The sequence below is a fragment of the Paenibacillus sp. MER 99-2 genome, assembly GCF_023714095.1.
GTDB lineage: Bacteria > Bacillota > Bacilli > Paenibacillales > Paenibacillaceae > Paenibacillus.
On sequence record NZ_JAMAUZ010000016.1, the window covers coordinates 1 to 51,870 of the forward strand.

At 45.5% G+C, this 51,870-nt stretch carries 49 protein-coding genes, 1 tRNA gene, 1 rRNA gene, 1 other RNA gene and 1 riboswitch; of the genes, 13 read left to right on the forward strand and 39 right to left on the reverse strand.

Annotation, left to right across the window (positions count from 1 at the left end; all coding sequences use genetic code 11):
* Positions 1-327 precede the first annotated feature (327 nt).
* The 14 genes from M3636_RS28410 to rpoE all read right to left on the reverse strand — a co-directional run bounded on the left by M3636_RS28410 (position 328) and on the right by rpoE (position 13,871).
* A complete protein-coding gene (locus M3636_RS28410) occupies positions 328-597 on the reverse strand; it encodes a pro-sigmaK processing inhibitor BofA family protein (protein WP_128099824.1) in 270 nt (89 codons plus the stop codon).
* 32 nt (positions 598-629) lie between these two features.
* Positions 630-908, reverse strand: a complete 279-nt coding sequence (locus M3636_RS28415; protein WP_251384691.1) for a DUF2508 family protein — start codon at positions 906-908, stop codon at positions 630-632.
* Between the two features lie 270 nt (positions 909-1,178).
* On the reverse strand, positions 1,179-1,778 hold the full coding sequence (gene recR / locus M3636_RS28420) for a recombination mediator RecR (protein WP_128099822.1): 600 nt from the start codon (positions 1,776-1,778) through the stop codon (positions 1,179-1,181).
* 34 nt (positions 1,779-1,812) lie between these two features.
* A complete protein-coding gene (locus M3636_RS28425; RefSeq protein WP_024628773.1) occupies positions 1,813-2,124 on the reverse strand; it encodes a YbaB/EbfC family nucleoid-associated protein in 312 nt (103 codons plus the stop codon).
* A 49-nt stretch (positions 2,125-2,173) separates the two neighbouring features.
* Entirely contained in the window at positions 2,174-3,934 is a 1,761-nt protein-coding gene (gene dnaX / locus M3636_RS28430; protein WP_251384692.1) for a DNA polymerase III subunit gamma/tau, read from the reverse strand.
* 175 nt (positions 3,935-4,109) lie between these two features.
* Positions 4,110-4,377: signal recognition particle sRNA large type (ffs, locus tag M3636_RS28435), an RNA gene on the reverse strand.
* A gap of 264 nt (positions 4,378-4,641) precedes the next feature.
* Positions 4,642-4,839, reverse strand: a complete 198-nt coding sequence (gene rpmE / locus M3636_RS28440; protein WP_056698168.1) for a 50S ribosomal protein L31 — start codon at positions 4,837-4,839, stop codon at positions 4,642-4,644.
* Positions 4,840-4,942: 103 nt separating this feature from the next.
* Positions 4,943-6,217, reverse strand: a complete 1,275-nt coding sequence (locus M3636_RS28445) for a radical SAM family protein (RefSeq protein WP_251384693.1) — start codon at positions 6,215-6,217, stop codon at positions 4,943-4,945.
* A 65-nt stretch (positions 6,218-6,282) separates the two neighbouring features.
* The gene (gene rho, locus M3636_RS28450; RefSeq protein WP_056698164.1) at positions 6,283-7,608 is read right to left on the reverse strand and encodes a transcription termination factor Rho; all 1,326 of its coding nucleotides are present in this window, start codon (positions 7,606-7,608) and stop codon (positions 6,283-6,285) included.
* A gap of 468 nt (positions 7,609-8,076) precedes the next feature.
* Positions 8,077-9,330: a UDP-N-acetylglucosamine 1-carboxyvinyltransferase gene (locus M3636_RS28455; protein ID WP_251384694.1), complete on the reverse strand. Its 1,254-nt coding sequence runs from the start codon at positions 9,328-9,330 to the stop codon at positions 8,077-8,079.
* A gap of 147 nt (positions 9,331-9,477) precedes the next feature.
* A complete protein-coding gene (gene fba, locus M3636_RS28460) occupies positions 9,478-10,332 on the reverse strand; it encodes a class II fructose-1,6-bisphosphate aldolase (protein ID WP_056698160.1) in 855 nt (284 codons plus the stop codon).
* A 260-nt stretch (positions 10,333-10,592) separates the two neighbouring features.
* Positions 10,593-10,979 carry a response regulator gene (locus M3636_RS28465; protein ID WP_056698157.1) on the reverse strand — a complete coding sequence of 129 codons (387 nt, stop codon included), beginning with the start codon at positions 10,977-10,979 and terminating at the stop codon, positions 10,593-10,595.
* 224 nt (positions 10,980-11,203) lie between these two features.
* On the reverse strand, positions 11,204-12,808 hold the full coding sequence (locus tag M3636_RS28470; RefSeq protein WP_128099818.1) for a CTP synthase: 1,605 nt from the start codon (positions 12,806-12,808) through the stop codon (positions 11,204-11,206).
* A gap of 490 nt (positions 12,809-13,298) precedes the next feature.
* Positions 13,299-13,871, reverse strand: a complete 573-nt coding sequence (rpoE, locus tag M3636_RS28475) for a DNA-directed RNA polymerase subunit delta (protein WP_128099817.1) — start codon at positions 13,869-13,871, stop codon at positions 13,299-13,301.
* A gap of 422 nt (positions 13,872-14,293) precedes the next feature.
* Between rpoE and M3636_RS28480 the strand changes: the two genes are divergently transcribed.
* Positions 14,294-15,448, forward strand: coding sequence for a S8 family peptidase (locus M3636_RS28480; RefSeq protein ID WP_128099816.1), 1,155 nt, complete (start codon positions 14,294-14,296; stop codon positions 15,446-15,448).
* Positions 15,448-15,675 (forward strand): hypothetical protein, encoded by a 228-nt coding sequence (locus M3636_RS28485; protein ID WP_251384695.1) that lies wholly within the window; start codon positions 15,448-15,450, stop codon positions 15,673-15,675. The genes M3636_RS28480 and M3636_RS28485 overlap by 1 nt, the downstream gene beginning before the upstream one ends.
* A 26-nt stretch (positions 15,676-15,701) precedes the next feature.
* Here the strand turns inward: M3636_RS28485 and argS are convergent, their stop codons facing one another.
* From argS to M3636_RS28505, 4 genes are all read right to left on the reverse strand, one after another.
* Positions 15,702-17,381, reverse strand: a complete 1,680-nt coding sequence (gene argS, locus M3636_RS28490; RefSeq protein WP_128099814.1) for an arginine--tRNA ligase — start codon at positions 17,379-17,381, stop codon at positions 15,702-15,704.
* The gene (locus tag M3636_RS28495) at positions 17,378-17,803 is read right to left on the reverse strand and encodes a YwiB family protein (RefSeq protein WP_128099813.1); all 426 of its coding nucleotides are present in this window, start codon (positions 17,801-17,803) and stop codon (positions 17,378-17,380) included. The genes argS and M3636_RS28495 overlap by 4 nt, the downstream gene beginning before the upstream one ends.
* 334 nt (positions 17,804-18,137) lie before the next feature.
* The gene (locus tag M3636_RS28500) at positions 18,138-18,437 is read right to left on the reverse strand and encodes a DUF6171 family protein (protein WP_251384696.1); all 300 of its coding nucleotides are present in this window, start codon (positions 18,435-18,437) and stop codon (positions 18,138-18,140) included.
* 4 nt (positions 18,438-18,441) lie between these two features.
* Positions 18,442-19,923, reverse strand: a complete 1,482-nt coding sequence (locus tag M3636_RS28505; RefSeq protein ID WP_251384697.1) for an alpha-N-arabinofuranosidase — start codon at positions 19,921-19,923, stop codon at positions 18,442-18,444.
* A gap of 539 nt (positions 19,924-20,462) precedes the next feature.
* On the opposite strand from M3636_RS28505, the gene M3636_RS29645 reads away from it, so the two are divergent.
* Entirely contained in the window at positions 20,463-20,594 is a 132-nt protein-coding gene (locus M3636_RS29645; RefSeq protein WP_260866136.1) for a hypothetical protein, read from the forward strand.
* A 398-nt stretch (positions 20,595-20,992) separates the two neighbouring features.
* Here M3636_RS29645 and speB read toward each other — a convergent pair whose 3' ends face one another.
* Positions 20,993-21,862 carry an agmatinase gene (speB, locus tag M3636_RS28510; protein WP_145326605.1) on the reverse strand — a complete coding sequence of 290 codons (870 nt, stop codon included), beginning with the start codon at positions 21,860-21,862 and terminating at the stop codon, positions 20,993-20,995.
* A 15-nt stretch (positions 21,863-21,877) separates the two neighbouring features.
* Positions 21,878-22,705, reverse strand: a complete 828-nt coding sequence (gene speE / locus M3636_RS28515; protein ID WP_128099810.1) for a polyamine aminopropyltransferase — start codon at positions 22,703-22,705, stop codon at positions 21,878-21,880.
* Between the two features lie 408 nt (positions 22,706-23,113).
* Here speE and M3636_RS28520 point away from each other — a divergent pair, with 408 nt between their 5' ends.
* A complete protein-coding gene (locus M3636_RS28520) occupies positions 23,114-25,192 on the forward strand; it encodes a transglycosylase domain-containing protein (RefSeq protein ID WP_251384698.1) in 2,079 nt (692 codons plus the stop codon).
* A gap of 516 nt (positions 25,193-25,708) precedes the next feature.
* Here the strand turns inward: M3636_RS28520 and M3636_RS28525 are convergent.
* Entirely contained in the window at positions 25,709-26,212 is a 504-nt protein-coding gene (locus M3636_RS28525) for a YwhD family protein (protein WP_128099808.1), read from the reverse strand.
* A 101-nt stretch (positions 26,213-26,313) separates the two neighbouring features.
* Between M3636_RS28525 and M3636_RS28530 the strand changes: the two genes are divergently transcribed.
* The 5 genes from M3636_RS28530 to M3636_RS28550 all read left to right on the forward strand — a co-directional run bounded on the left by M3636_RS28530 (position 26,314) and on the right by M3636_RS28550 (position 31,371).
* Complete coding sequence (locus M3636_RS28530) at positions 26,314-28,305, forward strand: M1 family metallopeptidase (protein WP_251384699.1); 1,992 nt, start codon at positions 26,314-26,316, stop codon at positions 28,303-28,305.
* Between the two features lie 10 nt (positions 28,306-28,315).
* Positions 28,316-29,158: a carbamoyl transferase gene (locus tag M3636_RS28535; protein ID WP_251384700.1), complete on the forward strand. Its 843-nt coding sequence runs from the start codon at positions 28,316-28,318 to the stop codon at positions 29,156-29,158.
* A gap of 253 nt (positions 29,159-29,411) precedes the next feature.
* Positions 29,412-29,549, forward strand: a riboswitch (cyclic di-AMP (ydaO/yuaA leader).
* Between the two features lie 3 nt (positions 29,550-29,552).
* Positions 29,553-30,023, forward strand: a complete 471-nt coding sequence (locus tag M3636_RS28540; protein WP_145410960.1) for a C40 family peptidase — start codon at positions 29,553-29,555, stop codon at positions 30,021-30,023.
* A 345-nt stretch (positions 30,024-30,368) separates the two neighbouring features.
* Positions 30,369-30,860, forward strand: coding sequence for a GNAT family N-acetyltransferase (locus tag M3636_RS28545; RefSeq protein ID WP_145410961.1), 492 nt, complete (start codon positions 30,369-30,371; stop codon positions 30,858-30,860).
* A 154-nt stretch (positions 30,861-31,014) separates the two neighbouring features.
* Positions 31,015-31,371 (forward strand): c-type cytochrome, encoded by a 357-nt coding sequence (locus M3636_RS28550; protein ID WP_128099803.1) that lies wholly within the window; start codon positions 31,015-31,017, stop codon positions 31,369-31,371.
* Between the two features lie 78 nt (positions 31,372-31,449).
* Here the strand turns inward: M3636_RS28550 and rbsK are convergent, their stop codons facing one another.
* The 3 genes from rbsK to M3636_RS28565 all read right to left on the reverse strand — a co-directional run bounded on the left by rbsK (position 31,450) and on the right by M3636_RS28565 (position 33,324).
* Positions 31,450-32,433 carry a ribokinase gene (rbsK, locus tag M3636_RS28555; protein WP_251384701.1) on the reverse strand — a complete coding sequence of 328 codons (984 nt, stop codon included), beginning with the start codon at positions 32,431-32,433 and terminating at the stop codon, positions 31,450-31,452.
* Positions 32,434-32,474: 41 nt separating this feature from the next.
* On the reverse strand, positions 32,475-32,771 hold the full coding sequence (locus M3636_RS28560) for a 4a-hydroxytetrahydrobiopterin dehydratase (protein WP_128099801.1): 297 nt from the start codon (positions 32,769-32,771) through the stop codon (positions 32,475-32,477).
* Between the two features lie 259 nt (positions 32,772-33,030).
* Positions 33,031-33,324: a hypothetical protein gene (locus tag M3636_RS28565; protein ID WP_128099800.1), complete on the reverse strand. Its 294-nt coding sequence runs from the start codon at positions 33,322-33,324 to the stop codon at positions 33,031-33,033.
* Between the two features lie 234 nt (positions 33,325-33,558).
* Between M3636_RS28565 and motA the strand changes: the two genes are divergently transcribed.
* Both motA and motB read left to right on the forward strand, forming a co-directional pair.
* A complete protein-coding gene (gene motA / locus M3636_RS28570; protein WP_128104247.1) occupies positions 33,559-34,359 on the forward strand; it encodes a flagellar motor stator protein MotA in 801 nt (266 codons plus the stop codon).
* The gene (gene motB, locus M3636_RS28575; RefSeq protein ID WP_128099799.1) at positions 34,346-35,164 is read left to right on the forward strand and encodes a flagellar motor protein MotB; all 819 of its coding nucleotides are present in this window, start codon (positions 34,346-34,348) and stop codon (positions 35,162-35,164) included. The genes motA and motB overlap by 14 nt, the downstream gene beginning before the upstream one ends.
* 245 nt (positions 35,165-35,409) lie before the next feature.
* On the opposite strand, the gene rluF is transcribed toward motB, so the two are convergent.
* Both rluF and M3636_RS28585 read right to left on the reverse strand, forming a co-directional pair.
* The gene (gene rluF / locus M3636_RS28580) at positions 35,410-36,111 is read right to left on the reverse strand and encodes a 23S rRNA pseudouridine(2604) synthase RluF (protein ID WP_128099798.1); all 702 of its coding nucleotides are present in this window, start codon (positions 36,109-36,111) and stop codon (positions 35,410-35,412) included.
* Positions 36,112-36,129: 18 nt separating this feature from the next.
* On the reverse strand, positions 36,130-38,469 hold the full coding sequence (locus tag M3636_RS28585; RefSeq protein WP_128099797.1) for an ATP-binding protein: 2,340 nt from the start codon (positions 38,467-38,469) through the stop codon (positions 36,130-36,132).
* Positions 38,470-38,802: 333 nt separating this feature from the next.
* Here M3636_RS28585 and tadA point away from each other — a divergent pair, with 333 nt between their 5' ends.
* Both tadA and M3636_RS28595 read left to right on the forward strand, forming a co-directional pair.
* Entirely contained in the window at positions 38,803-39,303 is a 501-nt protein-coding gene (gene tadA / locus M3636_RS28590) for a tRNA adenosine(34) deaminase TadA (RefSeq protein WP_128099796.1), read from the forward strand.
* Between the two features lie 35 nt (positions 39,304-39,338).
* Positions 39,339-39,911 carry a GNAT family N-acetyltransferase gene (locus M3636_RS28595; protein ID WP_128099795.1) on the forward strand — a complete coding sequence of 191 codons (573 nt, stop codon included), beginning with the start codon at positions 39,339-39,341 and terminating at the stop codon, positions 39,909-39,911.
* A gap of 144 nt (positions 39,912-40,055) precedes the next feature.
* Here M3636_RS28595 and M3636_RS28600 read toward each other — a convergent pair whose 3' ends face one another.
* The 13 genes from M3636_RS28600 to rrf all read right to left on the reverse strand — a co-directional run.
* Positions 40,056-41,093 carry an ABC transporter substrate-binding protein gene (locus tag M3636_RS28600; RefSeq protein WP_251384702.1) on the reverse strand — a complete coding sequence of 346 codons (1,038 nt, stop codon included), beginning with the start codon at positions 41,091-41,093 and terminating at the stop codon, positions 40,056-40,058.
* 102 nt (positions 41,094-41,195) lie between these two features.
* Positions 41,196-42,068, reverse strand: a complete 873-nt coding sequence (locus tag M3636_RS28605) for an AraC family transcriptional regulator (protein WP_251384703.1) — start codon at positions 42,066-42,068, stop codon at positions 41,196-41,198.
* Between the two features lie 173 nt (positions 42,069-42,241).
* Entirely contained in the window at positions 42,242-43,336 is a 1,095-nt protein-coding gene (locus tag M3636_RS28610; protein WP_128099793.1) for a hypothetical protein, read from the reverse strand.
* A gap of 272 nt (positions 43,337-43,608) precedes the next feature.
* Positions 43,609-43,758, reverse strand: coding sequence for a small acid-soluble spore protein P (locus M3636_RS28615; RefSeq protein ID WP_128099792.1), 150 nt, complete (start codon positions 43,756-43,758; stop codon positions 43,609-43,611).
* A 24-nt stretch (positions 43,759-43,782) separates the two neighbouring features.
* Positions 43,783-43,959 (reverse strand): hypothetical protein, encoded by a 177-nt coding sequence (locus tag M3636_RS28620; protein WP_164848572.1) that lies wholly within the window; start codon positions 43,957-43,959, stop codon positions 43,783-43,785.
* A gap of 26 nt (positions 43,960-43,985) precedes the next feature.
* Positions 43,986-44,327: a hypothetical protein gene (locus M3636_RS28625; protein WP_128099791.1), complete on the reverse strand. Its 342-nt coding sequence runs from the start codon at positions 44,325-44,327 to the stop codon at positions 43,986-43,988.
* Between the two features lie 178 nt (positions 44,328-44,505).
* Positions 44,506-44,594, reverse strand: a tRNA-Ser gene (locus M3636_RS28630).
* 325 nt (positions 44,595-44,919) lie between these two features.
* Positions 44,920-46,203 (reverse strand): serine--tRNA ligase, encoded by a 1,284-nt coding sequence (serS, locus tag M3636_RS28635; protein ID WP_145410966.1) that lies wholly within the window; start codon positions 46,201-46,203, stop codon positions 44,920-44,922.
* A gap of 259 nt (positions 46,204-46,462) precedes the next feature.
* Positions 46,463-47,053, reverse strand: coding sequence for a pyridoxal 5'-phosphate synthase glutaminase subunit PdxT (pdxT, locus tag M3636_RS28640; protein WP_128099789.1), 591 nt, complete (start codon positions 47,051-47,053; stop codon positions 46,463-46,465).
* A gap of 17 nt (positions 47,054-47,070) precedes the next feature.
* Entirely contained in the window at positions 47,071-47,952 is an 882-nt protein-coding gene (pdxS, locus tag M3636_RS28645; RefSeq protein WP_056698065.1) for a pyridoxal 5'-phosphate synthase lyase subunit PdxS, read from the reverse strand.
* A gap of 219 nt (positions 47,953-48,171) precedes the next feature.
* A complete protein-coding gene (locus M3636_RS28650; protein WP_174715322.1) occupies positions 48,172-49,524 on the reverse strand; it encodes a D-alanyl-D-alanine carboxypeptidase family protein in 1,353 nt (450 codons plus the stop codon).
* A gap of 455 nt (positions 49,525-49,979) precedes the next feature.
* Positions 49,980-51,437 carry an IMP dehydrogenase gene (guaB, locus tag M3636_RS28655; protein WP_128099787.1) on the reverse strand — a complete coding sequence of 486 codons (1,458 nt, stop codon included), beginning with the start codon at positions 51,435-51,437 and terminating at the stop codon, positions 49,980-49,982.
* A gap of 347 nt (positions 51,438-51,784) precedes the next feature.
* Positions 51,785-51,870: ribosomal RNA gene (rrf, locus tag M3636_RS28660) — 5S ribosomal RNA — on the reverse strand; the annotation flags it as partial.

The following is a 51,870-nucleotide window of genomic DNA, read 5'->3' on the forward strand; positions in this document are numbered from 1 at the left end:
TCTCCAATAAAGTATTGAAAAGAGCGATTAGCTCATTTTGAATCTGACGAGATTAAAAATCTCATTTTGTTCATCCTGCAAGCAGGATGATTACTCACTCGTTGTTCAGTTTTCAAAGATCAAACTTGATAATTTTCTTCATTTACCGTCACCATTTTGTCTCAGCGGCGACTTTTATAATATACCATGCTTCGTATGTTTCAGTCAAGCATTTTTTTGAAATTCTTTTTTCGAGCTCTTTCGAACTCATTAATCTCTACAAAATGTCTCAACCAAGCAAGCAAAGCAACGAGATATAATGTATCACAGAAACACATGAAGAGTCAACTACCCAAACAAAGAAATTTTCAAGCCCAATAATAATCCTACTCCAGGCAGCCCGAGAATACTCACTGTACCTATTGTGGCAGGATTCAGAGGGATGTATGACCCTGTAATCCATCCAGAGTAATTAACGATATAGATCCCCACAGCAGCTAGCACAAGATGAATTCCGAAAGATGTAAGCCAAGCGAGTCCGATTCGTTTCTTAAACAGGATGATCAACAGCGCTAGTAACGATACAATAAGCACACTTCCTAGTATTACACTTTTCATGATATCCCCTCCATCTCATTCAGTTAACTCATTTACCCACTGAGGCCTCGATCCATCATCACTGCCCCATCCATTTCAACCCGCTTAGCTCGCTTCAAATGAATCTGGTACTTTCGCTCAGCCGCTTCTAACACATAGATCGCATAATCAATCTCATCCTCCCCTTGCGCCTCTTCGAACTGCCTCACTGCTCTCTCCCATTCCAGCTTAGCCTTTTGAATATCAGTGTAAATCTGTTCTGCTTCTCGTTCCTTCAACACTTGCGTATGTCTATCATTAGATGAGCGCCTGCCACTTTTCCAAAACAACATAAGCTCTCCCCCTCCAGATCTGAAACAGCATATCTCATACATATCAAGGAGAGGACAAACTTAGAACTTAATCCACGAATATTCCTGCACACAGGCTTCCAAGTCTCAATATCACCACATTCGCTCCTTAAGGCCACCTACCTACATATCCAGTAAAAACAAAAAAAGAGAACCCCGGAGGGTTCTCTGATTAAACCGGTTTACGTTGCTATACTCATCAGTTATTAAAATAACACATCGAATACCATCCTTCAGATCATAACTAGGCGTTCAACGCACCTCTCTACGACCCTCCAGCGCTTTGGATAATGTTACTTCATCTGCATACTCCAAGTCTCCACCAACAGGCAACCCATGAGCAATACGAGTTACCTTAATTTCGAAAGGACGAACCAACCGGGAAATATACATCGCTGTAGCCTCTCCCTCAATGTTCGGGTTCGTTGCCAGGATTAACTCCTGTACTCGTTCATCACTCAACCGAGTCAGCAATTCCTTCAAACGAATGTCATCCGGCCCAATACCCTCCATAGGAGAGATCGCACCTTGCAAGACATGATAATATCCATCAAATTCTTTCGTACGTTCCATAGCCACCAGATCTTTAGAATCCTGAACAACACAGATGACCGAATTGTCCCTCGATTTATCCTGACAGATCCGGCATGGATCTGTATCTGTGATATTACAGCACACAGAACAGTAATGAAGGTTACGCTTCACACTGACAAGTGCTTTGGCAAAGTCAATAACATCGTCTTCCTTCATGTTAAGCACATGAAAAGCTAATCGCGCCGCTGTCTTAGGTCCAATACCCGGCAAACGAGTAAAGGCATCAATTAGCTTGGCTATCGGTTCGGGATAATACAATCGATTGCGTCTCCTTTTACAGGATCAATTTAAATTAAAATAATCCCGGAATTTTCATACCGCCTGTGAATTTACCCATATCTTGATTGGCAATCTCATCAGCTTTGGTCATAGCATCATTTACAGCAGTCATTACAAGATCCTGCAGCATTTCTACATCTTCTGGATCTACTGCTTCAGGTTTGATTGTAATAGCAAGCAATTTCTTATGTCCGTTAACCTCTGCTGTCACAACGCCACCACCAGAAGTACCTTGAACCGTTTTGTCCGCAAGTTCCTCTTGTGCTTTCAACATTTGCTCCTGCATTTTCTTCACTTGTTTCATCATTTGGTTCATGTTATTCATATCTTTTCATCTCCTTAGGTATAGTTATCGCACCAGGCGTATAGTAAATCTATTCCTTAATCACAACAAGATCCTCACCAAATAGCTGAATGGCTTCATCTATCCAAGGCTGCTTGCTGCCTGAACCTCCATCTTCATGCTCAGGTTCAAGCTTAAAGTCCTCCTTTGGCGCTTCAGAAGCTCCTTCCATTGCACCAGTCCAATCCTTGAGCATCATCGTCACCAGACGTGCTGAACGTCCAAGCTGTTCAGACAGCACACGTTCAATCACTTCACGGTTAGCCTGCTTCTCGGTCGTTTCGCGATGGATGTTATTTTTGAAAGCCACTAATACGTTGTCTTCCAACAAAGATACCGGTTCACCGTCCATAAACCAAGCATGAACTGTGACTTTCTCCTCTTTTACGCGTTGCAAAATCTGACTCCACTTCTTGCTGATCTCCATAAACTCAGGCGATCCTTTACGCGTAACGTACTGATCCAACTGCGCGGGCAACTTCGCCGGCGAGTTTCCTCTAGACACAGGAGCACGTGTCGCCGGACGAGAAGGGCTGCTTGAGGCAGATTCCCCACCAGATAACCCACTCTTAAGTGCGCGATCTAGTTTCTTCTCAAGCTCAGCAAGCTGTTGCTTCAACCTGCCGATCTCTCCACTATCGGCCGATGGCGCGGTAGATCCAGAACTCGACGAAGCTACCACCACCTGATCAGCCACTGCACCTTGCGCTGGAATACTGCATAGCTTGAGCAACGCAACTTCAAATAGCGTCTGTGGTTGGACTGCATATTTCATCTCACTCTGGTACCGATTAAGTGTATCAATCATTTGGAACAACTGTTCCTTAGTGAATGATTCAGCCATATCTCGGAATGACTCCGGATTGAGTACACGATCCGTTAGCTTATCTGCATCTGGTACCATCTTAATCATAAGCAAATCACGGAAATAATAAAGCAAATTCTCCATGCATTTGTCCGCACTTTTGCCTTCATGCATAAATCCTTCAATCATCTGCAGAATATGACCGACATCACCCTTCAACAGAGAGGCAGCCAGCTTCGCAAATTGTTCAGATGGAATCCCACCCGTCATATCCATGACCTGCTGATAGGTTACCTTCCCATCCGTAAATGAAGAGATCTGATCCAGTACGCTAAGCGCATCCCGCATACCCCCATCAGACAGACGGGCAATATATTGAAGCGCGTCATGGTCAGCTTCCATACCTTCTTGCTCACAAATTAGAGCCAGGCGTGCTGTCTGTTCCTCCAACGACACTCGGCGAAAATCAAATCGCTGACAGCGAGATATAATTGTAGCCGGTAGACGATGGGGTTCTGTTGTTGCCAAAATAAACATAACATGCGGAGGAGGTTCTTCCAACGTTTTAAGTAGCGCATTGAATGCCTCTGTCGTCAGCATGTGTACTTCATCGATAATATAAACTTTCTGCCGAACCTCGGTTGGCGCATATTTAACCTTTTCCCGAAGATCACGGATCTCTTCAACACCACGGTTGGATGCCGCATCAATCTCTTGTACATCCATGACCGAACCGGTTGTAATCCTCCGGCATGCTTCGCACTCGTTACAAGGCTCAGGCGCAGGTCCGCGTTCGCAGTTCACAGCTTTGGCCAAAATCTTGGCAGCACTTGTCTTTCCCGTTCCTCTAGGGCCACTAAACAAATAGGCATGGGAAGTCCGCTGTTCACGAATCGCGTTCTGCAAGGTCTGAATAATATGCTGTTGCCCCACCATATCTTGGAACGACTGGGGACGCCAAGCCCGGTATAACGCGATATGCTCCATGATGCGTTACCTTCCTTCCACTTCGCATTCGAGTCCTTTGTCGTTCCCCCATTATACTATATTCCGGGGTGAATCCAAACTTTATCTGACCCATTTCTGCGTGGTTTTTTTGTAGACATATCAAAAAGACCTCTGCATACATACAACTGCAAAGGTCTCTAATTCTAATCGTAAGCCGTGCACCTGCTATCGATAATTGCGATCCAAGTGGCACCCCTGAACAATAGCTCAGGCTAGGCAACCCTCCGGCACAAGAGTGATCTCACTTATGGCTGCTTCCTTCCGGACCTGACCAGGTTCATGAGTACTCATTGCGGAGGACCCAACCGTCAACACCACGTTCAGGGACCAAACCTCACATCGACAAAACCTCTAGCAGGAATTCAACCTCGCTGTAGCGGATTGCGAGTTACAGGGCACCGCTACCTCCCCATCTAGCACGGTAAGAAATAGTATAACGTAAGGGAATATAAAATGCAACCAGAGGGAAATTGGGAAAGCTGAATCATTGTTACCAATCGCTCTAGAATGCGGCTCGGCCTACATCAGGATGTTGAAGACTAGGCTTTAAAAAATCTAGAAACTAGTTTCCTTATCGTTAATCCTTCTCCACTGTCCCTACGCAAAAAAACATATAAAAACCCCTACCGAGTTGGCAGGGGTGGTTTTGGATGCAATTAGCAGACAATTCCCTAAGAATTGCTGAATTAGATACCGTATTTTTTCTTGAAACGATCCACACGACCGCCAGCATCGATAAACTTCTGTTTACCAGTGAAGAACGGGTGGCACGCGGAGCAAATCTCTACACGAAGTCCGTCTTTAACCGAACCAGTCTCAAAAGTATTACCGCATGCGCAGGATACTTGACCAATCGTGTATTTAGGATGAATTGCTTCTTTCATTACCTTTCACCTCTTTCCGCCCTGAGCCTCAAGCGGACCCAGAGTAAATGGCACAACTCCGAAGATTATAACATGGCATAATGCCAGTTGCAATCCATTATTATCAAGAGGTGATTAGACGCTTAGGACGTGCCATTCCAGCTGGTGGAACATGTGTAAACGAGCCAATCACAACATCAGGCAACTCTTCTTGGAAGATCTCGATCATCTGCTTCATTCCCAGTATGTCACCTTGAGCCGGAGGAATCAGCTCCAAATAACTCTCAGGGTCAATATTGAGGTTACGCATCTGAATGAGACGTAGTTTAGTTCTGCGTGCAAACTCAACCATCGCTTCAATCTCTTCCTCACGATCCGTTACACCAGGGAAGATCAAATAGTTAATGGAGGTGTATACACCTTGTTCAGCGGCATACTTCATGGATTTCTCGACATTTGCCAATGTATACCCACGAGGTTTGTAGTAGGCATTATAGTGATGATCCAAAGCGCTAATTGTACTTACGCGCATGAGATCCAACCCCGCATCTACAATACCTCTAATATGATCATTCAATCCAGCATTCGTATTAATGTTGATGTATCCCATATCCGTGATGGAACGCACTTCACGAATAGCTTCAATAATCAATTTCGCCTGTGTAGAAGGTTCACCCTCACAGCCTTGTCCAAAACTGATAATGGATTCCGGTGTTTTCAAATGCTCCAGCATGACTTCAACAATTTCATCTACACGTGGACGGAAATTCATACGTGTCTGCGGAGATACAAAACCACTGTCATCAGGTTGTTCTGAAATACATCCGAAGCAGCCGGCATTACAGGAGTATGATACAGGCACGCCGCCTTCCCAACGATTCAGGAACGTGTTGGATGATGTTAAGCATTCATATCCAAGGGCACAATTCGACAAATGAGTATACAGGCGATTTTCCGGATATTTTTTCGTCAAATGATTCACACCTGACTTCACATCATCCCGGTCGCAGTTAAGCGGATTCCACTTATCTGGACTATCCGACTTCGCAGCCGTGACATAGAAACCGCCATCTTTCCAGACAACTGCGGAATAACCGAACAAAGGCAACTTATACTCTTTGTCTGTCTTCACATAACCTGGCAGGCACAACCGGGTGAAGCCTTGTGGCAACAACGCACCTACAGCTTGTGTATCACTAGGCATTGGCAACATCTCGCCCGTATCGGGATCCATACCAATTGGACGAGTACTCGGCAATCCCACCAATGTCGCACCATCCGGCAGAGGAATAAGCTCATCCTCCATAATTTCAACAATCATATCACCACTTCGTGCAAGTCCATACAAGGACGGGTGATCAAATACATTACCTTTTTCATCTGCGTATACTAAATACATGATGTTCTCCTCACATCTATATGGGTTAAGCCTAAACGACGAGTGTCCAATCAGCCCATAATCAACTAGGTTGTTGTTGCTGATGTGGCTGTTTGTCTTGGTGAACGACGGGTAGTTGTTGTGCCTGAATTACTCGTTGGATTATTGGCTGCTGCATCAAATGCGGCAAGGAACTCTGCATTGGTTTTGCTGTTACGCAGCTTTTTCAAGAAGCTCTCAACAAAATCATGTGAGTCATTCATATTTTTCCGAATAGTCCAAATTGTATCCAGCTCTTCTTTGCTAAGAAGCACTTCTTCACGACGAGTACCCGAACGACGAATATCAATCGCAGGGAATATACGGCGCTCTGCCAAACGACGATCCAAATGAAGCTCCATGTTGCCCGTCCCTTTGAACTCTTCATAGATAATATCATCCATACGAGAACCGGTATCAATCAGAGCCGTCGCCAGAATAGTCAGGCTTCCTCCCTCTTCCACGTTCCGCGCAGATCCAAAGAAACGTTTAGGACGATGGAATGCCGCAGGATCAATACCTCCACTAAGCGTTCGACCAGATGGCGGAATAACCAAGTTGTATGCACGAGCAAGACGTGTGATGCTATCCAGCAAGATAACGACATCTTTTTTGGCTTCTACAAGACGAAGCGCACGCTCCAGCACCAATTCAGCAACTTTAATGTGGTTTTCAGGCAGCTCATCAAACGTAGAAGCCACAACTTCACCTTTAACCGAACGAGACATATCCGTTACTTCCTCCGGACGCTCATCAATCAACAGGACAAATAGTTCAATTTCAGGATTGTTCGTTGAGATGCTGTTGGCGATTTCTTTAAGGAGAAGTGTTTTACCTGCTTTGGGAGGTGCTACGATCAATCCGCGCTGACCCAGACCTACTGGAGCAAGCACATCCATAATGCGAGTGGACAAATGGTTGGGGGATGTTTCGAGAACCAGTTTTTTCTGCGGATATAATGGAGTTAGTGCAGGGAAATGAAGTCTTTCCGCAGCGGCCGAAGGATTCTCTCCGTTTACAGCATTGACTTGCAGCAAGCCGAAGTACCGTTCATTTTCTTTTGGCGTCCTACATTTACCCGATACGAGGTCACCCGTTCTTAGGTCAAATTTACGAATTTGCGAAGCCGAGATGTAAATATCCTCTGTACTTGGCAGGTAGTTAATCGGTCGTAGGAATCCGTACCCCTCTGGGAGAATTTCAAGTACACCTTGCATAAACATCAAACCACTTTGTTCAGCTTGTGCACGTAATATAGCAAAGATTAATTCTTTCTTTTTCAATTGACCGTAATATGGAATTTGATATTTTTTGGCCAGTTTGTAAAGGTCCGTTAATTTCATTTCTTCCAAATCGGAAATTTGTAGATCCATATAATAACCACCTATTCAATTAATAAGTCCGTGAAATGGATAGTTTCGCTAGATGCTCCGGCTATGGAGAGCAGTATAACACCGCGTTCTCTTCTGTCCATTGTACGGAATGTAACCGCTATAATGCAAATACTTGTCTTTGGATGTAAGTTCCGGGCGGGATGGCTATATACACAGCACTGTCCGCTAGTGAGTGAACACAAAAGTCATGAGGCGTTCGATCCGGGTAACCGGCCAAGAAGCGCAGTTCAAACAAACCGGGGGCTTGAGGAAAGGGAATGATCTCAGTTCTTACAGCCATATGATGTCTAATCCAAAAAAAGACCCTCCGGCCAAGGGGATTTTTCATTTCACCTGGTTCCGGAGAGGCTGAGAACTATTAGTATAGGTTTACCCATTTGTTGAAAGGTTATGCAGTTCTGTAAAAATAATAACTGTATTGCTGTAAACTTGCAATATGTCGTTCGTTTACTCCGTCTCACGCCACACATCTGCACCTAACAAGCGCAGATTAGTAACGAGATGATCGTAACCACGATCGATAAATTCAACTCCTGTTACTTCAGTCACACCTTCACTAACGGTGAGACCTGCGATCACCAGCGCTGCTCCAGCGCGCAGATCGGATGCTTTTACCTTAGCCGCATTCAAAGGACTACCTTCGATAATCGCAGAACGTCCTTCTACACGGATTTTGGCACCCATACGCACGAGCTCCGGAACATGCTTGAATCGATTGCTGTATACAAAATCACTAAGGACACTAACGCCCGTCGCTTGTGTTAACACACTCGTCATCGGGGATTGTAAATCTGTAGGGAAGCCAGGATACACCAGGGCCTTCACATCAACATGGTTATACGATGCTTGTCCAATAACTCGGATGCTCTCGTCCAGTTCCTCGATGCCAACGCCCATCTCAATCAGCTTTGCTGTCAAAGCTTCAAGATGTTTGGGAATGACATTATCAATCAGAACGTCTCCACGTGTTGCTGCCGCAGCAATCATGTACGTACCCGCCTGTATACGATCCGGGATGATCGAATGGCGACAGCCTTTCAGTTCAGATACCCCTTCAATACGAATGGTTTCTGTTCCTGCACCCTTAATGCTTGCACCCATAGAGTTCAAAAGTGTTGCTACATCTATAATCTCAGGCTCTTTAGCCGCGTTTTCGATAATTGTAGAGCCTTTGGCACGAGTTGCCGCCAGCATAATATTAATGGTTGCACCTACGCTACTTACATCAAGATAAATCTTAGCTCCGCGAAGCTCTTTGGCATGCAGATGAATGGAACCATGTTCGTTTGTAACCGTTGCGCCAAGCGCTTCAAATCCTTTGATATGTTGATCAATCGGACGAGGTTCAAAGTTACAACCTCCAGGTAAACCGATGGTCGCTTCTTTGAAACGCCCAAGCAGCGCACCCATCATATAGTATGAAGCACGAAGTTTCTTCACAGGCCCATTCGGCATAGGAATGGATTTAATATCGGAAGGATCGATTCTCATCTGACTGCCTTCCCAAGTTACACGAGCCCCGAGTTCCTCCAAAATTTCCGCATATACGGCCACATCACTCAAAAGTGGCAGGTTGTCAAGCACGACCTCTGACTCGGCAAGCAATGCTGCAGGAATAAGCGCAATGGCGCTGTTCTTGGCGCCGCTTATAGTTACAGTTCCCTGTAACGGACGTCCGCCACTAATCATCAATTTTTCCATAAAGCTTAATGTCCCCCTACGTGTTTTGCAGCCGATGAACGGCAATACGTGCTGATGGCTAACGATGTAGAAATAAGGTGTGAAAATGGAAAGACACCGGCTAGGCGGTGTTCTTCCATTTCACAGTATGGAACTGTTTGAGATAAATTACGCTTTGTTGTTAGAACCAAACTCGCGGATTTTACCTTTAACTGTTTCTTTGATTGCGTCACGGCCTGGTACGATGAACGTACGTGGATCGTAAGCATTTGGTTTAGCTGCAAGCACTTCACGAACTGCTTTAGTGAAAGAGATTTGGTTCTCTGTGTTCACGTTGATTTTGGAAGTACCCAAGGAAATTGCTTTATCGATATCGTGTTTAGGAATACCTGTACCACCGTGCAATACGAGTGGAACTTGTACCGCGTCACGAACTTCTTCCATTTCTTTGAAGCCGAGGTTTGGCTCGCCTTGGTAAGGACCGTGTACGGAACCCAGAGCTGGTGCCAAAGTGTCGATACCTGTTTCTTTAACGATACGGATACACTCGTTCAGGTCAGCGTATTGAATACCACCGATAACGTCGTCTTCTTGTCCGCCTACAGTACCTACTTCAGCTTCTACAGAAACGCCTTTAGCGTGTGCATATTCAACTACTTTTTTAGTCATTTCGATGTTCTCATCGATAGAGTGGTGAGAACCGTCGATCATAACGGATGTAAATCCAGCGTCGATCGCTTCTTTACATTTGTCGAAGCTTGAACCGTGATCCAGGTGAATAGCAACTGGTACGGAAATTTTCATGTCGATCAAGAGTCCTTCTACCATTTTAACTACAGTAGTAAAGCCACCCATGTGACGTGCTGCACCTTCGGAAACACCCAGAATTACTGGGGACTTTTCTTCTTCAGCAGCAGTAAGAATTGCTTGAGTCCACTCAAGGTTATTGATGTTGTATTGACCAACTGCATATTTTCCTTCGAGTGCTTTGTTCAACATGTCTGTCATAGATACTAATGGCATGGTTTCAATCCTCCTAGGGGTTTGGGTTATGTCTATGGTTTTTAGCCGAAATCACATACGGGCTTATTATACCACATCCCATGTCAAATACTAAACATGCATTTGCAAAAATGCTGTGCTTTGCAGCACAGTTTTCATAGATATCACATGACGGCATCATCAATTTCAATATTCCCTGAAAATTTCACTGGAATACCTTGGATTATTGCAATCGTTATATTGGGTTATTTATAGACAAAAAAATCCTGTTTCCACAGGATTCAGCTGCATTTATTGGCGGTATCATTTCGCAATTGCATATTGACGGCAACACGCATCTCATCGATATCAAACGGTTTCGTAAAATGCATGAGTGCTCCAAGATCGGTGGCTTCCTTAATCATATCTAGCTCCCCATAAGCCGTCATCATGATGACTTTGATGTTGGGATCTATCTCTTTAATATGCTTTAAAATTTCCAGACCATCCATGCCAGGAATTTTCATATCGAGCAACACGAGATCAGGTTTGTCGTTATTTACAATTTCAAGTGCAACCTTACCATTAGGCGCTTGAAATGTATTATATCCCTCACTGCTGAACACTTCCATTAAGAGGATACGAATCCCGTTTTGGTCATCAACAATCAACAATTTTTTATTTTCCACTGTGTAACCTCCTGGATTTAGGAAAGCATAAACGTCCGAATCTGGATAACTATCCCATAGTCGTCATGATAAGTATTCTACCTCTTCCAGTAAAATCCTTCTCCAGGTTCAAATTGTCGAAAACATTTTATGCCATTCGTGACTTCTCAGAGCATAACGAAAGGGGATGTCCCATCCTCCCGTAAATTACGAGCGGATGGAGACATCCCCTTATCATAAACAACTTACTTCTCAGCGTTCTCCAACGAAGCTTTCACAAACTCACGGAACAACGGTTGTGGACGATTCGGACGGGAAGTGAATTCCGGATGGAATTGTACTGCCAGGAACCACGGATGTCCCGGAAGTTCAACGATCTCTACCAAACGGCCATCTGGAGATGTACCGGAGATAACCAATCCTGCTTTCTCGATAGCTTCACGGTATTCATTGTTGAACTCATACCGGTGGCGATGTCTCTCATACACGAGCTCGTCATCATAACAAGCCATTGCCAAAGATCCTTCTTGAAGCTTACAAGGGTACAGACCAAGACGCATCGTACCACCCAGATTTTCAATATCTTTTTGCTCTGGCAACAGATCGATTACTGGGAATTCAGTAGCTGGATTGATCTCCGAGCTGTTAGCACCGTTCAAACCAACGATGGAACGTGCATATTCAATAACGGAAACCTGCATACCGAGGCAAATACCGAAGAACGGAATATTTTTCTCACGGGCATAACGGATTGCCGATACTTTACCTTCAATTCCACGATCTCCGAATCCACCAGGAACAAGAATACCACCCACGCCATGCAACAGGTCGCCTACGTTCTCATCTGTAATATCTTCGGAATGAACCCAGCGAATCTTCACCTCTGCGTTGGATGCAAATCCAGCATGAGACAATGATTCAACAACGCTCAGATATGCATCGTGAAGCGCTACATATTTACCAACAATTGCAATCTCAACCGTGCGTTGCAATTTGCTGATCCGGTCAACCAACCCTTCCCACTCGCTCATATCCGGTGCAGGAGTAGTCAGCTTCAGGTGGTTTACCACGATCTCATCCAAGCCTTCTTCACGCAGGTTAAGTGGCACTTCATACAATGTGCTCGCATCGCGGCATTCTACCACGGCGTTCTCATCAATGTCACAGAAGAGCGCGATTTTGGCTTTCATGTCTTTGGACAGCTCGTACTCAGTACGGCAAACGATAACGTTTGGCTGAATACCGATGCTGCGCAATTCCTTCACACTGTGCTGTGTAGGTTTTGTTTTCACTTCACCCGCAGCCTTGATGTATGGGATCAGCGTTACATGGATGTACATTACATTGTCACGACCTACATCGCTCTTGATCTGACGAATAGCTTCCAGGAAAGGCAAGCTCTCGATGTCGCCCACTGTTCCGCCGATTTCCGTAATTACAACATCCGAACCAGCTTCACGGCCAGCGCGGAATACACGCTCTTTGATCTCGTTCGTAATGTGTGGGATAACTTGTACTGTACCGCCCAGATATTCACCGCGACGCTCTTTGCTGATTACGGAAGAGTACACTTTACCCGTTGTAACGTTGCTGTTTTTGGAAAGATTGATATCAATAAACCGTTCATAGTGACCCAGATCCAAATCCGTTTCCGCGCCATCGTCTGTTACGAATACTTCACCGTGCTGATACGGGCTCATTGTTCCCGGGTCAATGTTAATATATGGGTCAAATTTCTGGATTGTTACCTTGAGTCCTCTGTTTTTCAGCAATCTGCCCAGCGAGGCAGCCGTGATTCCTTTGCCCAGGGAGGACACAACTCCGCCCGTCACGAAAATATACTTTGTCACTGTTATTACCCTCCTAATATAAGTACAGAAATTCAGGCGATATATGGTGTTATCGTAACCCGTTTCCCAGGTAATCATCGTTAAAAAGAGCAATGGTAGAAATTCCCTACATCTACGAACTGCTCTTTTTCACGAAGACCGTTTAAACAACGCTGCTTTACAACAAAATGGTGCAAATTTTCCGAGAGCCTTAATCCGGGTTCGTCCCCTACAGGACATCAATCAAAAAAAATCGATTGGCGTTTTTTTATATACAAAAACGAACCCCGGACGTTAACCGGGAGCATGCGGAAATCAATTCTTTTTGCAAAATTCTGCCTCTAAAAATACAAAAAAAAGTACTCCCGCAGGACGGGGCACTTTTATAAAAAACATAAATATATTGTCGCTCATTCATAAGCCCATGCAATAGTTTACCCGCTACCCCATCTGCTTGTCAAGGATGTCTGTCGGGGTAAAACGGGTAAATTATTGACATTAAAAATGACGTTTACTTATTGGAATCGTCGTCAAAATCATCCTCGTTTTCGGACTCTTCTTCATCGTCTTCGTCGAGGTCTTCATCTTCCAAATCATCATCTTCAACTAGAACTTCTTCATCGCTATCATCTTCATCGAAGATGTCATCTTCGTCATCATCATCGTCGTCATCTTCGTCCTGATCATCATCAGTATTGTCGAAGTCTTCGTCGCTGTTGTAGCTATCTTCCTCTTCACCGAAGTCCTCATCTTCCAGATCATCATCTTCATCGTTGATGATACGTGGACGTTTCGCACCCGTCATGGAATCTTCCGTTCCAGCAACCGGATACCAGCGTTTCAATCCCCACAGACTCGTACCGACACAAGCAAAGCGTCCATCGATATTAATCTCGGTATATAGCTGGGCGATAAACTCGTTGATTTCTTCGTCAGTCATTCCGCGCTGCTTCGCTACCTCATTCATCAAATCCCGGTAGTAATACGGCGTATTTGCCGCTTTCAGCACCATAAAGGCGAGGTCAACCAAAGGAATCTCTCTTACCTTTTCCTTATCAATTTTTAAGTTGAGTGAGGTACTCACTGACAGACACTTCCTCTCACACATTAATTCACTTTATATCCCTACGAACTGGATCGTTACGTATAACATATCCATTAACAAAACTAAGTAAAACCTATTTAGCGTTAAAAAGCAAGTTTTTATGTACGTAGATTAGATAAATAATATGGAAAGCAACTTCAACGACGCCATTCTACAGAAGGTGAGCAAAAATGGAAAAAGACGGAGTCCCCTCCGTCTTCTGACTGTATACCCTCGTAGGATCGCTCCTTACCAAGGTTCCCCGCAAGAGCCCTCTAGCCCTCCATCCATCATATGTCCCTGCGCCCTTTTTGACACGAAGTGAGGGACTTTTTATAAAAAAAGGGCAAGTTCCCCATGCGGCAGGCTGAGCGCATTCATAGAATACCTCAGCATGTTCATCCCGAAGGGGGCTGCCCATAATGGACTATACCGGCTTATTGCATCATTTAGTTGAAGGAATGAAAAGCCCTGAACCGGAACAGGCGGGGCGGTACCTTATCCGGTTCAACCAACCAAGACACTATGAAGCCTGTCTCATGGAACTTTCGAGAATGCGGAGCGAGTTCTCCGATCTCAAGGCAGTGCGTTCATCCCGTCTTGCACGCTCCATTATCGCGAATGTAGGCTGCCCAGAGGAATTGAGTCGTTATGGCGCTGACATCACATTGGAAGAGGATCATTCCATCTCGCTTCATGCCACTGCGCTCCATAATAAACCAACCAGCGTTCAAGGCGTGCCCTGGGGAGTGAAGCAGATTCGTGCACCTAAAGTATGGTCTGTCTCCACAGGACATCGCATCAAAATCGGTGTAATTGATACTGGTGCTGATTATCAGCACCCCGATCTGCGTTATTCACTGGCACGTGGGATTAATCTGTTGAATCGCAGTTTACTGCCACATGATGATAACGGTCACGGAACTCATATTGCAGGAACGATTGCAGCAGCCAACAGCACGGCTGGCATGATCGGAGTAGCCCCTCGGTCTTTGATATATCCAGTAAAGGCATTTGATCATAACGGATCAGCTTATGTATCCGATATCGTACTCGGCATTGACTGGTGTGTGCGTAACCGGGTAAACATCATCAATATGAGCTTTGGCATGAAGACTCGCAGCAAGGCTCTCCTTGATGTGGTTAATCGGGCATACCATGCCGGCATTGTTATCGTGGCCTCGTCAGGGAACGACGGCAAACGCCGTAGCATTGATTATCCAGCAAGGTATCCGCAGACGATATCTGTGGGTGCAACGGACAAAAACCGGCGTATTGCGTCCTTCAGCAACCGTGGTGCATATGTAGATGTCTACGCACCTGGCGACAAGATTGTATCTTCATGGGTGCAAGGCAAGCATCACGAGATGAGCGGCACTTCCATGGCTACTTCTCACGTAAGTGGCGCGATCGCACTATTACTTGCCAAGCATCCGGGTCTTTCGCCCAGCGAAATTAAAACGCTGGTCAAGCGCGCCACCGTGCCACTGCGCGCGCGTAAAACAAGCGCCGCGAAGACGAAGGTACGCGGCGGCGAGATCGACGCCCTCCGGCTTATGCAGGAGGGCGAGGCATAATGCACCGACCGCCACCGCCATCGGCTGATCAAGCCTTGAAGCTTCTGTATACCGCGAGCATGCGGTATACAGAAGCTTCAAGGCTTGTACACGCGGCGGTGGCGGTCGGTGCAGCCCCGGGGTGCAAGCACGGCACGCTTATGCGTCCATCTGCTTGCACTGCAAAAAGTCCCCATGCTCACGCTGCATTGCAAGCGTGGTGCATGGGGACTTTTTGCCAAGCCTAGGCGGCAATGCGCCGCCGCGGCATGGGTTACATTTTGTCTGGTGCGGATACGCCAACCAGACGAAGCGCTGTTGCGATAACGGTGCGCACAGCACCGATCAACGCCAGACGCGCTTGCGTTTGTTCCGCGTCTTCCGTAATGACGCGCTCTGCACGGTAGTAGCTGTGGAACAGGGATGCCAGCTCATATACGTAACGGATCAAGCGATGTGGCGCATATCCCGTAGCTGCAGTGGCAATCTCTTCTGGCAGCTCGCCCATTTTGCGGAGAAGATCAAATTCATGTTCTGTTGTCAGCTTAGATAGATTAATCTGAGAAATTGGCAACAGCTCGATACCTTGTTCTTCTGCTTGACGGTATACACTGCATACCCGAGCATGTGCGTATTGCACATAGAATACCGGGTTTTCATTAGACGTCGAAATAGCAAGGTCCATGTCAAAGTCCAGATGGGAATCCATGCTGCGCATTGTGAAGAAGTATCGAATGGCGTCAATGCCTACTTCATCCATCAGATCTTCCATCGTTACGGCTTTACCCGTACGCTTGGACATTTTCACTTTCTCACCGTTCTGGAATAAGCTAACCATCTGTGCAATCAGCACGACCAGTTTATCCGGATCGTTACCCAGTGCTTGCATAGCAGCTTTCATCCGTGGAATATATCCGTGGTGATCGGCTCCCCAGATGTTAATCATTGTGTCGTAGCCACGAGCATATTTATCACGGTGGTAAGCGATGTCTGGTGTCAGGTAAGTGTACGTACCATCATTCTTGATCAATACACGTTCCTTGTCGTCACCATATTGCATCGTTTTCAGCCAAGTTGCGCCATCCTTCTCATAGATCTCGTCGCGGTCACGTAATTCATCCAGCACGCGAAGCACTTCGCCATTATCGTACAGGGAAGTCTCACTGAACCAGATATCAAAGTTAACGCGGAAGCGATTCAAGTCGCGTTTGATCTTATCCAGTTCCTTCTCCAGACCATAGTCACGGAAGTAAGCGGCACGATCTCCTGGATGCATGGACAGCAAGCTGTCTCCCTTCTCGGCAACCAATTCCTTCGCAAACCCTTTAATATCTTCACCATGGTAGCCGTCTTCTGGCATCTCAGCATCTTGGCCTAGCTCTTGCAAATAACGTGCTTCAATGGAGCGAGCCAAATTAAACACTTGGTTACCCGCATCATTAATGTAATATTCACGCGTTACATTGTAACCCGCATAATCAAGAATATTGCACAGCGCATCACCTACAGCTGCTCCACGGGCATGTCCCAGATGCAGGCTGCCTGTTGGGTTGGCACTGACAAACTCCATTTCGACTTTGCGTCCTTCACCAACATTAATTCTTCCGTAATTCTCACCCTGCTCTTGTACAAGCTCCAGCACAGGATAGAGGTAGCTCTTGTCCAACTTGAAGTTGATGAAGCCTGGCCCAGCAATCTCAGCCGTCTCAATGCCAGCATCCGCCAGATCCAGATTGGCGATAATCTCTTCCGCAATCTGACGAGGATTGCGCTTAGCAATCTTGGTGAGCTGCATCGCAGCATTGGTTGCTAGATCACCGTGGGATTTGTCCCGAGGTACTTCAAGCGTGATGGCAGGTAACTCATCCTGCGTAACGATTCCAGCAGTAACGATGGCATTGCCGATCGCCGTGCTTACCCGTTCATTAATTGTATCTAGTGGATTACGTGTCATGAAATTGGTTCCTCCTGTATATGCAAACTAATCGCGAAATGTCCGGATTCTTCGTCAAAGCGGTAAAAGTCGTAGCTCCACGCTGCGCGTGCGTTCAATCCCTGAATGGAAAGTTCCAGCTCCTGTGTATGCGTGGACAAGGCAAACGCCATGTAAGGGGAACGATAAAAGCCCGGAAGCTTCCGGTTTAATTCAAACGTCTGCTCCGATTCCACCTCGCCGTGACGTATAATCTTGATGGATTGTCCGCCCATTTTCAATGTTGTTCGGGTAATACCACCTTCTGGGCCAGTCTGTGGTTCCTGGTAACGAACATAGAGAACAGACCCTTTCAGCACAGCTTCACCCTGCATTTCCTGCAGCACATCTTCACCTTCATAGCGGCTGTGCAGCCGGATCTGAACCGGTCGCATGTTCGACATGAATGTTAACCTCCATTATATTCGAGGCGGCGCCAAAAACGAGAGGCTGATCTAACCAAGCCCTTCCCGTATCGTTGTACCGCTATACGCACTTATATTACCGGATAGCCTTCTATCCTACACTCTACTGTATAACTATATCCAGTTCACCCGCTCAATTCAAATCCAAATTCAGAGTTTTTGTTCTCAAGCAGCAAAAAAGAAGAGCAGCACCCTATGATATGCCCCCTTACAGTATCAGGTTTTATTTTTCACCTGCCTGCTTAGCGAGGACAATTCATTCAGCGCAGCTCTCATTCTCTCATTAATATAGTAATTAAGATTAGGGCTTCAATCAGATCCATCGTGAATTATACGGGAATGGACAGGTCGAATCTAGCAATTTGGCACGTACCTGTACCAAACAACCACAATACCGACAAGTGCTACCGTACTGTAATGCCGGACAGCTGTAACAGGAGGATAATCTCCGCTCATATTCGGCATCTGCAACAACAGGACGTGAACGTGAGGCCAGCTCCACAAGACGCGCTAGCTTGGCTTCACTAATCTGTATATCATATTGATCATCGCAACCTTTGCAAAGCGAACGTTCAGATTTCTGACCTGTTTCCATAGATAAACGGCTGTTCATAGCATTATGCCTTGATTGCGATGACTCCAACAGATGCCGGCGGCAATACGAAACGCAATTGACCATTTCCGAGCGTAATACCCTTCCATTCTGATGGAGTAACGTTCTCTGGCTGCTCAAACGTATTAAATGCACCAATCTCCCCGTGGTGCAGAATGCGTCCTGAGGCAACGGAAGAATCGGTAGCTTGCAATTGACACACCACTTCCAGCTCATCCGTATGACTGAGATTACATGCGGTCACATGAATTACACCTTCCTGATCACGTGATGCAGACAAGCTAAGCTGTGGGATTGTATCTTCACCAAAAGTATATCCAGGGCTCTCATAATTCAGCTCCAGTCGCTCCGCGTCCATATGAACCTGGTACATATCAAAGACATGATATGTTGGCGTAAGGATCATCTTCTCGCCTTCAGTAAGCACAAGTGCTTGCAGCACATTCACGATCTGTGCAAGGTTTGCCATTTGCACCCGCTTGTTATACTTATTGAATAAATTCAGATTGATACCTGCTACCAGGGCATCTCTCATTGTATTTTGCTGATAGAGGAATCCTGGATTGGTTCCTGGCTCCACGTTGTACCATGTGCCCCACTCGTCGATAATCAGACCGACTTTACATTCAGGGTCGTACTTATCCATAATCTCAGAATGTTTCACAATTAATTCTTCCATATGAAGTGTGCGCTTCAACGTCTGGAACCAATCACTTTCATTAAAACCAGTCGCTTCACCTTTATCCTGCCATACGCCCGTTGGGAGAGTGTAGTAGTGTAAGCTGAGTCCACTCATATGCTGATGAGCTTCACGCATTAATACTTCTGTCCAATGATAGTTATCCTCATTTGGCCCACATGCAATTTTGTAAATCTGATTATCGGAATAATTGCGCACATATGTGGCATATCGGCGGTATTCGTCAGCGTAATATTCTGCTCGCATATTGCCGCCGCATCCCCAGTTCTCGTTACCTACCCCAAAGTACGTCAATTTCCATGGCTTTTCTCGACCATTGCTCTTCCGCCAATTGGCCATTGGTGATTCGCCGTCAAACGTCATGTATTCCACCCATTGTTGCATCTCTTGAACTGTACCGCTTCCGACATTACCGCTAATATAAGGCTCCGTTCCAAGCAATTCACACAGTCTCAGGAATTCATGAGTTCCAAAATGATTGTTCTCCTCAACGCCGCCCCAGTTCGTATTGATCATTCGTGCACGTTCACTCAGCGGCCCAACGCCATCCTTCCAGTGGTACTCATCGGCAAAACAGCCACCAGGCCAACGGAGCACCGGAATATTTAGCTTTTGCAGTGCTGTTAATACATCATTTCGAATGCCCTCAGTATTCGGAATAGGTGAGTCTTCTCCGACCCATATTCCCTCATAAATGCAACGACCCAGATGTTCAGAAAAGTGCCCATAGATATTGCGATTTATTAATCCTTGATTGGAATCTGCCTTTAAAGTAACGTTAACCATTAATTCAACCTCCTAGAAAGTATATTGTTATCGCTTACAATATATCTTTTTTGAACAGGTTTCAACCATTAATGTGACACTGCAAATAGACCCTTCCGTGCTTCTAGTGGCTGGAGAGAGTCTACTTATCCTTCTATTCAATTCGAGAGCAACGTTAGAGTGTGTTTACCCTACTCATTTTTGAAATAACATCCTTATAATTCCAATATAATTCTTCGTTTAATGCAATATACGCGGCAAAATATTTTGGCACATAGACAAACTGAAGCGTTTCGATCTATCTCTCGTCTCATTGAAGCTACTAGTTGAGATTCAATCAACATTGTTCCATGTGGAACTTTCTCTATACAAATACCCTATTCAGAGACTTATCTCCAGTCAGACCAATCATATATTGAAGTGCTGGTTTACGATGTATGATCAGTCCAGTTCATGGTAGAGGGATGGGAACAGACGTGCTATAATATTTCTTATGGACTTTGAATAACGGTGGATGTTTTCCAGATCATGGCGTAGCTTCCCGAAAGGGGGTGACGTCGATGGTCAATCTTGTGGCGTTGCTTGATGTAATCCGATGGATTGCTGCGATCCTCAGTATTGTGCTGAGTGGGCGAAAGCTGTACCGTTGGTTACGCAAAAAGTTTCGTAGCAAGCGAAAACCCACCTCATAGGTTAGGAGCCTGACGGTGGGTTTCGCTTGAATAACTGTATTTAATTCATGCGCGCCGTGGCAATCCACAGCCTTTCGGGTCCTAAGAGTCTTTACCGTTGGCGCGGTAAGGACTCTTTTTTAGTATATGGTCGAACCCGATCACCATATACTCCGTGATTGTAATATATCAATTAATATATTACTGAATGCTGATGTATCCAGTATAGCATAGCTCAGGGCAGAAAGTTAAATTAAGTTAAGTTAACTTAACTTAATTTAACTTGTTACTCCCCTCGGTAAAATCATGGTTCAACACTATTATACGTGTAGATTAATTCTCTTATATTTTAAAAAAAACGCCCCCCCTTCTACGCAGGTTACAATCAGGCGTAGATAGAGAGGCGCTAATTTTAACTATTACTTCACGAATCCAAGCAGCATTTCACGAATCATTTTCGCAGCCACAATCTGAGTCTGTTGTGTCGGATCATAGATCGGCGCAACTTCAACCAAATCACATCCAACTACGTTCACATCAGAGCCTGCGATCATGTGGATCGCTTCCAGCAGTTCTTTAGATGTAATGCCACCTGCTTCTGCCGTTCCTGTTCCTGGTGCTGCAGATGGATCAAGCACATCGATATCAATGGTCACATACACTGGACGGTTGCCCATTTTCGGAAGAGCTTCCTTCATTGGAGCTGCAACTTCAAACGGATAGAAGTTAATGTTCTCGCGTCCATACTGGAATTCCTCGCGGGAACCGGAACGAATGCCGAATTGATAAATATTTTTGCCGCCCATCAACTCAGCCGCTTTACGTACTGGTGTAGAGTGGGACAGTGGCTCTCCTTCATAGTTCTCACGAAGGTCTGCGTGTGCATCAATATGAATCAAGATCAGATCCGGGTATTTCTTATACATTTGTTGAATGACCGGCCAAGTAACCAGATGCTCTCCGCCGAGACCAATCGGGAACTTGTCGTCAGCCAGCAGGCTACCGATGTATTCATGAATTACTTCAAGACTGCGTCCAGCGTTACCGAAAGGCAAGAGCAGATCTCCAGCATCAAAGTACGTCATGTCTACGATACTTTTGTCGAGGTATGGGCTGTACTCTTCGAGTCCAACCGATGCCTGGCGGATATGAGATGGGCCAAAACGGGAGCCCGGACGGAAGCTGACGGTGTAATCCATCGGCATACCGTAGATAACCGCTTTGGAATTTTCATAATCCTCAGAGCTGCAAATAAATACATTTCCTGAATAAGCTTGATCCAGTTTCATTAATTGATTTCCCCTTTATTTCGTTAAATCTTCCACGAATTTAGGAAGTACAAATGCCGCTTTGTGCAGACGCGGAGAGTAATACTTCGTATCCATCTCCGGAATTTGAGTCTCATCCACCGCAAGCGGGTCATGTTTTTTGCTACCCATGGTGAATGTCCACAGACCGCTTGGGTATGTTGGAATATTACAGCCGTACACATGTACGATCGGGAAGATTTCTTTGACGTCTTTGTTCACCTTCTGGATTAAGTCTGCCTTGAACCAAGGGTTGTCCGTTTGGGCAACGAAGATTCCGTCTTCTTTGAGTGATTCATAAATGCCCTGGTAGAAACCGCGCTCAAACAATGGAGCAGCTGGCCCTACTGGCTCGGTGGAGTCTACGATAATCACATCGTATTCATTTTTATGTTCAATAATATGCATGTAGCCGTCGTTCACAAGAACTTCCACATTAGGCTCGTCCAGCTTACCGGCGATCTCAGGCAAATATTTTTTGGAATATTCAATCACTTTACCGTCAATTTCAACGAGAACTGCTTTTTCCACTGTACTGTGCTTAATGACTTCGCGGATTACGCCACCGTCACCACCACCAACAACCAATACCTTTTTCGGATTCGGGTGGGTATGGAGTGCAGGGTGAGCAGCCATTTCATGATACACGAACTCGTCTTTTACTGTCGTCATGACCATACCGTCAAGGATCAGCATATTACCGAATTCCTCAGTCTCTATCATGGCCAAATCTTGAAAGTCTGTTTGCTCTGTTACATAAGTCTGCTTAATCTTCGCGGTGATCCCGAATACAGGGGTCTGTTTCTCCGTAAACCATAGTTCCATAATCTCTACCTTCTTTCCGTAAAGTATTGATCAGCCATACCCGATTAAGCGTTACACGCTTAATCGTTCGCCAAGCACGTTCAGCATTCGGCGCCACACAGCATGATGGTTGCTGGTTGCGGGAGAGATCCGCGTTTTACTTCATATATAGATTAAAATGGATCAGAACGCGCAAAGCGACTGACAGATCAACGAATCAGTGACATTTAGTGTGGTTCGTCCTACCGTTGTCTTCTGTATATTGTGCCGAACTCGTTCTTTTCATTACCCTTTTGCATTATACGCGATAGACGTTTATACTGCAAAACGGTTTTCCCACAATATGATACTTAATAACCGTTATGTAGCACAGTGAATATCCCTGCCACTCTAATCCCATACTGGAAAGAAAAGAAAGGAGCCCGTTCCATGAACCAGACACGCCAAAAGACCCGCAAACGCGGGTTCCGTATATGGAAATTTGTCAAAAGGATCTCTTTGCTGGTTGTACTTGGTCTGATTGCCACAGCAGCCGGACTCGTCTATCTATATGCCACTAGCCTGCCCCTAGCTGACTCTGATCGCAATTCCAGATTATTGGACAGCCAGGGCGACATCATCGCAACCTTCTCTGCTGGCGGCAAAGACTCGGTACCTGTTCAACTGCAAGATATCTCGCCAGATCTCGTTCATGCCACACTTGCTGTAGAGGATCGTAAGTTCTATGAGCATTACGGCTTCGATGTTCGAGGAATGGGACGAGCTGTACTCGTTAACCTAGAGCACATGCAGATGTCTCAAGGAGCGAGTACGCTAACACAACAACTTGCACGTAATCTGTACCTGTCTCACGAGAAAACATGGACCCGTAAAGCCAAAGAAGCCATGTACACCGCTCAGCTCGAAATGAAATATAGCAAGGACGAGATTCTACAGATGTACCTGAATGAGATCTATTATGGTCATGGAGCCTACGGTATCGAGGCTGCTTCACGCATGTATTTTGGCAAAAGCGCTAAACAACTAGATCTCGCTGAAAGTGCTATGCTGGCGGGTATTCCGAAAGGCCCAACCTATTATTCTCCATATAATCACATGAAGAATGCCAAGGATCGACAGAAGATTGTATTAAATGCCATGGCGGATATCGGCGAGATTACACAAACCCAAGCGGATAAGGCTTACGAGGAAATGCTCCAATTCAGACCGGAAAGTGAACGGAAAACGGTGGAAAAAGCTCCTTATTTCCGAGACTATATCCGGAATCTAGCCATCAAGGAACTAGGCATCAGTGAAGCGATGCTCGATCATGGGGGATTAAATATCTACACCACTCTTGATCTGCGTGTGCAAAAGGCTGCAGAAGATGCCGTATCCAAGGGTATGGATGCTGCAAGTGAGCTTGAAACTGCACTGGTCTCCATTGACCCTCGCACAGGCTATATCAAAGCAATGGTCGGTGGCAAAAATTATCGCACCAATCAGATTAACCACGTGCTGGCAACGACGCGCCAGCCAGGCTCAGCATTCAAACCCATTATGTACTTGGCCGCACTGGAGTCTAAACAGCTCACGAGTGCATCCATGTTCAACAGCGAGCCGACCTTGTTTCACTACGACGAAGATCGTAAGACGTACAAACCCGGAAACTTCGGTGACAAGTACCTTGGTGAAATCGATCTGAGAAAGGCGATCGCAGCATCCGACAACATCTATGCGGTTAATACGATCATGCAGATTGGGCCAGAGCAAGTTGTAAGTATGGCCAAAAATTTGGGGATTACAAGCAGTATGAGTGCTGTCCCTTCCCTTGCACTCGGCACCTCACCTGTTAGCCCATTGGAGATGGCATCTGCCTTTTCAGTCATTGCTGCAGGTGGTCAACGCACACCCCCTGTTGCTATTTTACAAGTGACTGACGCCGCAGGTCGTGTTCTATATGAAGCACCTCAGACCAAAGCAGAAACGGTCGTTGAGCCCGCGGCTGCTTACGTGTTGACTCGGTTAATGGAGAGTGTGTTTGAAAATGGTGGAACAGGGAATCGTGTCTCAGCAACCATCAAGCGACCTGTTGCAGGTAAAACAGGAACAACCAATACAGACGCCTGGCTGGTCGGATTCACCCCTGAACTCTCGACCGCTGTCTGGGTCGGGTATGATCAAGGCAAAGCGATCTCCACCGCAGATGGTCGCCGCGCGGCACCTATGTTCGCCCAGTTTACGGAACAAGCACTTGCAAGTGTTCCACCCAAAATATTTTCGGTGCCTGACAACGTTGTCAGTGTCTACATTGATCCTGAATCCGGTAAACTGGCTGGGAATGGTTGCCCAGAGAAACGACTTGAAGTATTTATTGATGGAACGGAGCCAACGGAAGTATGTCGCAGCGCTTCAGACGATTCGGACTCCACAAGCGATGATATGACTCGTGAGGTGCAGCAGCAACAGGGTCTACAGGAAGAAAAACATTCATGGTGGAGAGATTTCAAACGTTGGTGGGTGGAATGACGTAAACACGTAATGACGTAGTTGCGTCATCATCACTTTTCAGCAGAAGGGCTCCCTATCTTTGCAATCAATAGCCCCGCTGAGCGGAAGTCTGTCCGGCTCGTTCTCACGGTGAATGTGGTATAAGTGCGTGTTCAAAAAGGTCGGTTTTCAGTACCGAGAAGATGGGATGAAGATAGAAATGGAGTAGCGGAGCGTAGGCAAAACTACGTGAGCAACTACATTGTTTCTGAAGGAAACAACCTTCGTAAGCATCTACTTATTTCGGCTGAATTCCATATTCGACGTTGATGATGCCTTTAGGCATCCTGCGTAATCAAAAGCGGACTTTTTGAACATCCTCTATAAGACACTTCAAAAGGAAAGCCGCTCTTGAACAACATTCAAAAAGCCCCGTACCTGATGTTAGGACTGACTCCTGTAATAAACAGGTGACATTCCCTTCTATAAAGGTAACGGGGCTTTTTTAATCTAATGATTTAGTTTAATCAAACGTACTGAAACAAATTGGGCTGCCTAGGACAAAGCATCCTTCAATACATCCGGTGAAGCGTTCCACCATTCTTCATTATGTGAGATCAGAAGTGTCTTCAGTGCTGCACGTTCTTCTGGACCTAGATCATCCAACATAAAGCGGCGTTTCAATGCATAATCCATCCGATTCACATGATCGGCAAGCAATTTCCATCCACGCTTAGCCTCCGTATCAATCCACATCTCACAAGCCGTTGCACCACCATATAGCTGTCCCTGCTCTGTACGATCTACAGCTACCCAAACAAGCCATACTTGGCGTCCATTAGGTACATCCTCACGATTGGTCGAAAATTTGATGCCACGCTCCACTTTACTCTTCGCGTGCATCGCACCAATATCAATCTTGGCTTCGCCTTGATCAATAATGACCGGGGATAAGTTATTCAGATCAATAGAACCCGCACCGAAACCTTTGTGTTTGCTCTTTGCACTAACGATATTCAAGGCAATTTGTTTTTTGCCGTTTTGCTCGTTTTGTTCCATGTTTATAGCCTCCAAGGGTTGATACAAATATTTTAACTAATATTCGTCCCATTGCAAACATATACATGCTGTAGATGCTTGTCAACGGGAGGTATTTAACGATGATTCCACGACGCGCCAAGAGTTGGCTCACCGCATTCCTCGCCCTGTGTGTGCTTATTGCAGGAGCGTGGATTACGCTGGGAAACACTCGCTCCATAACATCCGAATTGCCTGTGCTCGCCCCAGAAGTGGGCAAGCCTCCAGCAAAAACCCAAACCTCCGCACCTCCAGAAAGCGTGCAGACCCCGACGGCTGAAGTGTTCAGCGATCGAGTGGTGGAATATCACATCGATGTAAAGTTGGTGGACGGAAATGTGTTACAGGGAACACAGACACTAACCTGGACTCATCCAGGTAAAAAAACGGTTAACGAGCTTTATTTCCACTTGTATCCCAATGCTTTCTCCTCTTCAGACACTACCTTTATGAAGGAGTCTGGTGGGAAGCTTCGTGGGGATGTTATGCCCACAGATGGTTATGGCTCCATGAAGATCACGGAGATGAAAACAGAAGATGGTCTGTCGCTTTTACATCGCATGCAATACGTACAGCCGGATGACGGCAATATAAAAGATAAAACTCTGATCAAAATCCGATTGCCTAAACCGGTGAAGGGCGGCGAGAGCATAACGCTGCACACTCGATTTGAAGTACAGCTACCCAAAATTTTTGCACGCATGGGAACCGCAGACGATTTTGTAATGGCAGGGCAATGGTTTCCCAAAATTAGCGTTTATGAGCCTACAGGTAGACGAGGCCGGACAACCGAGGGGTGGAATCTGCACCAATATCACGGCAATTCCGAATTTTATGCCGACTTCGGTATCTATAGCGTACGCATTCGAGTACCGGAATCATACAAGGTAGCCGCAACAGGATTTCCAACGCAGCAAGCGGTTGTGAAGAATAAAGAAAAAATCTATCAATTCTATGCCGACGATGTCCATGATTTTGCATGGGCGGCCTCACCTCATTTTGTTTATGCCGAGGAGCCTTTCTCTGCACCCAATGTTCCTGGAGTAAGGATCAAACTGTATCTTGACCCAGCACACCAGGATCTAAAAGAACGTTACTTCTATGCTGCTAAGGCAGCTTTGGCGAATTACAGCAAATGGTTTGGCACTTATCCATACTCCACACTCTCAATCGTCGTTCCTCCGAAAACCGGAAATGGTGCAGGCGGCATGGAGTACCCAACGTTGGTGACTGCCTTCGGGGCGGATGATACGACACCCGGTTATGATCTGGAACGAACCGTCGTGCATGAGATTGGTCATCAGTATTTCTATGGTATGCTCGCCAGCAATGAATTCGAGGAGGCTTGGCTCGACGAGGGATTCACCTCTTATGCAGAGGATAAATTAATGGAGCAAGAATATGGCCTAATCCCTAACTTACCTGTTCAAGCAGGCTTGATCACGTCTCCCGCCCCACTGACACAGGAAGCATGGAAATTTGATTCACAGAACCATTATGCAGCAAATGTCTATACACGAGGTAAGCTTGTCTTGCTCGGTATCGAACAACAAGTCGGCTCCAAAACAATGGAACGCATTCTCTCTACCTATGTGAAGAAGTACCGTTTCAAACATCCCACTTCAGCAGATTTCCAAAAGGTCGTGGAACAAGTTACTCGCACTTCATGGTCTACGTACTTTGATCAATATGTATATGGCGATGGGATGGCAAACTTCGCTGTAGAGAAAATCAGCGTAACTCCGATTCAGAAGGGTGATCAAGAGGTGTATGAATCCTCTGTGACCATTCAGAAAAAGGGAAGCAATTATATGAAGGTTCCTGTTCGAATTGTGTTCGAGGATGGGCATATCGTGAACAAGGAATGGAACGGAAACGAGGATCGAGTCACCTATAAGCTTACCTATACTTCTCCGGTTTCTTGGGCCATGACCGACCCTCTATACACTGTGGTACTAGAGAACCGTCATATGGACAATTTCCTAAAAGCCAAATTGGACGAACCAACTAAATTCCGCTGGAGTTTTAGCACGACCAAGCTTATAGAAGCTATTTTCGGAAGTCTGTCATGGTGAGGTGGAGACAGTGAAAGCAAAAATACGTGAAGGCTGGTTTCTCGTCCGTCAGCACATGTTCATAGCCGCACTACTATTCATCTATCAATTAGTATGGGGATACTTTATCTATCGGTTAGTGCAGTCCGCAGTAGTCCCGCTGCTGCTTCGGTATCCTGTCACGGATGCTGGAGAGCTCAGTACGCTGCTGTTCAAAATGGAGAGCCAACTGAGTCTCTCTACTCATCCTGAGGTTCATCGGTATCTATGGATTCTTGGAGCCATGCTGCTGCTACGCATGCTGATTACTCCCCTCATTCAAGCAGGGCTGTTGTATTCATTACAGCATTTTAATCAATCTGAGGAACGAACTCCTTTTGTCCGTGGCATCAAAGTGTTGTGGAAACCGATGTTACTGTTGCACTTCATAAGAACGTTGCTGATGCTGTTACCCGCCTACTGGCTTGTGCCAAAACTGTACGCCATTCTAATGAATGGATTCCATTCATTACAACTGTTACTGCCTGGCATTCCATATGTCGCCCTGTGGATCGTGTACGGCTGGATTATTCACCATGTGATGTTATACATGCAGTTCGGTGCATCAGCTCCAGATGGCGAAGGCCGGGCACACGGTATATTATACGCTCTATGGATCGCACTTCGTCATATCGTGTCTGTAATTGGCATCGCTGTGCTTCTGGGAGGGCTGCATCTGCTTCTCTTCGGTGCCTTTACTTCAGCATCATGGTTCTTAACAGGCCTCGCTGGCCTTATATTACAGCAAACGTATCCGCTGGCTCGCTGTCTCATGTCTCTATGGAAGATATGTGCTCATTTCCGCTTATGGCAGTCCAAGTCGACTAGAGGTTGATTCAAACAGGTTAAAATTTGTTACCATCTCCATGTCACATAAACGCGATGATAGCGCTTCACAAAAGCAAACCTCAACCTTTCCCCGTCAAAGGTCGAGGTTTTTTTTGCTAATTTTACTGCTAAACGTTGCCAAAGCAGTGTTCCTCTGTTACAATAATCGCAGTGAGTTTTTAGTAACAACTTTGTAATCTTTACCTTCATATTTGTAACTACTTAAAATTTAATCGTCATTTCTTGATTTCACAGGTGCACAACTAGCATAGCCAAATTCCTAGCACCTGGGAAGCGGGGGAACCAGTTATGGGTGAATTGATCTTGCTACAGAGGGATCATAGGGGACCTTCAACCGAATCCTTAAGCTAACCTCGCAGGCATTGGAAGGGGTATATCTCTTGTTCAAGAAGAAACTAACCGCAGCTGTACTTAGCCTCACATTTGCATTATCACTTGGAGCTGGCAGCGCATTCGCAGATTCAAAAATGGATGAAGTAATCGACTCAGCAATGGGAACTACATACAAAAGCGGAGGAACAACGCTTAACGGCTTTGACTGCTCTGGATTTACACGGTATGTATTCGACAAGCTTGGCATTGATTTGGCTCGCCAATCAAGCTCCCAATTCGAAATGGGTGACTCTGTGTCCCGTTCAGAAATGAGACCTGGCGATCTGGTATTCTTTAATACTTCAGGCAGTGGAATTTCACACGTAGGTATTTTCGTTGGAGAAGGTAAGTTCGCACACTCTTCTTCTTCCAAAGGCGTTACGATCAGCGCATTGAGCGAAAACTACTGGGCTAACCGTTATGTTGGCGCTAAACGTATTATGAGCACGGACGCATATGAAACACTCGCACGTGACTAAGGACAAGCTGAGCAACATCATACTGTAACCAAGCATAACAGAACCGCCCGATCCATTCTCCGCAGGAATGTATCCGGCGGTTTTTTTGTGCTTTCTCGTCCGTGCCCTTAAGATGTTTTTACCCATCCTATTGTAATATAAACGTAATAAACCAATCTTTTGTTTCAATTTTTTTCTATTTTACGAAGACTTGCCAAAACGACACCACGTTCTGTAGAGTAGCGTTAGGAATATCTATACATTTACACATGATCTGTAGGATCGATTCATCACCTTTTAGGAGCTTGTCCGTTTTGAAGAGGTACCTGGTACCTATCCTACAAATGAGAGGAGCGTGCAGGAAGTATGGACGAAGCTTCTGTGACGTTTCACGTTAAACCTATGGAAGAGGAACACGCACAGCAGATATGCAGTTGGCATTACGACCCGCCTTATAATATTTATAGCTGGCTTCCTTGGGAGCAGATGAAGGCACTTGAAGTCGAATTTGGGGATGTGCAGCTACGGAAAGATCAATATGCTGTCATTTTTGACAAGCATGATGAGATTTGTGGATTCGCACAGTTCTTTCCACTTGTGGGTGTTACCCGAATTGGGCTGGGTATGCATCCCGAACGATGCGGTCATGGACAAGGCGTGGATTTTGTGTCTGCGATTGTACAGGAAGCGATCCGAAGGAATCCTTCAAATGAAATTGATTTAGAAGTTCTCACCTGGAATACCCGAGCCATTCGGGTTTATGAAAAGGTCGGTTTTATCACCCAAGATACATATGAACGCCAAACCCCTACCGGTTTGCAGCCTTTTTATTGTATGGTGTATGCAGGAGCTCATTAACTTACAGGACCATTAGGAGTTAAGGACATTCCCGGTTTCATATGATAAGTTTCAAAAAATTACCACAAAATGCTATGATGTCGTGGATAGTTCCGTTATAATGATATGGACAGTTTCAGTTAGATGATCTTTCATTCTGGAGGGGACATAAGGGATGCACAAATGGATCATGAGCGGGGTATTTTTTGCAGCGTGCGCGTTAGCTATTATTTTAATGTTTACGCTTCCAGGAAAAGAAGAGGTTGCTCAAGAAGCTAAACCAACTATGCCGGAAGTCACAATGGATGCCGGACAGGCTGAAGCACTGGTAAAAGCCAATTGTATCTCCTGTCATGGGGATCAGCTTCAAGGGGGCGTAGGCCCGGCTCTTGCGAACATCGGAAGTCAGGATGACGTCGAGAAGATCTACTCCACGATCGTCAAAGGTAAAGGCGGCATGCCTGCGTTCAAGGATCGACTGCAAGATGAAGAGATTGCCAACATTGCGATGTGGCTCGCCGAGAAAAAGTAACAGGTGAACGAAGAGGCTATTACCTCCTTACCAGGGGTAACAGCCTCTTCTCTGTATTTGCACACATGGATGATGTACTCAGTTGCTCGTTGCCTGCTGCGCAAGAAATGCTTCTACTTCATCTGCAGACGGCATTCCGGACTGGGCACCCAGCTTCGTCACGGATAGCGCGCCCGCGCCCATAGCGAAGCTGACTGCCGCGTCAAGCGTCTCGCCGCGCGCGAGGGCTACCGCCAGCGCGCCGTTGAAGCAGTCGCCAGCGCCGGTCGTATCGACGGCGCTTACGGCGTAGCCGGGCGCACGGCACGCGCCGGCACGCCCTGCTTGTACGCGGCCACCAGGCGCTGCCGCGTACACAGCCCCCTCGGGGCCGAGCGTCGTAACGACGGCGGCCCCGAGGGATGCGGCGAGCTCTGCGACCGCCGCATCCAGGTCTTCCGGCCGGAGATGATCCCGGCCGGTAAGCACGGCGAGCTCGCTGCGGTTCGGCGTGACGACGTCAACGCACCGCAGGAGCTCCTGGGGCAGACCCGGCACCGCGGGAGCCGGGTTGAGCACCACCAGTGCGCTGCCTTCTGCCGCTAGTGTAGCGGCGCGGGTGACCGCTGGCAGCGGGATCTCTAGCTGCAGCAGCACCGCTGCGGCTGCAGTCAGGCTTTTCACCGTATTCGCCTCTTCCAGCATCTCCGGTACTACCTTCCCATTCGCCCCTGGGATAACAATAATGCGGTTATCTCCATTGGAGAGCCAGATCGAGGCCGTACCCGTCGCTGTATCATCCATGACATGAACCTGTGATGCATCTACCCCGCTCTCATGCAAGCTACGAAGCAGGCGTTCACCAAACACATCTGTGCCTACAGCTCCAATCATCGTTGTCTGCCCACCTAGACGAGCGGAGGCCACTGCCTGATTAGCCCCTTTGCCACCAGCAAGATAGTGCAGCTCTTCCCCACTGACCGTTTCTCCCTCTTCTGGAATCGTATCCGTTTTGACGACAAGATCCATATTAAGGCTACCAACGACAGCGATAAGCGGATGTTTCTGATTGTTGTCTGACATGCCGTTCACCCATTTCTAACAGACGAACCTAACCGAGTTGGTTATTCCGCCCTCATTTTCTCAAATGTCTCGTTAAATTGCTCAGCTTCCTTAATATCTACAGATGTAATGCCACCTTCATCCCATGACGTGAGACGCAGCGTGACTGTCGTATAATCAATTGTAATGAAAGGATGATGATTGAATGCTTCCGAGATCGCAGCGACCTCGTCTACAAATGCAATTCCTTTCATGTAGTTAGAGAATACAAATTTGCGGACAATCCATCGGCCCTCCTCTAGTTCCCAGCCTTCAAGCCTTCCTAGATGAGCTTCGACTTCCTCTTGCGAAAAAACCATACGTTATCTTCCTCCCCATACGATGGAAACATCGCCCTACTTCCGTATCCATCTATGCTACCAACGAAACCTTTGGCACTACAGATTAGCCCCAAACGGTTGGTTCACCGCAGTGCGATTCGCCGTTTCACGACTATCATCTTACCATGGACAAGCCTCAAAATCCAATCTATCAAATGACGGTAGAGCCAATAACCATAAGGCTTTCAGGGGTTTATCTCCCATGATATATGACCCTGAATTAACGTTTCTGTGCAAACTAAATTAGCGGTACAAAGGTGAGCTCTTCTTCTCCAATCAAAATATGAATCCGGTGCTGATCCTTATCATGGATGACCACCCCGCTACCAACTGGAATGACCGATTCCTCACCTAGCGCATAGAACAGATCCTCTGCCAGTGCCTCATCGACTTCAAGCTGCTCCGTCTCGCCTAATCTGCCCCACTCTTCCGAATCCATTTCAAAGAAAACATACCGATCCGGTATGCGACTGAGAGCCTGTGTTAAATCTGTCAATATTCCTTCATAATCCCGTCCATGCTTTACGCCCATTGGCTTTTCACTCCTATTCGGCCCCTAAGGAGCTGATTTCATCTTATTATACCTGAAAATAACCCTTAAAAAAAAAGGCCTATTGGTCGATAAATACTATACATGACCGTTTTAAATGTTTTGGCAATCCAAAAGAGTGCCAAGCTTTAAACGAATTGCGGCTCTACGTTCGTCCGGAAGCCCGAATATAGCCGCTTGAAAGGATTCAATTTTATCTCATGGATGAGGTGTATGATGAACATTTCAACAATTATTGGACTTGTTTTGGGACTCGCTTCACTTGTATTCGGTATGATGTTGAAGCATGCTCCCGTAATTAATCTGGTCAACAACCCAGCAGCCTACATGATTATATTTGTTGGTACCGCGGGAAGTATTTTTATGGCCTTCCCTATGTCAGAAATCAAGAGAATTCCGAAGCTCTTCGGAATTTTGTTCAAACAGCAACAATTGGTCGATCGCGTATCCCTAATCGGCACGTTTATGGACTGGGCTTCCACTACCCGTCGTGAAGGTTTGCTTGCACTTGAGTCAAAAGTTGAAGAGATTGACGATCAGTTCCTTCGCAGCGGCATGCGAATGATTATCGACGGGAACGATCAAGACTTCGTCAGCGATGTTCTAATGGAAAATATTCACACTACAGAGGAACGCCACCGCAGTGGTGCACTGATCTTCTCCCAAGCAGGTATGTATGCTCCAACACTTGGCGTTCTCGGAGCCGTAGTTGGTTTGATCGCAGCCCTTGCGGATCTTAGCGATATGGCTAAACTCTCTCAAGCGATTGCAGCAGCATTCATCGCTACCCTCTTGGGTATCTTCACAGGTTATGTACTGTGGCACCCGATGTCTAACAAGCTGAAGCGGATGTCCAAGCAAGAAATGGAGATCAAGCTGATGATGGTTGAAGGATTGTTATCCATACAATCCGGTGTATCCACCATTGCTATCAACCAAAAGTTATCCGTATTCCTGACACCTTCCGAACGTAAACAATTGGAAGAGAAGGAGGGATCATCAGGTGAAAAAGGCTAAAAAGCACGAACCACATGAAGAACATAATGATGAGAGTTGGTTGCTCCCTTATTCCGACTTGATGACCTTGTTGCTCGCTCTGTTTATTGTGTTGTTCGGCATGAGTTCCCTTGATGCGACTAAGTTTGAGCAAATGGCTTCCGCACTAAGCAGCGCATTGAATGGTGGATCAGGTGTCCTTGATTATAGCTCCATGAATCCTGAAACTCCGGGTGCTGATCTGGGTAAGAAGAAAGAACAGCCTGAGGAGATTACGAAAAAAACACCAAATCAGATTACCGATGCTCAGATGGCTCAGAAAGAGCAAGAGGATCTGGAAAAGCTCAAGGAACGTCTGGATCAGTATATTTCAAAAAATGGACTTTCCGATCAGCTTAACACCAAGTTAAATCAGTCGGAACTGAAGATCACAATCAGTGATAACGCTTTGTTCTCCTCTGGACGAGCCGATGTGAAACCAGAATCGCGCTCCTTGGCCAAAGCGATCTCAAGCATGCTTCAGGAGTTCCCGGAATATGAAGTGGTTGTATCGGGCCATACCGATAACATTCCCATTTCGAACAACCAATATAAGGATAACTGGGATTTGAGTGCAGATCGTGCCCTCAACTTCCTCAAAATTCTGTTGCTTAATACAGCGCTCGATCCTTCCAAGTTCACACCTAGCGGATACGGAGAATACCACCCAATTGCTAGTAATGATACGAATGTTGGACGAGCACAGAATCGACGTGTAGAGGTTTCAATTATTCGGAAATACCAAAGCAACAACACGTCTGTAAAAGCCGTTGATTCGGCTAACTAGAAGCCCTGCAACAGCATAAGTTTTCCGAACAAACGATAAGTGCCACTTTCCTTCTATACGAGGGGAGTGGCACTTTTATTTACGCTCTGCTCTGCTGCGGAATCTTTCTAAAACTATTTTTATCGGTATTCATATTGCTGAATTTCGATACAGCTATTATTAGCAGATGAAGAAAGCCAGCGTCCAGTATCCTTTTAGGAACTTCTGAACGCTGGCCATATTGAGCCTTCACTATGATCTCGTATTTATTCTAATGAGTAGTCGAGCAGACTACCGAGTTCTGCCTTCTCTGCCGCAGTTAACTCCCTCCACTTGCCCGTACCTTGCTCTCCAAGATGAATGTTCATGATACGAATCCTTTTCAGCTTACGAACCTCATAACCAAATGCACTGCACATCCGGCGAATCTGACGGTTCTTCCCTTCGGTCAGTATAATCCGGAACATTCGATCCGAGATACGAGTTACTTTGCAAGGAAGCGTCATTTCACCAAGAATCTTGACCCCTGTACTCATACCCTGCAGAAAGCTTGCAGTTACTGGTCGATCCACGGTAACGATATATTCCTTCTCATGGCGACCCTCTGCTCTTAAAATCCGATTCACGATATCTCCATCATTGGTCATGAGAATCAGGCCTTCTGAATCTTTATCCAAGCGACCAATCGGGAAAATTCGTTCTGTGTGGCCAACAAAATCAACAATGTTCCCCCGGATATGTTGTTCCGTCGTACTCGTGATACCCACCGGCTTGTTCAGCGCGATGTACACATGTTTTCTTTTCTCACGGATCGGCTGTCCATTAATGCGTACATCATCGCCTTCTTCAGCCTGACTGCCTAGCTCTGCCTTGATGCCATTAATTGTTACTTTCCCACTCTCGACCAGCTTGTCCGCTTCACGCCGGGAGCAGTAACCTGTCTCACTAATAAATTTATTAATACGCAAAAGGTCATCTCACCTCATCTAATTCTCTTCGTCTGTAGGGGGCTGCTCCGTGCCGTTATTGTCTTCTGCTTGCTCTGGCAACTTATCCGAAGCTGGAAGATCAATAATAACCGTTGTCCCCTTGTTCATGACACTTCTAATATCCATCATGCCCTTATGTGATTGAATAATGCGCTGACTGACCATCAGACCAAGACCCGTTCCCGACTCTTTGTTGGTGAAGAACGGCTCGCCCAGCTTCGGCATCATCTCTTCAGGAATACCAATTCCTTCGTCCTTAATCTCAATCCTTACGCGATTCAGCTCTTCCTCATGGTGAAGACGAATTCGAATGCTTCCTCCATTAGGCATAGCCTCCATACCATTTTTGAGCAAGTTAATAAATACCTGCTTCAATTGGTTCTCTTCACAGTGTACCATAGCCGAATCGGATGAGGCACTTAGCACAAATTCTACACCATGCAGATGAGCTTGGCTATCAAGCAGTGAGATCACATCTCCAAGGATAAAACGGATATCCCGATCTTGAAAATGAACCGCCTGTGGCTTCGCCAAGATCAGAAACTCACCAACGATGAGATTGATGCGGTCTAGCTCTGACAGCATTAAGTCCAGATGACGATGATTGAGTTTGTTCGTCTGCTGTTGAAGTTGAAGGAACCCTCGCAACGTGGTTAGTGGGTTCCGAATTTCGTGTGCAACGCCGGCAGCCAATTGCCCTACAGTCGTTAACTTCTCGGAACGTCTCAGCAACTCTTCCATCCGGTTGCGACTTGTGATGTCTCGCGACACACTGATAAGTGCTGTAATTTCGCCCTCTTCGTCTCGAACCGGAGCAGTACTTACACTCACTTCTACACGAGTTCCGTCCTTCTTCATCCAAGTAGTTTCATTAGAGGTGATGGACATGCCCTCAATTAATTGAGCATGCTGCTCACGTCGTTCCTCTTCTGCCTCTGGAGGGATGATCTTCAAGGTTCGCCCTTCTACTTCACGGCTACGCCAGCCATACAGCTGCTCAAAAGCACGGTTTACCCGAAGTACATTTCCATCCAGGTCCGTAATATGAATCGCATCCGCAGTCTGATTAATAATGGATTCCAGGTGCTCTTTGACTGCGCGGTTCTCTTCATACATCTGCTTAAGGCGATTCGTATAATGACCAAGATTGCGAATCATGGCATTAATTCGATTGGCGAGCTGTCCGAGCTCATCCTTCCTCTTCACTTTTAGACGGAAATCGAAATGCCCATCAACGACATCATTTACTTTGCCCAATATCAATTGAATCGGACGCGTGATATATCCTGCGAGCAGATAACTGCCGAAGATCACAATCTCAAGTAATACAAGGGAGATCGAAGCATGGCTGACCAATTGCTCTGACACCATCGAAGATATCTGCTTATAGTCCATGACAATTCCGATTACATAAGACGATTGATTGGGAGTAAAAATAGGAATAAAGCTCTTTAACACTTTTTGATCATGTGTTTCGCTGACAAAAGACACGTTCTGTCCCGTACGAATAGCTTTCACCACTGCACGGTGATCCTCTTCCGTTGTGCCATATTGATATGTTCCGAATCTGATGGGTTTGTTGTTTAACTTGCTAAAGTTACTATCTCTTCCGTCATCGTTCATACTTGGACTACCAAAGGTTAAAGGATTAATACCTGTAATCTCAAGAATGGAAGGATTAACTTCACGAATTTTGTTCAAAATCTCATCTGGACCAGAGATCTTCACATAGTCATCAACTTCGGCATTATTATAGAAGGGATTGATTATGTAGTTCCTCTTCCCATCATGGTAGTAGCCCCATATATCAATATCTGATGGACTGGATGTCGAATATTCGAATCCATCTGACCAGAAATGATCCAGCGCCTGCCCTTGGGGAATGGTGACCTGATGCTTTTCGAACAATTGCTGGAAGGCCTGATACCAATACGTCATGGATTTTGTAGAAAGCCCAATCTCCCGCGGATCGGAAGAACGGGTTACAATGATATCATCCTCCGTCTGTTCCATGAGCGATATATGGGACACGCCTACCTTTTTGCTCACACGTACAAGGTCTTCATTTGTGATATTATTAATATCCGGATCTAGTTCTTCTGCAGTCATAACCGAAGCAAGCCACAGATTACTACCAATCTGGCGTTTTACATATTCTGAACTATACTGATTCTGTTCGACAGAAATCGCAATCTGTTTAGCGGTCAGCACCATTTTGTTCTCGCTGTCCTGTCTAAGGTTTTCTTCTGTAGTATAGTAACTCAGTGCAATATTCAATACTAAAATAACGAGCACTGAGCACGACATAATCATGGATAATTTCGTTTTTATAGACAACTTTTTGTTCACCTCTCGGCTTGTGCCCTTTGGCGATATATGGCAAAACCTATATCCATCATAACGGTTGTATGTGTTTTTGAAAAGGATAATTGACCATAGCCCAAAAGTTACCGTTTGGCTGAAAAGCTCGAAATTTATTGTTTTTTCGATTTTTCCATGTCTACAATTAAATAAGTCACAAAAACTGTACACAAATCCACAGGGTTGTGGATAGTATGTTTATAACTATGTGAGCAACTTCGTAGTTATCCACAGACTTATACACAACATGTTAACAAACCGAATATGCGTTCGCTGAATAAGCGTTTTTGAAAGGAGCTTTTAACTGTAATGAATGATATTTCCTCCCATATTGATCTTTCCCACCTTCCAGAAGATGCTAGGCACGAGTACTGGATGCGGGAAGCCATTGCTGAGGCACAAAAAGCGGAGGCACTTGGGGAAGTCCCTATTGGGGCTGTCATCGTGCAGAATAACCGGATCGTCGGGCGTGGATACAACCTACGTGAAACAACACTGGATTCGACAGCCCATGCAGAAATGGTCGCTATTCGTCAGGCCAGTGAAACGCTTGGAGCTTGGCGACTGCTAGATTGCAGTCTATACGTTACGCTTGAGCCTTGCCCTATGTGTGCGGGTGCGATCGTACAATCACGCGTTCCACGTGTAATCTATGGCACAGCTGATCCAAAGGCAGGATGTGCAGGAACATTGATGAATCTGTTGCAGGAGCCCCGTTTCAATCATCGAACAGATGTCATCCCAGATGTACTCCAGCCTGAATGCTCCACGATGCTCACTCAATTTTTCCGACGTTTACGTAAAAAATAGACTTCATTCATTCTGAAAGGATGTGCAATGTAATTATGGCACTGACACTATACGACACACCGAACGGTATCAGCCTGCGTTTATTAACATTAGAAGATACACAAGCTTATCTAGATCTCATTCAGATTACACGCATTCCCTATCAATCTGTAGAGCCTATACGAGAGGATGAGTTCTATACGCTGGAGGCTCAGACTAGACGTATTCAGGATCGAATGAAGGCTTCTGAAGAAGGAACCGGGTATCAGTTCGGAATCTATACGATTCAGGATGGTACTCTCATTGGTCAAGTTAGCCTAAACAACGTTGTTCACGGTGTCGCCAACTATGCAGATATGGGTTACTTCATCCACCCCGACTATCAGGGCGGTGGACGAATGACTGCGGCTGTGAAATTGGCTGTAGCCTACGCATTTCGCGCTCTGAAGCTCAACCGTGTACAAGCTGCCATTTTACCTTCTAATACAGGATCGCAACGTGTGCTTGAGAAAAACGGCTTTCAAGCAGAAGGTATTGCACGTAAATATCTTAAGATTAATGGGCTATATCAAGACCATCAGATCTATGCCGTACTCTTCGATGATCTACACGGACAAGCATCAGACTAATCACTCACCAGTAAAATAGGGGCGCACTCAATAACCCGATCCCCCGAAAAAATGGAGCGATACAAGAAAACCGCATCACCCCCAAAGAAGGGAGTGGCGCGGTTTTTTCGTTATCGTACTTTAATTTGCACTTTAATTCGAACCTTATTTTGCTTGTAGGCTCTCTATTATGGTCTCTACTCCATATGTTTTGCTAACTGGTCCAAAACCGAAGGCAACCTGTCCATTTATTTTGTAGACTTGACCATTCTTCACGGCTTTTAGCCCTTTCCATACCTCGCTTTTTTCCCACTCATCCGTTACCGCGGGTAAAGACGAATCTTCCATGTTGAAGTATCCTAAAATAAGATAGTCAGGGTCGAGCTTCGCAATACCCTCCAAAGTGAGCTCACCCGCAGCCTCTGTTGCTGGAGGCGTAAGCCCTAGCCCTTCGTAGTACTCAGTGATATATTCAGCGGATTGAAGATAGGCCTGTTTCTCCCGGATCTGCAGGAAGGCAACACTACCCTCAACAGATTGTAGCTTGTTCTTGCCTTCAACTAGCTTTTGTTCAAAATCGTCGGTATAGGCTTTAGCTGTATCTTCTTGCCCTAAAATTTGTCCAAATTCGGTAATAACCGCACGCCATTCTTTGAATACATCCTGTTTTTCCTCATCCACAACAACCGTGGGCGCAATCTGATCTAACTGTTCCAGGATGTCCTTATTCGTTACATTACCTGCTATAATCAAATCTGGTTCATAAGCGAGCAATGCCTCTAGATTAACCTGTGTATTCTCACCAACAACCTCAAGATTGCTTATTCCCTCTACATATGGCTTATAAATATCACTCTTTAATAAGGATTGTTCTTCTGTAAACGGGAGTGTAATTGCAACGGAATCGAGATCGAACACTAGCAGATCATCACTTAGCCCCCAGTGAGCCAGTGCAATTTTTTTCGGTTGCTGCTCAATTTCCATATCCCCCCGAGCCGTCTGGATCGTACGCGGGTACGTATCAGTTCCCGTCTCTGTGGACGTTGCTGCCTCGTCTGCCCCTTCACCGTTTGTAGCGGTGCTCTGCTCTATATTGCTTTGACTTTGTTCTGTCTTCGGTGCTGCCGAGCATGCGGCCATCAGTAAAACAAAACAAAATAATGCGACAACCAAGACCCAACCTTTATACCCCATTCTGTGCATTTCGAAAGTTCCTCCAATATAACTTGCAAATTTATGATAACAATTATCATTATCAATCAATTATATCAGTGAAACTCACCTACACAATGGATACTGTCCGATTCAGGATGGATTGTTTCCATGTCCCATAATCTTTCTCACTTCTGAAGGTGCAATCCCCTTGTGCAATTTAAACACTCTGCTGAAATAGTATGGATCGGCATACCCTACTTTAACAGCCACTTCCCGTACGGTGTAACTCCCCATTTCAAGTAATTCTTGTGCACGGTTCAAACGATACTGCATCAAGTAACGCATCGGTCCCATTCCAGTGTATTTCTGAAATAAATGCGAGAAGTATTTAGGCTTCATATCAAATTGGGTTGCCAGTTCGCCAAGTGTAAGCGGCTCGGAATATTGAGCATGAATAAACTCCTGAGCAGCATACATCCATTTGCCATTCTCCTGATTCCGTGCATTCCTTGCCCCTCGAAATACGGAGATGAGCAATTGATAAAATAACGTCTGTTTTTCTAACTGATCCATATATCCAGGTTTGGATGCAACGTTCAAGATTGCAAGCATAAGTTCTCCTTGGATCCTTACTTCTGGATCATTCAAGTTCATCTGAAGCTCATGCAAAGCAGAGGATGTAATAGATGTAGTCCCACCTTCCACAACTAGCGTAGGTAAATAATGAATTAATACATATTCAAAGTCCTCGTCACTGACCTGGATCTCTAAATGCATATTTTCGCCACCCATAATTACCTTGCCGGGATACAAGTGGATTAGAAACAGTTCTCCCTCTGTATTTGTGAAATGAAATTCAGCTTGCCCACGAAGCACAAGTAGTAATGCTCGCTTCTCTGTTTTTTTCTCTCGATGTCCTCCATAGAGCTTGTCTGCTTCCAATATTGTGCGATAAACCCCATAGACATGAACCGGATGCTCAACAAATTCGAGTGCTAGCTGCTCATCATCCAGTTTTATCATTTATAACTCCTCCTGTACGTCTGACGAACTTATATTATCTAAAGTTTATATTCCCATGCATCCGTTGTATAGCGTGTTACATTCATTTCACGCAAAAAAAACCGCCCATGTTCAAAGCGGAGAATGTTCCTCCGTTTGAATATAGACGGTCTTGTGGTGGGGTTACGTTGGTATTAGTAACCGTAGGAAGAATTCATCAGTTCTTCGAGCTCTTGCATTGTAATCACGTTATCACCAGTTGGAATGTTAATTTTAAACTCTGGTTTTTCGTTGATTTTAGTGTATGTGTTCGAACCTGTGAAGGCCAATTTAACTTCATCCTTCGTATCTGGTTGTTTGATCAACAGATCAGCATCCAATTTCTGATAAACCGGGAAGTCCTGTTTATCCAGGGCAAAGTCAATGTTGAATTTATTGATTGTCAGCGTTTCTTTCAATTTATCCAGATCTTTGGACATTTCAGCTTGATCAGCCTCAGTGATCTTCAGATCTTCCTTCGCTCTATCAATATCCTCTTGGCTCAATTGCAGCATTTCGCGATATTCTTCTTTGGACACGATATCCATTACTTTAGGCAATGCTTTCGTTACCAATACCGTAACTGCTTCTTTTACATTGTCATTCGTAACGGAGAATTGCACAACTTGTTTAGCATCTACTTCTTCAGGAAGTGCTGCATCTTTTACAGCAATGTTTTTGAAGAATTTTTCTTGATCATACTCACCCAATACCGCATCCATCACTTCGTTGCTGAGCTTCTGTGTTTTTGCAGCATCCATAGCTTGCGGATTGAACTCTGTTCCTTCTTGTTCAGCCAGTTCCTTCAAGTCGATCTCAACAAACTTGTTAACGATCGTTTCTGGAATAGGGAAGAATGGAACATTTGGCACCTTAACATAGAGCTTCTCTGCTGTCATAACCATTGGGATATTGAACGTCATGCCCATATCACCTTTGAGCTCAATGCCAAGCGTCATTTCTGTTTGCATAGGCTCACTTTGGTAAACGCCTGTCACGTTCAACTGAGCGTCTTTCAACATGCTCATAAACTGAGTCATGGTAGGATCACCTTGTGACTCCGTTCCAGGTTTATAGCTCAGATCATTAATTGTAAAGTTGGAACTCATTTCATACGAAGTTAGTTTAGAAGCGTTGGACGCAGCCGTCTTCAATGCCTCTTTTGGTTCTTGCTTCGTACCGCATGCTGTTAAGGCCATAGACACAGTCAACAACATTGTAAGCAGAAGCGCCCCCATGCGTTTCTTCATTTGTTTCTCTCCTCTCGTGATAACCCCTAAAAAAAATAATTCAACATTAATGATATACCATTTATTCTGAAACGGAAACACGATTTGGGAAATTTGTGATCTTTCTTCTGCAAATTGGCTACAAAGACCTATGTCAGATTTCAATGGTAACGGTTTACAAAGGCTAGATATGTACGAATACGCAAAAAAATCCGGCTTTTACCCACCGGACTTTTTTGGTGTTGTCTATTGATTGTATTGAAGAGTACAGGTCTATTACGCCTGTAGCATGTTTAACCCTCTGGGTTCAGGTGATCGACATGATTTTGGTTTTTTACTTTTTTGGAACCCGATAATGGCTCTTGCATGGAAGACCCCTTAGAAGGTTGCCTATGCTGCTTAGGTTGTGCCTCCGGTACAGGGACAGCTTTAGGTTTGCTCATGGTGTTCTGTTCCCCCTTTTAAAATTAGGAATGAGATGGATTCATGTCTTCCGTTTTATCATGATTCAGTGAATCTTGATGTCGACGATCATTCACATCCTGCTGAATCTGCTGGGCATGGTGGCTGTTGACAGCCGTTTGCTCAAGGTCTTCAGCTACATTTTGTAGATTTTTGTCCACTCCCGCTTTGGCTTTGCTCACTCGAATCACTCCTTCCCCGTTTAGGGTTATGGTCTGGTTCTAGATTGTAACGATTGGGCACATTCATGAATATGCCGCGTGTAATCGTGAGCAAGCTCCTGAATCGGCTCGGTTCGCTCATCCGTTGACTGTCCATCCCGTTCCACATCGACTAACTGTACATTGACCTCCCGAGAATCCACATAAGCGCATTTGAAGTCAAAGGAGTACATCTGATGTCCAGCAGTCGCAATGTGAATACGAATGGCCTGTTGATCGGCCTCGTCTGCCATCACTTGTGCTTGATCGCCTACATTCAGGACTTCGGGTAAACGCTCTTGCCATGCTCCTACAAGCTCTGACTGATTAATGTTTAACTCGCGGTTCATCTTACCACCTCCACTTCTATAAAGTGCGGCGATGAAGATGTTTTTATGCATCTCGCCCCTGCTTGGTTTCGCACCAGTTATGCTACACTTATCGCTAAACGGTTGGCATTGCCAGTTTCCTTATATAAAATCAAAAAAGGACTTGAGCATCAGCTCAAGTCCTTGTTATTAACGTATATGGCGGAGAGGGTGGGATTCGAACCCACGTGGAGTTGCCCCCTAACGGTTTTCAAGACCGCCCCGTTATGACCGCTTCGGTACCTCTCCAGGGAAAAACATTTTATAAACTTGCCACGAGAAATATCATACCATAAACATGTGCATTATAGCAAGCTTTTTAAACAATATTTTTAAAATTTTATTTAAATTCATTATATGATCTTTTGCCTGCTTTAATTAAAGCACGATACAGATCGAAACTAGTCCTTCTATTTTGGTCTATTTGAGCCCCAAGTATCCAACTTACAGTAAGTTATAAAAGGGTTGGCTCTGGTTCAATTAAAAATAGAACCCGCCATCCTAGATGACGGGTCTATTTTCATTCGTGATTTAGATCTGATCTCACGCTTTAGAATATATTACAGGCAATGTACTATGCGCGACGTGCAATGACACTGATTCCACCCATATAAGGACGAAGAACCTCTGGAATTACGACCGTGCCATCTTCCTGTTGATAGTTCTCCAGGATCGCAGCTACTGTACGTCCAACCGCAAGCCCTGAACCGTTCAATGTGTGTACAAACTCCGGCTTCGCTTTTGGTTCTCTACGGAAACGAATATTGGCCCGACGTGCTTGGAAATCCTCACAGTTAGAGCATGAAGAGATTTCACGATATGTGTCACTTTCCGGCAACCATACTTCAATATCATAGGTTTTCGCTGACGTGAAGCCCATATCAGCTGTGCACAATGTCAGAACACGGTAAGGCAGTTCCAACAATTGCAATACACGTTCTGCGTTCTGAGTCATTTTCTCCAATTCTTCATAAGAAGTCTCTGGAGAAGAGAGTTTCAACAATTCTACTTTATTGAACTGATGCTGACGAATCAGACCACGCGTATCGCGTCCAGCCGAACCTGCTTCTGAACGGAAACATGAGCTGTATGCAACAAAGTGTTTAGGAAGCTGATCCAGGTTCAGAATCTCTTCGCGATGATAGTTCGTTACCGGAACTTCAGCCGTTGGAATCAGGTAATACTCTGTATCTTTCAGCTTGAACAAGTCTTCTTCAAACTTAGGCAGTTGTCCTGTACCAAATAGACTATCGCGGTTTACGATATAAGGAGGCAGGATCTCTTCATATCCATGCTGATCACTGTGCAGATCCATCATGAAGTTAATCAGAGCTCGCTCCAGACGAGCACCAAGTCCTTTGTAAAACGTAAAACGGGAACCTGTTACCTTAGCGGCTGCTTCAAAATCAAGGATATCGAGATCCTGAGCAATTTCCCAGTGGGCTTTTGGTGTGAAAGAAAATGATTTGGGTTCTGCGTAACGACGAATCTCCACATTGTCTTCTTCAGATGCCCCAACGGGCACACTCTCATTCGGAATGTTAGGAATCGCCATCGTCAGCTCATTAATCTTCGCTTCCAATTCACGAACCTCTTCATCCATAGCTTTGATTCGATCGGAAACCTCACGCATCTCGACGATCAGGTCGTCTGCGTTCTCCCGGTTTTTCTTCAGGCGAGCTACTTCTCCTGATACTGTGTTTCGGCGACCTTTTAACGTTTCATTCTCTTGCAGCAGTTCTCTGCGTTTGGTATCCATTTCGGTGAATCCAGCAATGAGATCCAGTGATTTGCCGCGATTCGTTAGTGCTTCTTCTACACGTGCGTACTCATTCCGCAATATCTTCACATCAAGCATCGATTACCCCTCCTAATAGCCCCACAAATGTAGATTCTGATATGTAGATCAGTAGTTCTTTGTGAGCCTGTATCTTTCACCATTCGTTAACACTAAAAACAACCCATGAACCTCGGAAGATGCCCTATGCTGCGATTCCCGCTTTGGAAGCAGATACGGGCAACATCAGGCATCCGATTAGATGCAACCCCTACATCCACTCTGTAGAGTGATTATAGGAGCGATCCGTTTCCGGGCAATCATAGGTTGTTCATCGTTACTATAGATTCTGCACAGACGCTTTATATGACCGCGCCATGTCTACGAAGTAAGCATGCAAGCGATAGTCGTCCGTTAATTCAGGATGATAGGAACAAGCCAGCAAATGCCCCTGACGTGCTGTTACAATTTCATCCTTGTATGTGGAAAGAACTTCAACCTGTTCTCCTACGCTTTCAATCAGAGGAGCCCGAATGAATACAGCTCTCACCGTTTCCTCAATACCCTTGACTGGCAAATCCGTCTCAAAGCTCTCTCTCTGCCGTCCAAAAGCATTACGGGATACGGTCATATCCATCAGTTCCAAATGCGCTTCTTCCTGACCTACAATATGCTTGGCCATTACAATCAACCCCGCGCATGTACCAAACACCGGTTTCCCTGCTGCTGCAAATTCACGAATAGCTTCCATAAAGCCATATTTGCGCATCAGTTTACCAATTGTCGTGCTCTCACCGCCAGGGAGGATCAGCCCATCCAACTCATCCAGCTGCTCGATGTGTTTGATGGCCACTCCCTCTGCCCCAGCTTGCTCAACACTACGAATATGCTCCGTTACTGCGCCCTGAAGTGCTAAAACGCCGATCTTCATCTGCAATTCCCCTTCTCTTACCAGCCGCGATCCTGCATACGCTCAGAAGGCGAAAGCTTGGAAATCTCGATACCTTTCATTGGTGCTCCGAGGTTTTTGGAAACTTCAGCAATCAGTTTGTAATCCGTGTAGTGCGTTGTTGCTTCTACGATGGCACGAGCGAATTTCTCAGGGCTGTCGGATTTGAAAATCCCTGAACCTACGAATACGCCATCAGCTCCCAGATGCATCATAAGTGCTGCATCCGCAGGAGTAGCTACACCACCCGCTGCAAAGTTAACCACCGGCAGCTTACCGTTCTCATGTACATCGAGCAACAGCTCATAGGCAACACCCAGATTCTTCGCTTCAGCATACAACTCATCCTTGGACATGTTCGTAACTTTGCGAATCTGGCTGTTAATGAAACGCATATGACGAACAGCTTCAACGATATTTCCTGTTCCCGGTTCACCTTTCGTACGAATCATGGAAGCTCCTTCACCAATACGGCGCAATGCTTCCCCAAGGTCTTTAGCCCCACATACAAAAGGTACTGTGAACTCATGCTTATCGATATGGAATACTTCATCCGCTGGAGTCAACACTTCACTCTCATCCAGATAGTCTACCCCGAGTGATTCTAGAACTTTGGCTTCAACATAGTGTCCAATCCGAGCTTTTGCCATGACTGGAATAGTCACAACCTTCATAACTTCTTCAACAATAGTTGGATCCGCCATACGAGCCACTCCACCAGCCGCACGAATATCAGAAGGAACACGTTCTAAAGCCATAACCGCCGTAGCACCTGCTGCTTCAGCGATTTTAGCTTGCTCTGCATTCATAACGTCCATGATGACGCCACCTTTTTGCATTTCAGCCATACCTCTTTTAACGCGCGATGTTCCTGTTTCCATATTCCAAGCCCCCCGTAATGTATGTGCTGCTCTTACCCCAATAGTGAATGTGAATTCACCATACCAGGGCAGAAGAACATTTAGACTTTTTTACTGATTCATACGTAGAATTCTAACTTGATATTTTACCGGAAAAATTGTAAATATACAATGCATCCAGTCGGAATTACTTGCAATTTGTCACGGTAAAAAAAACACGAACTTGATTTCAGGAAAAAACTAGAACAAGTTTTTGATCCCATCGAACAGATCAACGAAGAAGTCCTTCACAGCACGGAAGAATAGACGGAACCAGCCGCCCTTCTCTGCTTCTTCTGCGGTAATTAGATTCACTGTTTTCTCCTGCGGCTCAATACCATCCGCTTTGTAGCTATAAGTTACCGTTCCAACTTTAGTTCCTGCTTTAATTGGAGCAACTAACTTGTCTGCTTCAGTAATGTTCGCTTTAAACGTTACTTTCAGATCTTGCGTTCCTTTCGGAACAACAAAACTTACAGCATTATCTGTAACAACAGGTACCGTTGTTTCTGCACCTTTTTTCAGAGGAACAGATTCCCAACCGGTCACTTTTGTTTTAGCAGCAACAGCCTGTTTGACTTCGAAGTTGTTAAACCCGAAATCCAGTACCTTCTTTGTTTCTTTGAAACGTGCGGATTCCGATGTTGTACCCATGACTACACTGATCAGGCGCATACCATCACGCTCAGCTGTACCAGTAAAGTTGTTTCCTGCGTTTGTGGTGTGGCCTGTTTTCATTCCATCCAGACCTTCATAGGCATAGCTTTTGAAGTTGGTTATATTTTTATTCTCTTCCAACATCCAGTTATAGTTGATAATTGGTGCTTTATCATTTGGACGGAATTTATAGGATTGAATAGTTGTGAAGTCTTTGTAATCCGGGTGATCCAAAATAATATATCTGCAGAGAATCGCTGCATCAATTGCTGACATCATCGTTTCTTTATCTTCAGCAGGACGGAATTTTGCAGGCATATCAGCGCGATCAAGTCCTGTGGAGTTAATGAAATAAGTATCCTTCATTCCCATACGTTTTGCTTCATCATTCATCATTTTAACAAATGCTTCTTCAGAGCCGGCAACACGTTCAGCCAAAGCAACGGTAGCATCATTGGCCGATCCAACCGCCATCGCGATATAGAGCTCTTTGACCGTATGCTGATCCCCTTCTGCTAGGAAGATTCGCGAGCCAATGCTTTTCGCTGCATTCTCTTTAACGGTAACAACGTCATCCCAACTGAGTCTGCCTTGCTTCACTTCTTCAGCAACAATGTACTCTGTCATCATCTTCGTCATACTGGCAGGTGGCTTTGCTTCGTCTGCATTAACAGAAAGAAGGATCTGACCTGTGGATGCTTCCATCAGTACAGCATTCTTAACTTCAAGCCCTAAGTCATCGACGCCTGGAATTTTAACTGTTTTTTCAGTTTTTGTCGTCGTTGCTGCTGCCGTAAGGACTTGTCCTGAGCCGTTCGCAGCAGCCATGACAGGCATTACCGCAGACAGGCATAACATATTAATCAGCATCACCGAGGCAACGCTTTTTTTAAGCATTTGGCGTTTCTTTTTGTTTGTTGTTTTGACTTTCAAGATGAATACTCCCTTCAAATCCGAAGCGTTCCGTTCTATGCTTCAGTGCAGCTTGAGCCGCGATATTTTCTTAGTCCCCGTCCTGTGTTAAATCCGTGTGTAACGTTGTACTATTGCGCTATATCGAATGAGCATATACTCGCCCCTGAATTTCAATATTGACTGTCATTTCATCAGCATGAACTCTCATGTTTATGTAGATGGACGTCCGCGCTTCTATATAGCGGGTCAATCTATGCATGCTTATCTATCTGATCAGATACCATTTCCATAGATTCACGTCAAAAAATCGCCGCAACGCCCTAATCCATTAAAGAATCGTCACCGCTTGTTCTATTCTATCACAGGGGTATCCGCAAAAAAAGACAGACCCGGCGAAAATCGCCAAGCCTGTCTTGGAAATAATTACTCTCTTCCGATTACAACGAGTAGTTCGGTGCCTCTTTTGTAATCTGTACATCATGTGGATGACTCTCCCGCAGACCTGCACCAGTAATCCGGATGAAATGTGTATCATTACGAAGCTGATCCAGACTGCTTGTTCCACAGTAACCCATACCAGAACGCAAACCACCGATTAGTTGATGAATCGTATCAGACAAAGGACCTTTGTAAGCTACACGACCCTCAATTCCTTCTGGAACAAGTTTCTTATCATCATCTTGGAAGTAACGATCCTTACTTCCTTGTTTCATCGCACTCATTGAACCCATACCACGGTATACTTTGAAGCGACGTCCTTGATAGATCTCGGATTCGCCTGGGCTCTCTTCTGTACCTGCAAACAAGCTTCCCAGCATAACCGCATGAGCACCTGCTGCAAGTGCCTTCGTGATTTCGCCAGAGTACTTAATACCACCATCAGCGATAATCGGAATACCGTACTCACGTGCTACAGTTGCACAGTCATATACAGCTGTTACCTGAGGAACACCGATACCTGCAATAACACGAGTTGTACAGATAGAACCAGGTCCGATACCTACTTTTACTACCGAAGCCCCTGCTTCAATCAGATCACGTGTTGCTTCACCCGTTGCTACGTTACCTGCTACAATCGTAAGGTTCGGGAAACGCTCGCGTAATTGACGAACTGCATCAATGATGTTGATGTGATGACCGTGAGCGGAGTCTACAGTGATTAAATCAACACCAGCTTGTACAAGTGCATCAGCGCGTTCAAAGGTGTCTTTAGAGATACCAATTGCCGCACCCACCAAAAGACGACCTTGCGCATCTTTGGCTGCATTCGGGAATTGAATCGCTTTTTCAATATCTTTAATTGTAATGAGACCCTTCAAAGTGTTGGACTCATCTACCAATGGAAGTTTCTCGATTTTATGCTTCTGCAGAATACCTTCTGCTTCTTGCAGCGTAGTGCCTACAGGAGCAGTTACCAGGTTCTCACGAGTCATTACTTCGCTGATTTTGATGCCGTAATCGTGGATGAAACGCAAATCACGGTTAGTTAGAATACCGACCAACTTCTGCTCACCCTCAACGATAGGTACACCGGAGATACGGTACTTCGCCATAACGGCTTCTGCATCAGATACCAGGTGTTCCGCTGTCAATGAGAATGGGTTCGTAATTACGCCGCTTTCCGAGCGTTTAACACGATCCACTTCTTCCGCTTGTTGCTCAACAGACATATTTTTATGAATAATCCCGATGCCGCCTTCACGAGCAATAGCAATTGCCAATGTTGCTTCTGTAACGGTATCCATACCCGCACTAATCAATGGAATATTCAGTTTTACACTATCGCTCAAACGTACAGATACATCTACTTCTTTAGGTAGTGTCTCGGATTTCCGTGGCACCAGCAATACATCGTCGAAGGTCAAGCCTTCCTTACCAAATTTATCTTCCCACACGCGGGTGTTCCTCCTTATGTTTGCTCAGCTTTACGGTCCAAAACCCGAAGATCCTAGGCTGTATTTTACGCCGAAAATGCGTTTTCTGAAAAATTTATTATTGCCATCTTAGCAAAGCGATATTTAGCCTGTCAAGGGAAAGTGAATGGTTATATCAGGTGTACTTCCTGTTGCATACAAGTGTATTTCTTGTGTGGACAAAGTATAGGTATTACAAAAACACCATTCATTCTTAAATGGCGATATCACAGGGGAATATAGGCGTTATCTGAGGTTATAATCCGTACTTAATAATGGTTTATAAACAAATAAAAACCACCACCGAATAACATCGGCAGTGGTTCTTTGCTTGGCGGCGTCCTACTCTCCCAGGACCCTGCGGTCCAAGTACCATCGGCGCTAGAGGGCTTAACGGTCGTGTTCGGGATGGGTA

Coding starts and splice junctions, on each gene's coding strand:
- M3636_RS28410 (WP_128099824.1), bottom strand. CDS start 597: ATGAAAAGTGTAATACTAGGAAGTGTGCTTATTGTATCGTTACTAGCG.
- M3636_RS28415 (WP_251384691.1), bottom strand. CDS start 908: ATGTTGTTTTGGAAAAGTGGCAGGCGCTCATCTAATGATAGACATACG.
- M3636_RS28425 (WP_024628773.1), bottom strand. CDS start 2,124: ATGAATAACATGAACCAAATGATGAAACAAGTGAAGAAAATGCAGGAG.
- dnaX (WP_251384692.1), bottom strand. CDS start 3,934: ATGGAGCATATCGCGTTATACCGGGCTTGGCGTCCCCAGTCGTTCCAA.
- rpmE (WP_056698168.1), bottom strand. CDS start 4,839: ATGAAAGAAGCAATTCATCCTAAATACACGATTGGTCAAGTATCCTGC.
- M3636_RS28445 (WP_251384693.1), bottom strand. CDS start 6,217: ATGTATTTAGTATACGCAGATGAAAAAGGTAATGTATTTGATCACCCG.
- rho (WP_056698164.1), bottom strand. CDS start 7,608: ATGGATCTACAAATTTCCGATTTGGAAGAAATGAAATTAACGGACCTT.
- M3636_RS28455 (WP_251384694.1), bottom strand. CDS start 9,330: ATGGAAAAATTGATGATTAGTGGCGGACGTCCGTTACAGGGAACTGTA.
- fba (WP_056698160.1), bottom strand. CDS start 10,332: ATGCCATTAGTATCTATGACAGACATGTTGAACAAAGCACTCGAAGGA.
- M3636_RS28480 (WP_128099816.1), top strand. CDS start 14,294: ATGGACTATACCGGCTTATTGCATCATTTAGTTGAAGGAATGAAAAGC.
- M3636_RS28485 (WP_251384695.1), top strand. CDS start 15,448: ATGCACCGACCGCCACCGCCATCGGCTGATCAAGCCTTGAAGCTTCTG.
- argS (WP_128099814.1), bottom strand. CDS start 17,381: ATGACACGTAATCCACTAGATACAATTAATGAACGGGTAAGCACGGCG.
- M3636_RS28495 (WP_128099813.1), bottom strand. CDS start 17,803: ATGTCGAACATGCGACCGGTTCAGATCCGGCTGCACAGCCGCTATGAA.
- M3636_RS28500 (WP_251384696.1), bottom strand. CDS start 18,437: ATGAACAGCCGTTTATCTATGGAAACAGGTCAGAAATCTGAACGTTCG.
- M3636_RS28505 (WP_251384697.1), bottom strand. CDS start 19,923: ATGGTTAACGTTACTTTAAAGGCAGATTCCAATCAAGGATTAATAAAT.
- M3636_RS29645 (WP_260866136.1), top strand. CDS start 20,463: ATGGTCAATCTTGTGGCGTTGCTTGATGTAATCCGATGGATTGCTGCG.
- speB (WP_145326605.1), bottom strand. CDS start 21,862: ATGAAACTGGATCAAGCTTATTCAGGAAATGTATTTATTTGCAGCTCT.
- speE (WP_128099810.1), bottom strand. CDS start 22,705: ATGGAACTATGGTTTACGGAGAAACAGACCCCTGTATTCGGGATCACC.
- M3636_RS28520 (WP_251384698.1), top strand. CDS start 23,114: ATGAACCAGACACGCCAAAAGACCCGCAAACGCGGGTTCCGTATATGG.
- M3636_RS28525 (WP_128099808.1), bottom strand. CDS start 26,212: ATGGAACAAAACGAGCAAAACGGCAAAAAACAAATTGCCTTGAATATC.
- M3636_RS28530 (WP_251384699.1), top strand. CDS start 26,314: ATGATTCCACGACGCGCCAAGAGTTGGCTCACCGCATTCCTCGCCCTG.
- M3636_RS28545 (WP_145410961.1), top strand. CDS start 30,369: ATGGACGAAGCTTCTGTGACGTTTCACGTTAAACCTATGGAAGAGGAA.
- M3636_RS28550 (WP_128099803.1), top strand. CDS start 31,015: ATGCACAAATGGATCATGAGCGGGGTATTTTTTGCAGCGTGCGCGTTA.
- rbsK (WP_251384701.1), bottom strand. CDS start 32,433: ATGTCAGACAACAATCAGAAACATCCGCTTATCGCTGTCGTTGGTAGC.
- M3636_RS28560 (WP_128099801.1), bottom strand. CDS start 32,771: ATGGTTTTTTCGCAAGAGGAAGTCGAAGCTCATCTAGGAAGGCTTGAA.
- M3636_RS28565 (WP_128099800.1), bottom strand. CDS start 33,324: ATGGGCGTAAAGCATGGACGGGATTATGAAGGAATATTGACAGATTTA.
- motA (WP_128104247.1), top strand. CDS start 33,559: ATGAACATTTCAACAATTATTGGACTTGTTTTGGGACTCGCTTCACTT.
- tadA (WP_128099796.1), top strand. CDS start 38,803: ATGAATGATATTTCCTCCCATATTGATCTTTCCCACCTTCCAGAAGAT.
- M3636_RS28595 (WP_128099795.1), top strand. CDS start 39,339: ATGGCACTGACACTATACGACACACCGAACGGTATCAGCCTGCGTTTA.
- M3636_RS28600 (WP_251384702.1), bottom strand. CDS start 41,093: ATGCACAGAATGGGGTATAAAGGTTGGGTCTTGGTTGTCGCATTATTT.
- M3636_RS28605 (WP_251384703.1), bottom strand. CDS start 42,068: ATGATAAAACTGGATGATGAGCAGCTAGCACTCGAATTTGTTGAGCAT.
- M3636_RS28610 (WP_128099793.1), bottom strand. CDS start 43,336: ATGAAGAAACGCATGGGGGCGCTTCTGCTTACAATGTTGTTGACTGTG.
- M3636_RS28615 (WP_128099792.1), bottom strand. CDS start 43,758: ATGAGCAAACCTAAAGCTGTCCCTGTACCGGAGGCACAACCTAAGCAG.
- M3636_RS28625 (WP_128099791.1), bottom strand. CDS start 44,327: ATGAACCGCGAGTTAAACATTAATCAGTCAGAGCTTGTAGGAGCATGG.
- serS (WP_145410966.1), bottom strand. CDS start 46,203: ATGCTTGATGTGAAGATATTGCGGAATGAGTACGCACGTGTAGAAGAA.
- pdxT (WP_128099789.1), bottom strand. CDS start 47,053: ATGAAGATCGGCGTTTTAGCACTTCAGGGCGCAGTAACGGAGCATATT.
- pdxS (WP_056698065.1), bottom strand. CDS start 47,952: ATGGAAACAGGAACATCGCGCGTTAAAAGAGGTATGGCTGAAATGCAA.
- M3636_RS28650 (WP_174715322.1), bottom strand. CDS start 49,524: ATGCTTAAAAAAAGCGTTGCCTCGGTGATGCTGATTAATATGTTATGC.